This is a genomic window from Solidesulfovibrio fructosivorans JJ], from assembly GCF_000179555.1.
GTDB lineage: Bacteria > Desulfobacterota > Desulfovibrionia > Desulfovibrionales > Desulfovibrionaceae > Solidesulfovibrio > Solidesulfovibrio fructosivorans.
In genome coordinates this window covers 57153-113582 of the sequence record NZ_AECZ01000013.1, presented here as the reverse complement: position 1 = coordinate 113582, position 56430 = coordinate 57153, and the positions used below count along the sequence as shown (strand labels likewise).

Sequence of the window (56430 nt, the reverse complement as noted above, 5' to 3'; positions counted from 1 at the left end):
GCGTTCGTAGCATGCGACGGCCTTGGGATAATCCTCGGCCATCTGGGCCACGACGCCGAGCTGGTGGCTGGTGACGGCGATGCCGCCCTCGAGTTCTTCCTTCTCGCTGATGGCCAGGGATTTCTCCAGCCATTCCCGTGCCTTGGCCAGATCCCCTGTTTCCTGGCTGGTCAGCCCCAGATTATGCTGACTCATGGCCTGCCCAATGGCATCCTCGAGAGCGACAAAGGCTTCAAGGGCCGCGAGAAAACCTTCCCGAGCGGCATCGAACTCCTTGCGCTCCAGGGCTTCCAGGGCGGCCTGGTGGATGGCTTCGGCCTTGGCGATGGCCGTTTCGTCTTGTTCGGATGTGTGCACGTCTGTCCTCCCGCGCGCCGGCCGCTGCCGGCCGGTTACGATTGATGCTTGCGCCGCACGGCTGGGGTGACGGTCTTTTCCGGCGAGGTCAAGGCGTTTGGCCGGTTCCGCCGGCATTTTCGGCCTTTTTCGGAGGCCGCAGGCAGGCCAGCACCCGCTGCTCGGCGTCCTGGGCTTCTTCTGATGCCAGGGGGGAAATATCTTCCGGCGCGACGTAATGGATGGCCCCGCAGGGGCACATCTGGACGCAGGCCGGCTCCTGGCCGATCTGCCGGCGGGCGGCGCACAGGTCGCATTTGACCACCATGACGCCCTTGTCCGTTTCGAAAACGGCCATGTAGGGGCAGGCCAGCATGCACTGGCGCGACTCACAGCCCCGGCAGAGCATGGGCTGAAGCACCATGGCCCCGTCCATGTCGCGGCGGATGGCCCCGCGCTTGCAAACCTTGGCGCAATTGGGCTCGGCGCAGTGGCGGCAGTACAGGGGGGCCATAAGGCCCGAAACGGCCCGGATCATGTGGATGCGCGGCACGTCGTGGACGAACCGGCAGACGTATTCGCAGGTCTCGCAGCCGATGCATTTGGAATAGTCGATGTAAAGCGTTTTGCGCGCGGTCATGGTCACGTCCGTCCGTTACAACCCGCGCACCCGGGGCGCGTCCCGAAAGCCGCCGCCCGGGAAGCGGTCGGCCTCGCGGCTGATAAGTTCGTCGGCGGCGAATTCCGTCTGCCGGTTCTGGGCCTTGAGTTCCAGCCAGTTGCCGAGCGACCGGGCCGCCCGCAGCCCGGAATAGACGGCTTTGCCGATCTTGCTCGGGCCGGTTAAGGCGTCGCCGGCCACGAATACGTTTTCGATGGCCGTCATGTTGAGCCAGCGCACCTCGCCCTTACGCACGGACTCGAGGCCGAGCTCCTTGGCGAACGGCGGCGTCGCCACCTCGCCGATGGCCGCGACCACCAGGTCGGCAGGCAGGCTTTCGACCACCCCGCCACGCGTGAATTCGATGCCGGCGACCGCCTCCTCGCCCGACACGCGCACCGGCACGCAACGTTCGTTCCAGGTGACGCCCGCGCGCTCCAGGCGTTCGATTTCGAGGCTGCCGCAGGGGGCGTCGGCGCGGCCGCGCCGGTAGAGCACGTCGACGGACGCCGCGCCCAGGGCCGCGGCCCCATGGGCCACGTCCACGGCCGAATGCCCGGCCCCGATGACCACCACCCGCCGTCCGGCCACGTCCGGGGCCTTGACGTTCGGGGCGCAGTAGTGGGCGGCCCGGATGGGGAAGAGAAATTCCAGCCCGGACAGCACGCCGGGCAATTCCTCGCCCGGAATCTCCAGCCGGCGCGATTTCCACGAGCCGGTGGCGATCATGATGGCGTCGTGCTTTTTGACCATGTCGCCAAGGCCCTTGACCTCGGTGGCGAAATGGTCGCCTTCTTCCTCAAAAAGCGGCGCGCTGCAACAGATTTTCGTGTGGGTGTGAAAGACCACGCCGTAGCGCCGGGCCATGCGCAGGGTGCCGGCCTCGATGCGTTCGCGCGGAATGCGGTAGCCGGGGATACCGAAGAGCATCAGCCCGCCGGGCTTGGGCATCTTGTCGTAGACCTCGACCGCATGGCCCAGGCACGAGAGGTAGCCGGCCGCCGCCAGCCCCGACGGGCCTGCTCCGATGATGCCGACCGACGCGCCGCTCGGCGGGGGCGGCTCGTCGCACAGAAAATTGAAATTCATGGCGTCCATGAAAGCCTCCGAGTCCGGTCCCAGGATACGCGAAAGGCCGGGGCATCACAACGCCCGGATGACTTTCCCCCGACTTTGTGCCACGACCTGCCCCGCGCCAAAGCCCCGAAGCCACCGGAGGAGAGAAAAAATGACCGCCATCTACTGCAAGCTGATCGGCTCGGCCGTGCTGTGGGGCGGCACGTGGGTGGCCGGACGGGTCCTCGGGCGATACCTGGAGCCTTTTTCCGCCGCGTTCATGCGGTTTCTGATCGCCTCCATCTTTCTTTTTTTTCTCACGGCGCGCCTGGAGGGCCGGGTGCCGAAGCTCACCCGGCAGACCCTGCCCTGGCTGCTGCTCCTGGCCGCGACCGGCATCTTCGCCTACAACGCGCTTTTTTTCGCCGGGCTGCGCACGGTGCCGGCCGGGCGGGCGGCCATGATCGTGGCCTCGATTCCGGCCGTGGTGGCGCTTTTTTCCGCCCTGCTCTTCAAGGAACGCTTCACCGTGCTCAAGGCCTGCGGCATCGCCGTCTCCTTTGCCGGGGTGGGGCTCATCGTCTCCGGCGGCGATCCGGGAGCGCTTTTGCGCCAGGGGCTTTCCTTCGGCGACGTGTGCATTTTCGGCTGCGTGCTGACCTGGGCCGCGTATACGCTGGCCGGGAAAAAGGCCATGGAGCGTGTGGCCCCGTACGGCGCGGTCACTTGGTCGTGCATCCTCGGCGCGGCCATGCTCCTGCCCCCGGCTCTGGCCACGGGGCTTGTTCGGGATGTGGCCGCGGCCGGCCCGGTCGCCTGGGGCTGCCTGCTCTTTTTCGGCGTCCTGGCCACCGGCTTCGGTTTTTCCTGGTACTACGAGGGGGTGCGCGCCATCGGCCCGACCAAGGCCGGAGTGTTCATCAACCTGGTGCCGGTGACGGCGGTTTTTCTCGGCTGGTTGCTGCTCGGGGAACCGCTCTCCTCTTCCCTGGCCCTTGGCGGCACGCTGGTGCTGGCCGGGGTTTGGCTGACCAACAGGCGGCCGCTTCAAACGAAAAACCGATAACGGTCTTGCGCTCAGGCCGACTTACGGATACAGCATAGCCACTTTTCCCCTCCCGGAGACCTTTCCTATGGATACGCCCGTCCCCCCGGCCACGGTTCTGGTCGTCGACGACGCGCCGTCGAACTTGGCCATTTTGACCGAAACGCTGCGCAGCGAATTCGACGTCCGCATCGCCACAAGCGGATTCGAAGCGTTGCACCTTGTCTGCGACGCCCCCCCGGACCTCATCCTGCTCGACATCCTCATGCCGGAGATGGACGGCTATGAGGTCTGCCGCCGCCTCAAGGCCGATTTTTCCACCCGCAATATCCCGGTCATCTTCCTCACCGCCAAAAACGAGGTTTCCGACGAGACGACGGGGCTGGCCCTCGGGGCGGTGGACTACATCACCAAGCCCATCACCGTGCCCATCGTGCAGGCCCGGGTGCGCGCCCACGTGGAGCTCAAGCGCCGGGGCGACCTGCTCGAAACGCTGTCCATGCGCGACGGGCTGACCGGCATTCCCAACCGGCGGCGCTTCGACGAATATCTGAACCGGGCCTGGCGTCACGCCCTGCGCTGCAACACGCCGCTTTCGATGATCATGGCCGACATCGACGACTTCAAGGCCTACAACGACGCCTATGGCCACATGGCCGGCGACGAATGCCTGCGGGCCGTGGCGGGAGCGCTTTCCGGCGCCCTGCGCCGCCCCGGCGATCTGGTGGCGCGGTTCGGCGGCGAGGAATTCGCCGTGGTGCTCGAGCACACCGAACTTCCCGGGGCGCTGCATCTGGCCGAGGCCATGCGCGCCGCCGTCATCGACCTCGACCTCGGCCACGAGGATTCGCGCGCCGCCCAGGTGGTCACCGTAAGCCTCGGCGCGGCGACGCTCACGCCCAAGGCCGGCATGACGCCCGAAACGCTCATCGGCGCCGCCGACCGCATGCTCTATGCGGCCAAGCAGGCCGGTCGCAACCGAGTCCTTGGCGACACGACGGTCTAGACCGCTTCCGCGCCCGCTCTCCGCCGCCGCGCCCTTGCCCGCAGGCGGCTTCTCTGCTATCCGGTTACGGTTTCGTCGCGCCGCATTGTCAGTACACGCCGGAAGTTCCGGCATGTCGGTTTCGGCCCTGGTCCCCACCTGCCACCTCAACCCGGGAGCGTACCATGCGCAAGCGTCTTGGCCTTCTTCTGGCCGCCCTGGCCGTCTTCGTCCTGTGCTTCGGCGGTCTGGCCGCGGCGGAGGAGAAAGTCTACATCAACGGCATCGATTTCGGCTTTCCCCCGTTCGGCTACGTGGACAAGGACGGCAAGCCCACCGGCTTCGACGTCGAGTCGCTCAACTGGATCGCCAAGAAAATGGGCTTCAAGGTCAAACACCAGCCCATGGATTGGGACGGCATCATCCCGGCGCTTCTGGCCAAAAAAATCGACATCGTCGCCTCGGGCATGAGCGCCACGGCCGAGCGCGCCAAGAAAGTCGACTTCTCCATCCCCTACTACGAGGTCACCCAGGTCCTGCTGGTCCCGGAAAAGGACAAGACCACCCTGGCCGAGATGCTCAAGTCCGGCAAGAAGATCGGCGTGCAGCGCGGCACGGTCACGGCCAAGCTGCTTGAAGAGCTGGTCACCAAGCCCGGCTACAAGTTCGAGGTCGTGCCCTACGACTCCACGGACCTGTCCATCGAGGACGTGAAGATCGGCCGCATCGCCGGCTCCGGCATGGACAGCACCATCGCCAAGGAAGTCATGAAGAACCCCGGCTTCAAGATCGCCGGCACCTTCGACGCCAAGCCGGAAAAGTACGGCTACGCCATGCGCAAGGAAGACAAGGAATTCCAGAAGAAGATCAATGACGGGCTCAAGCTCCTCATGGCCGATCCCTACTGGAAGGAACTCAAGGCCAAGTACGGCCTGTAATCCGTTTGCGCCGCCCGCGTCCGGACGCCCTTTGGGGCCGCTTCGGGCGCGGGCGCGCCTTTCCCGGACAAAATACACATGGACGGTTACGTCAAGGCGGGGCTCGCCATCTGGGAAGCCCTCCCCTATATCCTGGGCGGCATCTGGTGGACGGCTGGGCTTATCATCGGCGCCATGGCGCTGGGCCTTCTCCTCGGCATTCCCCTGGCCGTGGCCCACGTCTACGGCGGCAAGCCCATGCGCCGTTTCGTTTCGGCCTACATCTGGCTTTTTCGCGGCATCCCCATCCTGGTGCAGCTCTACCTTTTTTACTTCGGCATCATGGCCTATCTGAGCCAGCTTCCGGCCCTATCCTTTCTCCCCCTTTCCTCGGGGTTTCTGTCCGCCGTGCTGGTTTTGGGCCTGACCAGCGCCGCCTACCAGTCCCAGATTTTCCGGGGCGCGATTCAAAGCCTGCCGCCGGGACAGCTCAAGGCCGCCCGGGCGCTCGGCATGAGCGACGCCGTCGCCATCCGCGCCATCATCCTGCCCCAGGCGCTGCGCCTGGCCATTCCGGCCTGGTCCAACGAGTATTCCATCCTGCTTAAAGACTCGGCCCTGGCCTTTACCATAGGCGTGCTCGAAGTCATGTCCCGCACACGGTCGGTGGCGGCCCTCACCCACCAGCCGCTGCCCCTTTCCCTTTTGGCCGGGGCGCTCTTTTTCTTTCTCACCTGGGCCGGCATCAAGGCCCTCAAACGCCTCGAGGCCAAGGTGCGCATCCCCGGATACGCGCACCAGGGATCATTGTAGCATGGTTGACCAGCCCATTTTGCGCGTCGAAAACATCGTCAAGACCATCGGCGGGAACCGCATCCTCGACGACGTGTCCCTTACCGTCAAAAGGGGCGGACTCAAGGTGCTCATCGGCCCCTCGGGCGCGGGCAAATCCACGCTGCTTGCCTGCATCAACTTCCTCTCCCCGCCCGACTCCGGCGCCATTACCCTCGAAGGCAAGACCATCGACGGCAAAAGCAAGCGCGAACTGCTCGCCCTGCGCCAGCAGGTCGGCATGATCTTTCAGGATTTCAACCTGTTCGACCACCTCTCCGCCATGGAGAACGTGCGCGTGGCCTTGATCAAGGTCAAGGGCATGGACAAGCGCGCCGCCACCGCGCGGGCCATGGAGGAACTGGCCCGGGTGGGCCTTGCCGACAAACCCTCGCTCTACCCGGCCCAGCTTTCCGGCGGCCAGAAGCAGCGGGTGTCCGTGGCCCGGGCGCTCGCCCTCGACCCCAAGGTGCTGCTTCTCGACGAGCCCACGTCGGCCCTCGATCCGGAGCTTATCGGCGAGGTGCTCACGGTCATCCGGGACCTGGCCGACGAGGGCATGACCATGATCATGGCCACGCACCAGATCAGTTTTTCGGCCGCCCTGGCCGACGAGTTCCTCTTCATGGAACAGGGGCGCATCGTGGAGCGCGGCGCGCCTTCGGTGCTGCTCGCCCATGGCTCGGGCAGCCGCACCCAGTCGTTTTGCGCCAAGCTCAGCGAACTTGCCGGCGAAGCCACCTGCGAACTCGCCTCCCCGGCCGTCTGACGCCATGGACAGCTTTTATCATTTCGCGGTCAGCCGCATCATCCCGGCGCTCAATGCGGGCCTGTGGACGAGCATCCTCCTCATCATCCCCTCGTCGCTTTTAGGCGTGGCCATCGGCGTGTCCGTGGGCACGGCCCGGGTCTACGGCCCCCGGCCGCTGGTGCGGGTCCTCGAGTGGTACGTGTCCCTTTTTCGCGGCACGCCGCTGGTGGTGCAGCTCTATTTCTGGTACTTCGCCCTGCCCTACGTCTCCATTGGCGGCTGGCGCTGCATCCTGTCGCCCATGTGGGCCTCGATCATCGGATTCGCGCTTTGCAGCGGGGCCTACCAGTCCGAATACATCCGGGGCGGGCTGCTCTCCATCAAGCGGGGCCAGCTGCGCGCCGCCCAGGCCCTCGGCATGACGCCGTTTACCACCATCACCTCCGTCGTCCTGCCCCAGGCCTTCCGCCGGGCCCTGCCCGGCTGCGGCAACGAGATCATCTACCTCATCAAGTATTCCTCGCTCGCCTCCATCATCACGGTCAGCGACCTGACCGGCATGGGCAGAAGCCTGGCCAAGGCCACCTTTCGCAACACCGAGGTTTTCGTGGTGGTCGGCGTCTATTATCTGGCGCTGGTGACCGTGGCCACGCTGGTGCTGCGCTCGGTGGAAAAGCGCCTGGAACTGCCGGGATTCGAAGCCAAAAAGGATTAACCGTGGACGTTGCGCTGCTTGACGCCCTGGCCCGCGAGCTGGGGCCGGGCTTTCGCACGGACCCCGAAGCGCTGGGTGGGGCCGCGACCGATGACTCGGGCATTGCCGCCGCGCCCGAAGCCGTTTTTTTCCCGCGAAACGCCGACGAGATCAGCCGCCTGCTGCAGCTGGCCGATCGCCACGGCTTTGCCGTGACCCCGCGCGGGGCCGGCACCGGGCTTTGCGCCGGCAGCGTGGCCACAGCCGGCGGCGTGGTGGTGGCGACCACGGCCATGGACCGGATCCTCGCCATCGATACGGCCAACCTTATCGCCGTGGTCGAGCCGGGAGTGATCACCAAGACACTTCGCGACGCCGCTGCCGAAACCGGCCTTTTCTATCCCCCCGACCCGGCGAGCCTGGCCACCTCCACCATGGGCGGCAACGCCGCCACCAATGCCGGCGGTCCGGCCTGCGTCAAATACGGCGTCACCCGGGACTATGTGCTCGGCGCGACCTGCGTGCTGCCGGACGGGGAAATCCTCGAGACGGGCGTGGCCACGCGCAAAGGGGTGGTGGGCTACGACCTGAGCGGGCTGCTCATCGGTTCGGAAGGCACCCTTGGCGTCATCACCGAGCTTACCGTCAAGCTCATTCCCCATCCGCGCGAGGTGCGGGCGGTCGCCGCGCTTTTCGCCGACGCCCGCGCCGCCGTGACCACCGTGTCCGCCATCATGACCAGCGGCATCACGCCCTCGGCCGTGGAGTTCATGGACCGGGCCTGCCTGGGGCTCGTGGAGGAACTGTTGCCCTTGGCGCTTCCGGACGGCGAACCGACACTGCTGTTGCTCGAAGCCGACGGCGACCCGGACGAGGCGGCCAGGGACATCGCCCGCATCGCCGCCATCTGCCGCGACGCCGGAGCCCTGGCCCTCATGCCGGCCGACGACGCCGCTAGGCGCGAAAAGCTCTGGGACATCCGCCGCCAGACCTCCACGCGCATCCACGAAAGCGCGCCGGTGTACCTTTCCGACGACACGGTGGTGCCGATCGCCCGCATCCCGGAGCTGGTGGCCCGCCTGCCCGGGCTCGGGCAGCGCTTCGGCATGACGGTGTACGCCTTCGGCCATGCCGGCGACGGCAACATCCACGTCAACGTCACCGGCGAGGACGGCAGCCGCGAGCGCGGCCTGACGCTTTTGCGCGAACTTGTGGCCATCGTCCTCGAACTCGGCGGCACCATGTCCGGCGAGCACGGCATCGGCCTGGCCAAAAAGCCCTTTCTCGACATGGAGCTTTCCCCCCGCTCCATCGCCCTGCAAAAAAGCATAAAACGCCTGTTCGACCCCCGGGGCGTCATGAACCCGGGCAAGATCTTCCCCTAATCCCTTTCCATTTGCTCCTTAAGCCAGGCCACGGCCGTGCGCTGCGCGGCCGCGGCCTCGTCGGCCAGCCAGAAGGCCAGGTGCGACCCGGACCTGATCCACTCCAGGCGCGCGCCGGGAATGGCCCCGGCCGCATAGACGGCGTCGCCGGGGTCCACGTCGTTGTCCACGTCGCCGTGCATGACGAGCGTCGGACAGGATATCCCGGCCAAGGGCAGCTCTCCGATGGCGGCATACTGGGCCAGATCGTTTCGCACGCCCTCCTCGCGTTCGGGAAAACGGTCGGCAAAGGTGTGGACCATGCGGACGAACAGCTCCCGCTTGAGCGGGTCGGCCAGCACATGGCGCACGCGCTCCTTGAGCGTCGCGGCGTCCAGGGTGCTTTCCTCGCCGAGCAGCCCCTCCAGGGCGGATTTGGGGAAATGGTCGGTAAAAAAGGCCGTCAGCCGCAGCCCCATGTCAGTGACGAAAATCTTCCGGGCCAGGGGCGAAGCCTTTATGGCATAGGTCCGGCTGACCGAATCGACCTGGATGAGCGCCGCCACCCGGTCGGGATGGCGCGCGGCCAGCATGTAGGCCGGCGGTCCGCCGGCCGAAGCGCCAAGCACGGCAACCCGGTCTAAACCGAGGACGTCGAGCAGCGCGGCCAACGCGTCGGCCTGCGCCTCGGGCGTCGCGCCGGTTGCCAGGGGCGTGCCCAGGTACCCGGGCCGCGATACGCCGATGACGCGAAATCCGTTGACGCGAAAAAGCTCGCCAAGCAGCATTCCCTGGTCATAGCCGCCCGGGCCGCCGTGGACGCACAAAAGCGGCGCGCCCCGGCCGCGCTCGGCATATTCCACCGCCCCCTTCGCCGTCCGGGCGATATGCGGGGGCGTTTGCAGACAGGCGTCGAGGTCTTCGAGGCCTGGAACAACGAACTCCGGCATGGGCTCTCTCCTGTGTTGCCGCGCTTGCCCGCGCGGGTGCTCCGCCGTCAGAAACGCATAAAAAAAGCGCCCGCGGCCGCAGCCACGAGCGCCATAACGTCGCAGTCAATCCGAAACGCGCTCCCGCGTCGGCATTACGCCGCCGGGGTATCGGCCGTTTCGGCGTCCTTTACCGCGCTGCCCGGAGCAGCATCCGCCGCCTGCTCGCGCAGCCGGGAAACCAACTCAAACTCGAACGCCTTGCGGTCAAAGGCCACCATGTAGGCGTCGTGGCAAAAGCGCAGCGAATCCACCGGGCAGGCCCGGGCACATTGGCCGCACAGGCTGCAAAGCGAGAAATCGACGATGAACTTGGCCGGCGTCTTGCTGCCCTTTTGGGGCGCGGGCCCCAGCTTACCCGTGTCCGCCTCGCCTTCCTTGACCGGCACAGGGCACAGCACCGAGATGCAGTTCGACGGGCAGGCCTTGACGCAGGCCCCGCAAGCCACGCAACGCGCCACGGCCGGGTCCTCGTCCTTGCCGATCAGCTCCACATGGCCGCGAAAGGTGGCCAGGTTGTCCACTTCCTCTTTGGGATAGATCACGGTCACGCCGGGCTCGCACAGCGCCTTGCCCGTCACGCCAAGCCCGATGACCAGGCTTTTAAGCCCCGTGTAGGCTTCCCCGATAAGTTGCGAAAGTTGCGACATGTCAGCCTCCAAATCCCGTCACGACGACCACGGTCAGGGCAAGGTCGATCAGCGCCAGGGGCGTGAGCCACTTCCAGCTGAGGTTAAGAAGCTGGTCGAAGCGCACGCGCGGATACGTCCAACGCAGCCAGATGATGAAGAAGAGCACGCAGTAGATCTTGACCAGAAACCACCACACGCCGGGCAGAAACGGTCCTTGCCAGCCGCCCAGGAACAGCGCGGCGGCAACGCCCGCGACCACGATCATGTTGGCGTATTCGGCCAGGAAGAAAAGGCCGAAGCCCATGCCAGAATATTCCGTGTGGAAGCCGGCCGTGAGTTCCGATTCGGCTTCCGGCAGGTCGAAGGGGGCGCGGTTGGTCTCGGCCACGGCGCAGATCAGGAAGATGAAAAAGGCCAGGGGGTTTTTGACGCCGTACCACTGCCAGGGCCAGCCGCCCTGCTGGGCCGAGATGGTGTAGAGGTCGAGCGACCCGGCGGTCAGGGCCACGGCCATGACCGACAGGAGCAGCGGCACCTCGTAGGCCACGGACTGGGCCACGGAACGGGCCGCGCCGAGCAGGCCGAACTTGTTGTTGGAGCCCCAGCCGGCCAGAATCAACGACAGCACGCCAAGCCCGGAAAAGGCCAGGATGAGCACCAGCCCGAGGTTGAGCGGAATGGTCGTCAGGTTGGGGCCATAGGGCAGCGGCAGCAGGCAGATGGTCACCGGGGCGAAGGCCAGAAGCGGCGCGGTCCAGAAAAGGACCTTGTCGCAGCGGGCCGGGGACACGAGCTGCTTGCCCATGAGCTTGAGCGCGTCGACCAGCGGCTGGAGCAGGCCATGGGGACCGACGTGCAGGGGCCCAGGCCGGTATTGGCAATGGCCGGCCACCTTGCGCTCGACCCAGACCAGCACCAGGCCGTTTAAGCCGATGAAGGCAAAGAGGCACAGCAGGCCGATGACCAGCCGCGTCAGCGGATAATCGAGGCTTAAAAGCATGTCCATGTTCATCGGTCGATCTCCGGGATGACAAGGTCAAGGCTGCCCAGAATGGACACCGCGTCGGCCAGGAGCGTGCCCTCGGCCAGCTCGCTGAAGACGTTCAGATTGGTAAAGCCCGGGGCGCGCAGCTTCACCCGATAGGGCTTGGGGCCGCCGTCGGAGCGCACGTGGATGAGGATCTTGCCGCGCGCGCCTTCCACGGCGAAAGAGGCCTCGCCCTTGGGGGGCTTGAGGGTCTTGGCGACCTTGGTCTGGATCGGGCCCTCGGGCAGATCCTGGACGGCCTGGTCGATGATGTCGCAGCTCGTGACCAGCTCATCGAGACGCACCATGTAGCGGGCCATGGCGTCGCCCTCGGGGTAGTTCGGGATGCGGAAATCGAAACGGTTGTAGACGCCGTAGGGCTCGGCCCGGCGGGTGTCCACGGGCGCGCCCGAGCCGCGGATCACGGGGCCGGTGGCGCCGTAGCGGCGGGCCAGCTCCACGTCCATCACACCGATGCCTTCGCAACGCCCGCGCAGGATCACGTTGTCCGTGACCAGATCGCGGTACATGGGCAGCCGCGACCGCAGACGCCTGGTGAAGGCCAGGCAGCGCGAGGCGAAGTCGGCCGGAACGTCGCCGTACACCCCGCCGATTGTGAAGTAGGAATAGGTCAGGCGCGAACCCGTGACGTCCTGGAGGATGTCGAGGATCTGCTCGCGATCGTCGAAAGCGTACATGATGGGGGTAAACGCCCCGAGGTCGAGGAGATAGGCGCCCCACCAGAGCAGATGCGAGCTGATGCGGTTAAGCTCCGTCACGGCCACGCGGATGTATTCGGCGCGCTCCGGGACCTCAAGCCCCATCAGGCGCTCCACCGCGCCGGCCCAGGCCCAGTTCCAGGCCATGGGATGGAGATAGTCCACCCGGCCCATGTTGGGCATGAACTGCATGTAGGTCTTTTGTTCTGCCATCCACTCGTGCATGCGGTGGATGTAGCCGAGCACCGGTTCGGCGCGCACAATGTACTCGCCGTCGAGTTCGAGCATGATGCGCAACACGCCGTGCGTGGAGGGATGCTGCGGCCCCAGGCTCAAAACGAGCTTGTCCTCGGTCGGTCCGGGCTCGAACCGCGCGGAGACGAGATCGCCCCGCAAGGAATTCGGATCGAAGGCTTGCATGCGTCCTCCTAGCCCTGGGCGTCCTTGACGGCTTTGGGGGCCGCCGGCGCGGGTTTGGCCTTTTCCTTGGGCTCGGGCTCGGGCTCGGCCAGCCCGCAGTCGACGAGATAGGAAAGCGGCACGAGATCGGCCAGGGACTTGCGAGCCTTCTCCGTTTTGACCAGCGGCGCGATGTCGCTGTCCTCAGGGAGAAGCAGGTGGTGCAGGTTCGGATGGCCGGAAAAGATGATGCCGTAAAAATCGAAACATTCCCGCTCGTGCCAGTCGGCTCCGGTGAAGATGTCGGTCACCGTCGGCACCGTGGGGTTGTCGTGGGGCACGGTCAGGCGCAGCACGATGCGGTTGGCCCCGTCGAGAAGGCTCAGGTGGTAGGCCACCTCGAAGCCCTCTTCCAGGTCGGAGGCCATGACGTCCTCGAGCAGGTAGCCTTCGGCGAAGAGCACGGCCACGGCGTCGTGGACGGTTTCCGCCGTCAGGGTGACGGAGAACACGCAGCCCGTGGCGGCAAAATCCAGGGGCGCGGAGCAGGCCGGATGGAGTTTTTCGAGAAGGGCCTGGTTCATCGTTCGCCTCCAGCGGGGACCTGCCACCAGCGCCGGCCGGTCATCTTCTGCTGGATGGCGAACAGGCCTTCCAGCAATCCCTCGGGACGGGGCGGGCAGCCGGGCACGTAGACGTCGACCGGGATGAGGGTATCCACACCCTGGACCACGTTATACTGCCCCTCGATGTTGAAGGGGCCGCCCGAAATGGCGCAGTTGCCAAGGGCCATGACGAAACGCGGCGCGGGCATCTGTTCGAAGAGACGCACCACCAGCGGGGCGAGCTTCTTGTTGACCGTGCCGGCCACGATCATGAGGTCGGACTGGCGCGGCGAGGGCCGGAAGACCTCCGCGCCGAAGCGCGCGATGTCGAACCGGGCCATGCCCACGGCCATCATCTCGATGGCGCAACAGGCGATACCGAAGGTCATGGGCCAGATGGACATGGCCCGGCACACGTCCACGATCTTCTGGACCGCAGGCGTGGCGACGAGCGCCGGATCGACCGTATTTACGGCCGGGGCGCAACACGAACCTGGATTCTGCGGGGCCATGTGAACACTCCCTTACGCATGAAGTAGATGATGGCGGCGCCAAGCACCGCGATAAAAACCAGCAGCTTTATAGCCGCGACACCCCCCTGGGGCTTGGCGAAAAGGGCCGCGACCGGGAAGAGGTAGAGGATGTCCACCTCGAAGGCCAAGAAGATCAGGGCGTAGAAGTAGTAGTTGATGCCGAAGCGGACCCAGGAAGGGCCGTGCGTGGGCACGCCGCATTCGTAGGTCTCGGCCAGGGCGCCGCCGTGGGCCTTGGGGGCGATGAAAAGCTCGGCCAGAAGCGGGCCGGCGGCAAAAAGCACCCCGCCCAGGAAGAAGAGCAGTATCGCCGCTTGAAACCAGGTAAAGACCATGCGCCTTTCCCTCCTTTCGTTGACTGCCGCCGCACCTAGGGGTGCAGCTGGGTCCCGGCCATGGCCGCCAGGTCATACAGCGGCGCGGGGATGATGCCGGCCAGGAGCACCAGCGCCGCCAGCACGCCGCCAAAGACCAGCGTGCCCTTGGGGATGGCCAGGGCCGGAGCGTCGGATTCGCCGGTGTAGGCGTGGCGCACCAGACCCAGGTAGTAATAGATGGAGATGGCCGTATTGAGCACGGCCACGATCACCAGCCAGTAGAATCCCTGATCCCAGGCGGCCGAGAGCAGGAAGAGCTTGCCGGTAAAGCCGGCGGTGGGCGGCAGGCCGACCAGGGAGAAGGCGGCCACGGCCAGGATCATGGCCAGGGCCGGCGCGCGGTGGTACAGGCCGTTGAGGTCGTCCAGGCTCGGATTCTCGCCGTCCTTCGACATGGTGCACACGACGTAGAAGGCGGCCAGGTTCATCAGAATGTAGGCCAGGCTGTAAAAGGCCGAGGCGGCCAGCCCCGCCGCCGATCCGGCGGCAAGGCCCAGCATGACGTAGCCGGCGTGGGCCACGGACGAGTAGCCGAGCAGCCGCTTGACGTCGCGCTGGACCAGGGCGGCCAGGTTGCCGCCGGTCATGGAGATAGCGCCGAGCACGGCCAGGATGGTGGTCACTTCCATGTGCGGGGTGAGGATGGCGGCCAGACGCACCAGCACCACCACCGCGCCGAGCTTGGGAATGGTGGCCACGTAGGCGGCCGTCTCGTTCTTCGTTCCCTGGTAGACGTCAGGGCACCAGAAGTGGAACGGGAACAGCGCCAGCTTGTAGAAGAAGCCGGCCAGAAAAAGCGTCAGCCCGACCACGGCCAGGGGCGCGTCGGCAAAGCTCCAGGAGGAGGCGGCCAAGGCGGCGATGTAGGTCGTGTGCTTGGCGGCCATGATGTAGGACAGGCCGAACAGGGCGATGGCCGTCACCGCCGCGCCAAAAAGGATGTACTTGATGCCCGCCTCGGCCGCGCGCCGGTCATGGCCGCGCAGCGGAATCAGGGCGTAGAGGCTGTAGGAGGAAAGTTCCAAAGCCAGATACAGCGTGACCAGCTCCACGCACGAGGCCAGGAGCATGAGTCCCCAGGCCGAAAGCGCCAGCAGCATGAAGTAGTCCGGCGTCAGGTCCCGGCTGTCCTTTTTCCCGGCGGCGATGCCGGTCACGACCGCGAAGCCGAAGGCGATGGCGAGCTTGAAAAACTGCGACAGGGCGTCCAGCTTGTAGGTGGCGTAGAGCATCTCGTCGCGGGCCCCGAGTCCGGCCACGGCGACCAGCACGCCGATTCCGGCGGCCACGGGCAGCCAGGACATCACCCGGCGCGAGCCGCGCACACTGGCGACGAACAGGGCGCAGACAATGCCAAGCAGCCACAATTCCGGCAACAGTTTGAAGATGGTCATGGAAGCTCCTTGCGGACGGCGTCCGTGGCGGTGGCCACGGTCATGGACGCGGGAAGGCGCATGCGCTCGGCGAACTTCATGTCGCTGGTCAAGCCCATGGCCTGATTCTTTTCGCGCATGACGGAAAGCACGCGCTCGATGGAGGGCTCGATGGTCTTGATGGCCAACGACGGGGCCAGGCCGATGTAGAAGACGAGCAAGGCCAGCGGGATGAGCGTCACCCACTCCCGCGCGCCAAGGTCATGCCAGCTTTTCTTGAAGGCGCTCGGCTCGCCCCAGGTCACGCGCTGGAGCAGGCGCAGCATGTAGGCGGCGGCGAGCATGGCCCCGGGCACGGCGGCGAAGCCCACCCAGGGATTGTTGGAAAAGGCCCCGATCAGGACCAGAATCTCCCCCACGAAGCTGTTGGTGCCCGGAAAGGCCAGGGACGAGAAGGAGAAGACGCCGAAGAGAAACATGAAGGCCGGCATGAATTTGCCGAGCCCCTGGTTGTCGGCGATCTCGCGGCTGTGGCTGCGCTCGTAGATAAGCCCGACCATCATGAACAGGCCGCCTGTGGTGATGCCGTGGTTGAGCATCTGGAGGATGGCCCCGGAGACGCCTTTGACGCTGAAAAGGAAGATGCCGAGCGTCACGAAGCCCATATGGCCCACGGAGGAGTAGGCGATCAGCTTCTTGATGTCGGTCTGCCCGAGCGCGATGCAGCCGCCGTAGATGATGGAGGCGATGGAGATGGCGATCATGGCCGGCGCGGCCGTGACCGAGGCGGCCGGGGTCAGGGGCAGGCAGAAGCGCAGGAAGCCGTAGGTGCCCATTTTGAGCAGGATCGCGGCCAGGAGCACGCTGCCCGCGGCCGGGGCCTCGACGTGGGCGGCCGGCAGCCAGGTATGGAACGGGAACATGGGGACCTTGATGGCGAAGGCCAGGGCCATGGCCAGGAAAGCCCACATCTGGAAGCGGAAGGAGTAGCTCTTCTCCATCAACTCAGGAATGGAGAAGGTGCCGCCGACGTGGCGGAAGGCCACGATGGCCGCGAGCAAGAGCGTCGAGCCGGCCAGGGTGTAGAGGAAGAACTTGATGGAGGCGTAGCGCCGTCTCGGACCGCCCCAGACCGCGATGAGCAGGTACATGGGGACGAGCATGGCCTCCCAGAAGACGTAGAAGAGCACGAAGTCGAGCGCCGCGAACACGCCGATACAGGCCGAGGTCATCAGCAGCAGGCAGAAGTGGAACTCGGTGACCCGCTTGCTGATGTACGTCCAGGAACCGAGGACGCACAGGGGCAGCATCAAGGCGGTGAGAAGGATCATGTACAGGCTCAGGCCGTCCACGCCCATGTGGTAGGTCATGCCAAGGGCCGGCAGCCACGGCGCCTGCTCCACGAACTGAAAGGCCGGTCCGTTTGGCGCGTAGGACAGAAGCGGCAACGCGAGCAGGCATTCGAGGATGCCCGCGCCAAGCGTCACAAGCCGCACGGTACGCTCGTTTCGCCGCAGCACCAGCAAGGCCGCCGCGACTACCAAAGGCAGGACGATCAGCGTCGTCACCACCGGAAATCCGTTTTGCGTCGTCATGCAAAGCTCCCTTTGACCCTTGGCGGTCAGTCGACGAACCAGACGATGGCGAAGATGACAAGACCTATGGTCACGGCCGCGGCAAGGTAATCCTGCAACCGTCCGGTCTGGCCGCGCGCGACCGTCGCCCCGCCGACCTCACGCACGCTCCTGGCCGAGCCGTCGAGCACGCCGTCGATGACCTTTCCGTCAAAGACGCTCGTGCCGCGACCGGCATCGATCAGAGCCTTAAGCCCAATCTTTTCATAGACGTCGGTCCAGACGTTATCGATAGCCGCAGCCGGCACGGAGACGAGCTTCACAAAGCCCCGGCCAACGGCCCGGTACAGGAAGTCGAAGTCCAGGTTGCGACTGGGGTGCGGCGGAATGATCTTGCGCATGAGGTAGAACCCGAGCCCCGTGAAGCCGAGCAGGCAGCAGGCCTGCAGCACATGCCAGGGGGTGTAGGGCACGTAGTCCGTGGGGAACGGCAGCAGCGAATAGAGGGTGCCGGGGAACAGACCGATAAACAGGCACAGGAAAGAGGAGATGCCCATGCCGAGATACATGTTCCAGGGAATGGGCTTGAGCTCCATGGTGCTCTTCGGCTTGGCCCAGAAGGCGAAGTACGGCAGCTTGATGCCGACGGAAAGGAACGTGCCCACGGCGGCCAGCTCCATGCCGAGAGCGAGCCAGGTGTGATGGGACTCGGCCGCGGCGGCGATGGTCATGGTCTTGGTCACGAAGCCGTTGAAAAGCGGCATGCCGGAGATGGAGACCGCGCCGACCATGTAGCCGATCATGACCAGCGGCATCCGCGAGGCCAGACCGCCAAGCTCGGACAGCTTGGCCGTGCCGCAGGCGTACAGCAGGCAGCCCGTGCCCATGAACAGCAGGCCCTTATAAAGGATGTGGGCATAGGCGTGGGCGCAGGCCCCGTCCACGGCCATGGCCGTGCCGATGCCGATGCCGCACACCATGTACCCGACCTGGGAAACGATGTGGTAGGACAGGATGCGCCGGGCATTGTTCTCGATGGTCGCGTAAAAGACGCCGTAGAGCGCCATGATGCAGCCCCCGACGGCCAGAATCTCGAACCCGGCGAAGCCCCGGGCCAGCACGTAGACGGCGGTCTTGGTGGTAAAGGCGCTCATGAACACCGCGCCCGTGACCGTGGCTTCGGGATAGGCGTCGGGCAGCCAGGCGTGCAGCGGCACGAAGGCGGCGTTGACCAGGAAGCCGATCATGATGAGGTAGTCGTAGTAATGGGCCGTGGCCGGATCCACCGGGGTGAAGGCGAAGGTGCCGATGGCCCCGTAGCGAAGGAGCAAGCCGGCCAAAAGGAACAGCCCGCCGAAGGTGTGGAACAGGAAGTACCGGAAGCCGGCGGCCGTGGCCTGCTCGGTGTGGCGCAGCCAGATGAGGAACACCGAACCGACGCTCATCAGTTCCCAGAAGATGAAGAGCGTGACGTAATCGCCGGCGAACACGCAGCCGAATCCGCCCGCGACGTAGAGGCAGGCGGCCATGTGCTGGCCCCGATCCGGCACGTGCAGGGCGTAGATGAAGCCGATCAGCGCCTGGATGGCGAAGACGTCGGCGAAAATAAGCGCCAAGGCGTCCACCCGGCCAAGCTCGAGGGTCTGGCCGAGGTAGGGAATGGAGGCCAGATTGCGCACGCCGTCGGGACCGAGCGTCAGGGCGACGACCGAAGCGATGGCGACGATGGGCGGGGCCAGAAGCAGCCAGCGCCACGTCTTGTAGGTTTCATTGGACAGGAAGGCCATGACCAGGGCCAGGGCCAGAAAGCCGATGGCCGGATGCACGAAATGGATGCCCACGACGTTTTCAAGACCGGCCATTGTCATCCTCCGGGCGCGCCAGCATGGGATAAATCACTTTTTTGAGCACCACGACCATGACCACCGTGGCCACGAGGGCAAAGGCCTCCCAGAACCCGGGCACGCCTTCGCCGGAAAAATGGGGATGGTGCGGCGTGATGAAGAGGTTGAGCACCACGCATAGGCCCAGTACGGCATAGAGCGCTTTTTTCCATCCGTCGGCATTGGCCCTGGCCCGCTCCAGCCAGCTTCCAAGCGATTGCGGTTCCCGCATGGCGATCTCCCCTTCTCTAGTATCCACCCGGCCCGTCGGACCGCGCGGTTGCCATCATTTCCAAACGACCGGCTTTTCCTTGCGGTTGCCGGTTAGAATTTGCCGAAAGCGTTGATGAAGGACAGGAAAAACTGCGGATACAGGCCCAGCAGCACGGAGATGAGCGCCGTCAGACAAAGCGGCACGACCATGACCATGGGGGCTTCCCTGTATTGCGAGTGATCCATGCCCGCGACCGGAGGCCGGAAAAAGGCCCGGTAGACCACCGGCACAAAGTAACCGGCGTTTAAAAGCGTCGAAGCCAGAAGCGCAATCAGCAGGATGTATTGATGGATGCTGACCGCGCCGTTGACCAGATACCACTTGCTGACGAAGCCGCACACCGGCGGCACGCCGACCATGGACAACGCGGCCACGGCAAAGGCGCCGAAGGTGAAGGGCATCTTGCGGCCGAGGCCGTCCATGAGCGGAATCTCGCGCAGGTGGGTGGCCACGTAGATCGCGCCGGCGGCGAAGAAGAGCGTGATCTTGGCGAAGGCGTGGTGGGCGATGTGCAGCAAACCGCCCTTGATGGCCAGCGGCGAGAGCATGGCCACGCCTATTATGATGTAGGAGAGCTGGCTGACCGTGGAATAGGCCAGCCGCGCCTTGAGGTCGGTTTTGGTCAGGGCGATGATCGAGGCCACCACAATGGTAAAGGCGGCCAGATAGGCGGTGATGAGCCCGAGCCCCAAGTGGGAGAGCAGATCCACGCCGAAGCAGGACAGCATGATCCGCGAGACCGAGAACACGCCGGCCTTGACCACGGCCACCGCGTGCAGCAGGGCCGAGACGGGCGTCGGCGCGACCATGGCCGAAGGCAGCCAGTTGTGCAGCGGCATGATGGCGGCCTTGGCCAGACCGAAGATGAAAAGGAAGTAGGTGATGGTCACCAGGGTCGGGTCGGCCCCCGGCGGGAACATGCCCTGGCCGATGTTGGACAGATTGAAGTCGAGCGTGCCGCACTGGACATAGGTCAGGATCATGGCCGGCAGCAGGAAGAGCTTCGAGGTACCCATCAAGTACACGAGGTACTTGCGCGCGCCGTGGTAGCCCTCGGCGTCCTGGTGGTGGGCGACCAGGGGATACGTGAAGACGGTGATAACCTCATAGAAGAGGTACAGCGTCACGATGGTGCCGGAAAAGGCCACGCCGACGGCGCCGAAGATGGCCACGGCGAAGCAGAAGTAATACCGGGTCTGGGCGTGCTCCTTGAGGCTTCGCATGTAGCCGATGTTGTAGCTTGTGGCAAAAAACCACAAGAACGTGGCCACGATGGCGAAGATGCACGACAGCCCGTCCACGGCGAAGGTGATGGAGACGCCGGGGAAGAAGGTGACGACGTGGTAGGTCCAGACAACGCCATCAAGCACCCCGGGCACCATGGACACCACGGCGGCGAAGGCCATGGCCGCCGCGGCGAACGAAACGCCTTCGCGCAGGTCCTGGTTCTTGCGCAGGAGCCACACGGCGAACGGAGCCAGAAAGGTGATGATGATCGGGGCGAGGACCCGGGCGCTTTCGACGGTGTGAGCGGCAACGGCCATGAGCTACCCCTTCAGTTCGCTGGGGCCGTCCGCGGTGGCGTCCCCGAAACGTTTATTGACCACCAGGACAATGGCCAGGACCAGCGTGGCTTCGGCGGCGGCAAGCCCCATGACCAGCAGCGCGCCGAGCTGGCCGAGGACCGCGTCCATGGGCGTGAGCTGGGCGGCGGCCACGATGGAAAGCCCCGCGCCGTTTAACATCAGCTCCACGCCGATGAGCATGCCGATAAGGGTGCGCCGGGCCACCAGGGCATAAAGCCCCAGGCACAGCAGCAACACGGCCACGACCTGGTAAAGCACAAGCGGATTGTTCATCTGGGTTCTCGCTTTTCAAAGGCCAAGATGACAGCCCCGGCCATGGCCGCGAGCAGCACGACGGAGATGAGCTCGAAGGCCAGGGTGTAGGGACCGAGCAACCCGGCGCCGAGCTGGTCCGGGCTGACGTTTTTGGGCGTGGGGAATCCGACCGCGCCGTAGACGGCCAGAAGCGGCACCAGAATGCCCGCCGGGACGAGAAAGGCCGGGATGGCGCGCAGGATGCCGGCGGCCCCGGGCCCTTCCGCCTCGCCGCCGTCGGCGGCCGCGCGGGTGAGCATGATGGCGAAGAAGATCAGGACAGTGACCGCGCCGACATAGATGAGGATCTGCATCAGGGCCACGAAATCGGCCAGGAGCAGAAGATAGAGTCCGGCTACGCCAAAAAGGGCCACAACAAGGCCCAGCATGGCCCTGACGAGACTGGCGGCGGTAACGGCAAGGCCGCCGCCGGCCAGGACGATCAGGGTGTAAAAGGCGAAGGCGAACTGGCCAAGATACATTTCGTTCATAAGCGCCCCGCTGCTCTCATTTTGGAAATCGAACAAGCTGATTTCCAGCGGTCAAAGGCCTCATCCGTAAATAGAACCGGACACCAACACAACAAAACAGTCCATTTTACTGACAGATAAAATGATAAAAAAAATCAAACATGCCTTTTCACATCAGGCATTTTCAACTCAACACTTCTTTTCTTTATTTTCTCAAGATGCTTAACACCCGGCAGGATATTTTCTTTTCTTGACACCACTTTTACTTCTGCATTTTTCTATTCAAACACGTGCCGGCAGCAAGTGCCACTATGTTTTATTTCCATTTTGCAGTCAGCGACACTTAGAACAACACCAGCTTCTATCCAGCCAGCATCATTTTATGATATTTTTTTCACATTTTGTTTCCGGAAGAAACGCGACACCACCGCGCACCTTGTATCATACTGGAATTTTCAAACAACAACCGCGTCAGCCGTGCCATGATTTTTACCATCAGTGTTACGACTGCCGGAAGCTTATAAACCCCTTTTCCCACGGCAGTCAAGGATGAAAAAGTTACCTTAATGTAGCAGATCGCCCCTCCCGCCGCCAGAGCATCATTTCTATAAATACGACTCCATGATGCCGCCCCACAAACGCCTTCCAAGATAAATATTTTAAATAATTAAATTAATACAAACAAAATCAATCCCTGAAAAATTTTCTCCCCGCCCATGACTCGTAAAACCTCACCTCCCCGATGCATAATGCAACCGGCAAAACAGCGGCAGCTTGTGCCGCGCAGCACGAATGACGCACTAGCCGCGCAATGAACGGCATGGAAATTGTGAAAAAAGTGAAGATCACACGCCTTGATCAGGGCGGGAGGCGAAGGTTATCCGGCAGGGGCTGGGGCAGAGCCCCAGTCCCGCTCCTACCGCTCGTGCGAGCGCGCTTGGCCCAGATAACAGAAATAGTCCCAGCCCCCGCCGTAAGCGGCCCTTGTATCCCTGCGCAGCACGGCAAAACGGCTGCCCAGGGCGGGGAGCAGATGGTCGTCCATGCGCACGTGGTTGACGCCCATCCAGCGCTCGAACCAGGGGAAGCGGGTGCGGCGGAAGTCGGCCACGGCCAGGATACCGTTTGGGGCGAGATGGTTGCGCGCCGCGTCCAGAGCGGCGTCGAAGCCGGGGTTGAACATGGTCAGGCTGTAGGAAAAGAGGATGAGGTCGGCGCTGGCGGGATCGAAGCTTTCGGGGGCATAGGGCGCGCAGAGAAGCCGCACGCGCGCGGCATGACCGGCCGTGGCGCGCCTCGCCCGGTCGAGCATGGAGGGGCACAGGTCGATGCCGGTGACCCGGGCGGCGGGAAAGGCCGTCAGCAGACGGGAAAGGTTGCGACCGGTGCCGCAGCCGACCTCCAGAATGCGCAACGGTGCCGCGCGGCGGGGGCCGAGAGCGGCGGCGGCCAGGCGCACGATGCGATCGCGGCCGAAGAGAAAGCACCAACGCGTGGCGTCGTAGATGCGGGCGTGCCACTTGTAGTAGCCGAGAAGCGCCTCGTTGGCGCAGCTGTCGCCGTTCATGCCACCACCGCCAGATGCTGGCTGCCGTAGGTGCCGACGCGGTCGGCGGCATGGAGCGGCTCGGTCAGCTCCGGGAAAAAGCGCAGCCGCCGGCGGGCCTCGCGGGGCAGAAAGTCCACGGTCAGCCCGGCCGAGCGCATGAGGATGCGCGCCCCGGGAGCGGCATTGGCGAAAATGAGCTCCCATTCCTCGGCCAAGGCGGCCGGCGCGTGGCTGGCCAGCCAGTCCTGGTGGTCGAGAAGAATGAAATGGGTGTAGCCGGGGCCGTCATGGCGGCGCAGAAAACCGCTTAGGGTGTCGGTATGGGCGGCCAGGCGCGGCAGGCGGTCGCGGATGGCCGCGAAATTGTCGGCTTTGAGGTACTCGGGGCAACAGCGCCGGGTGTAGCGGCCGGTCAGGTAGACGCGCCAAAAGTAGTTCTCGGCCATGGGCGGCCCGGTGAAAACCTGCTTGATCTTGTCGCGGACAAAACCTTCCAGGCCGCCGGGATGGGAGGCGCGGATGAGTTCGATTTGCGGACGCGGCACGCCGAGCATGGCCATGGTTTCGGGCCGGCCGACCAGCCAGCGGCTCAGGCGATCCCAGAATATGGGTTCGACTTCGTCGAAAACGCGGCGCTGTTCCTCGGGACTTTCCGCGCGAAGCAGCAGGGGGATATTGCGCCGCAGGCCGGGCTTGAGCGCGCTGAGCATTTTCGAGAAGGCAAAGGCCACCACGCCGGACGCGCCGTGGTAATAAAAGGACCGCGACAGGCGGCCGGCCTTGAAATAGGCGATGTTGCGATCCCAGAAATCAGCGGCGTAAGCCGGCAACGCCTCCCGGATACGATGGTAGATGCCGGCGCAGGCCACCCCGCCGCCGTCGCCGAAAAAGGCGTAGAGCTCCTCGAAGGAGGCCTGGGTGAAAAGCGCCCTCTTGAGCTCGAGCAGGGCGTTCTGGCGGAAATTGACGTCCACGCAATCGATTCGGGCCGGGTCGTCGAGGAGGTAATCCAGGGCGTTGTCCCCGGCCGAGGTGATGACCGCCACGCGCGAATCCGGGGCCAGTTCCAGCAGTTGCCGGTCCAGGCGCGGGTCTTCCCAGCAGGTGTTGTAGACGAGGCGGTTGCCGTGAACGAGGCGGAAAAAGGCGTCCTGGACGCGGGTGGGGAGTTTTTTTGCCATGGGTGTGGGCGGAGTCCGGTTGGCCGACAGGTTGGCCGGTTGGTTGGGAAATGAGCTGTCGACCGCCGCTTATACGCAACGCCCCGGCCCGGCAGGCGACGGGACAGTGACGGGCGTGAGACAATCCTGCCGCCCGGAGGGCATTGCCCCGGCCGGCCCGGTTTGCTAGAGCCGGCTTGCCAAGGGAGCACCCATGCCTGATTTTCTCTCCGGTTTTTCCTTTTCCCCCGATTTCCTGCTGCAACTTTTAAGCATCGTGGCCATCGACGTGGTGCTGGCCGGCGACAACGCCGTGGTCATCGCCCTGGCCGTGCGCAACCTGCCGCCCCGGTCCCGCACGAAGGGCATCGCCGTGGGAGCCGGTGCGGCGGTGGTGTTGCGCGTGGCCCTCACCTTCGTCGCGTCGCAACTCCTCGACCTGCCCTTTTTGAAGCTTGCCGGAGGCCTGCTCGTGGCCGTGATCGCGGTCAAGCTCTTCGCCGAGGGCGATGCGGCGGACAAGGAAAAGTCCTGCACGACCTTTTGGCAGGCCATAACCACCATTGTCGCCGCCGACCTGGTCATGTCCACGGACAACATCCTGGCCGTGGCCGGCGCGTCCCGGGGCAACCTGGCCTTGCTCATCTTCGGCCTGGGGCTGTCCATCCCCTTTGTCGTCTTCGCGGCGAACGCCCTGTCGCGCCTTATGGACCGGTTCCCGATCATCATCGCGCTCGGCGCGGCCGTGCTCGGCAAGGTGGCGGCGGAGATGATCCTGACCGACGCCTGGGTCGCCTCGCTGGCCCGGCCCGGCCAAACGGCGGTCTATGCCGGCGAAATCGTCGGGGCCGTGGGCGTGGTGGCCGCCGGCCGCTTCTGGGCCCGCCGGGCGGCCAGGACCTGACATTGCGGAGAACCGCGCGCCCTTTCCAGCCACGCTTTTGTACGTGAGCGTGCCTGCCTCTACATTTCTGTCGGTGCCCCGCGTACAATTTTGTAACATTCTCCGTGCGCCCGGCAAAAAATCCTGCTAAATCAATAAGAATCCCCCTGGCATGATCCTTGTAGAGTCTCGCTGACCCCGACATATGGTGACCGGGGAAAGGAGCCTTCATGGAACAGGCCATTTTCGAAGAACGGCGCGATCAGATCCACCGCAAGGGTGAAGGGCCTTTTGAACTGGCCTGCAACCGCGACAGCCTGGCCGGGGCGGTGTCCCAGCGGGCCTGCGTCTTTTGCGGTTCGCGCGTGGTGCTCTACCCCATCGCCGACGCCCTGCATCTGGTCCATGGCCCCATCGGCTGCGCCGTCTATACATGGGATATCCGGGGCGCGCTTTCCTCCGGCCCCGAGCTGCATCGCTTAAGCTTCTCCACCGACCTCCAGGAACGCGACGTCATCTTCGGCGGCGAGAAAAAGCTCAAGACCGCCCTGCTCGAACTCATCACACGCCACAAGCCCAACGCCGCCTTCGTCTACGCCACCTGCATCGTGGGCATCATCGGCGACGATGTGAACGCGGTGTGCCGCGACGTGGCCGCGACGACCGGCATCCCGGTCATCCCGGTCCAGTCCGAGGGGTTCAAGGGCAACAAGCGCGAAGGCTACGCCGCCGCCTGCAAGGCCCTTTTCACCCTGGCCGGCACCGGCGACACCTCGGACATCAGCCCCATGTCGGTCAACATCCTGGGCGATTTCAACCTGGCCGGCGAAATCTGGATCATCCGGGAATACTTCGAAAAGATGGGCGTCCAGGTGGTGGCCAACATCACCGGCGACGGCCGGGTGGCCGACGTCCGCCGCTGCCACGGCGCCGGGCTCAACATCGTGCAGTGCTCCGGCTCCACCATGGAGCTGGCCAAGATGATGGAAGAGAAGTTCGGCACGCCGTTTCTGCGCGTCTCCTACCTCGGCATCGAGGACATGGCCGACTCGCTCTACGCCGTGGCCGACCACTTCAAACACCTCGATCCGGGCATCGTCGAGCGCACCCAGAAGCTCGTGCGCGAGGAACTGGGCGTGCTTTTGCCCAAGCTCAAGGAGTACCGCAAGGACCTCGAGGGCAAGAAGGCGGCCGTCTACGTCGGCGGCGCGTTCAAGGCCTTCTCGCTGATCAAGGCCTTCCGCCACCTCGGCATGAAGGTGGTCCTGGTCGGCTCCCAGACCGGCACCAAGGAAGACTACGAGGAGCTGGCCTCCATCTGCGACCCGGGCACGGTCATCGTCGACGACTCCAATCCGCTGGAACTCTCGAAATTCGTCAAGGAACTCGACGTGGACCTCTTTGTCGGCGGGGTCAAGGAACGGCCCATCGCCCACAAGCTCGGGGTCGGCTTTTGTGACCACAACCACGAGCGCAAGGAAGCCCTGGAAGGCTTCGTCGGCATGCTCAATTTCGCCAAGGAAGTGCACGCCTCGGCCACCAGCCCCATCTGGCGCTTCGTGCCCAGGCGCGAGGCCATGGCCAAGGCCATAAAGGAACAGGAGACCGCCAAGCGCGCGGCCGGGGGAGAAGGCATATGAGCGATTCGCCGTACGTTTCCACCACCAACGCCTGCAAACTGTGCACGCCGCTCGGCGCGGCCCTGGCCTTTCGGGGCGTCGAAGGGGCCATCCCCTTCCTGCACGGCTCGCAGGGTTGCGCCACCTACATGCGCCGCTACATCATCAGCCATTTCCGCGAACCCATGGACATCGCCTCCTCGGCCCTTGGCGAAAAGCAGGCGGTCTTCGGCGGCGGCCCCAACCTCAAGAAGGGCATCCTCAACGTCATGTCCAAGTATGGGGCCACGGTGGTCGGCGTGGCCACCACCTGCCTGACCGAAACCATCGGCGACGACGTGCCCGGGCTTCTTGCCGAATTTCGCAAGGAGTTCGCCGACCTGCCCCTGCCCGAGATCGTGAACGTCTCTACCCCGAGCTACTCCGGCACCCATATGGAGGGGTGGCACGCGGCCACGGCCGCGCTGGCCTCCCAGCTCGTGCGGGAAAAGGTCCCGGCCGAGCGCCGCGTCAACCTCATGCCCGGCTTCGTCTCCCCGGCCGACATCCGCTATTTCAAGGAAATCCTGGACGACTACGGCGTCGCCTATACGGTCCTGCCCGACATCTCCGAATCCATGGACCGGCCGGCCCTGCTCGACTACGAGAAGCTGCCCGCCGGCGGCACGCCCGTGGCCGCCATCCGGGCCATGTCCGGCGCGCTCGGGTCCATCGAATGCGGCCGGGCCGACCACATGGCCGAAAGCGCCGCCACCAACCTCGAGCGCCGCTTCGGGGTGCGCAACATCCGCGTCGGCATTCCCATCGGCGTGCGCGAGTCCGACGACTTCTTCGCCGCCCTGGAAGAACTCACCGGAACGCCCCTGCCGGAAAAGTACGCCGCCGAGCGCGGCCGGCTCATCGACGCCTACGTCGACGGCCACAAGTACGTGTCCGGCAAAAGGGCCATCGTCTACGGCGAGGAAGACCACGTCATCGCCATGGTGGCCTTTCTGGCCGAAATCGGCGTCAAGCCCATCCTGGCCGCGACCGGCGCCACCTGCCGCAACTTCAAGCAGGCCCTGGCCGACGTGACCGAGGGCATCCTGCCCGAACCGCCCGAGGCCAGGGAAGGCGTGGACTTCCACGACATCGCCGAACAGGCCGCCGACCTTGCCCCGGACCTTCTCGTCGGGCACAGCAAGGGGTATCGCTACGCCAAGGACATGGGCGTGCCGCTCCTGCGCGTCGGCTTCCCCATCCACGACCGCTTCGGCGGCCAGCGCTTGCTCCATGTGGGCTATCGCGGCACCCAGGCCCTTTTCGACCGCCTCGTCAACACCATTCTCGAGCGCAAGCAGGCCGGCAACGAGATCGGCTACGGCTATCTCTAAAAGGAGCGCGCAATGACCATCACCAAGGACCTTTCCAAGCACCCCTGCTTCAATCGCGAGTCCGCCGGCTCCTGCGGCCGCGTCCACCTGCCCGTCGCGCCCAAGTGCAACATCATGTGCAACTTCTGCAACCGCAAGTACGATTGCGTGAGCGAATCGCGCCCGGGCGTGACCAGCGCCGTGCTCTCCCCGGAGCAGGCCGTGGCCTACATGGAAAAGGTGCTGGAAAAAGAGCCCCGCATCACGGTGGCCGGCATCGCCGGCCCGGGCGATCCCATGGCCAACCCGGAAGCCATCGAGACCATCCGCCTGCTCAAGGAAAAATTTCCCCAGATGCTTTTCTGCCTGTCCACCAACGGCCTGGCCCTGCCGGCCCGGGCCGCGGAACTGGCCGAACTCGGCGTCTCCCACGTCACGGTCACGGTCAATGCCGTGGACCCCAAGATCGGCGCCAAGATTTATGCCTGGGCCCGGGACGGCAAGGTCATCCACCGGGGCGAGGACGCGGCCAGGCTGCTGCTCGAGCGTCAGCTGGAAGGGATCAAGATCCTTAAGGAAAAAGGCATCATCGTCAAATCGAACACCATCGTCATCCCCGGCGTCAACGACCAGCACGTGCTGGAAGTGTCCCGGAAGCTCTCCGAACTCGGGGTGGACATCCAAAACATCATGCCGCTTTTCCCGGTGGCCGAAACGCCCTTCGCCGAGGTGCCCGCGCCCACGGCCGAGATGATCAAGGACCTGCGGGCCAAGGCCGGCGAGAACCTTCCCCAGATGAGCCATTGCAAGCGCTGCCGGGCCGACGCCGTGGGCCTTTTGTGCAACGACCGCTCGGGCGAGCTGGCGCCGCTGCTGCACGAATGCTCCCACACCGTGCCCGGAACCGACCTGTCCAAGCGCCCCTATGTGGCCGTGGCCACCCGCGAGGGCATGCTCGTCAACATGCACCTGGGCGAAGCCCACAAGTTCCAGATCTGGAAGCAGGAAGACATCGGCTTTTCCTACGTCGAGGAGCGCTACGCCCCGGACCCGGGCGCCGGGCCCAAGCGTTGGGAGGAACTGGCCAAGGTGCTCTCCGACTGTCGGGCCGTGCTGGTGGCGGCTTACGGCGAAACGCCGCGCAAGGTGCTGACCGCGGCCGGCGTGCTGCCCTACGAATGCTCGGGCTTTGTGGAAGCGGCCCTGACCGAGGTGTACGGGGCGGGGGACCTCTCCCTGCTCAAAAGCCGGCGCAAGGGCCTGGGCAAGGCCTGCGGCTGTAGCGGCGGCAGCGGCGAAGGCTGCGGCTGAGGCCCCGATACGCGGCAACACGCCGGGGAACGGCAATAGCGTATCCCGGCGTCAATCTTTATGAAAGCGGCGATCCACCGGCAATCAGAGGTGGGTCGCCGCTTCCTTTCTTTTGACAACCACATAATGCCGTTATACGTTTCATCTATTATTCCGCGACATATGACCATCATCCAAACGTCGTCTTGAAGGGGCCGGACACTACCTGAGAAAACAACAAAAAGGCACTCGATCCACACTTGCCTCCGTCGATCGACACTGTAACAGGATATGCGGCACACTGAGCATCTCGATAGAGCAGACGAAATCGAACCGTCCTCAGACACCCTTGGGCATGCCCTTGACGAAAGTCACGTCCTAGGCGTCTACGCTCGCAGCCAAGACGCCAGGACAGGGATTGGCGGAACGGCCAAAAGCTATACCCAGGAAACGCTTTGGTTCGTGCGTCGCATCAACGATGAGGATTATTGCGTCCAGCCTTTAAACGCCAATTCCATTCCATCCGGGCCTGTTACGACCCTCTCCAAAGGCGAATTCCTTCGCAGCTATCAACCGCGTCCCGGCTATTACGAAAAACGCTGCCTGCCCTTTCTCGAGTCCCTCAAGAAGAAAATCGCCACGGCCGACAAATATCTCGACGCGGGCAATCTCGACGCCGCCGAAAAGGAATTCATCAAGGCCCTGCTTCTGGACGAGAAAAACCCCAAGGCCAACATCGAACTGGGCAAAATCTCGCTGCAAAAAGGCGACGGGAAAAAGCTGGCCTCGGCCATGCGGCGCATCCTCGGCATCGACGCCCTGTTCCAGGAGCAGGAGCGCCATCTCTTCAACACTTTCGCCATTTCCCTGCGCAAGGAAAAACGCTTCGCCGAAGCGCTGGCCCTGTATGAGCAGGCCCTTTCGCGCAACACCGCCGACGAGAACCTCCATTTCAACATGGCCCGGGCCCTGGCCGAAGGCGGCGACATCCCCGCCGCCCGCGACCATCTGCGCCAGGCCCTGGCCCTGCGTGACGATTTCGCCGAGGCCGAGCGCTACCTCGCCCATCTCGACGCACTGGCCGATGCCGGCAACGACGACGGGCTGGGGAGCATGGGAGCGGCATGAGGTTTCGCGGCGACTTCTCCCTGCACTGCCCGCCCGGCACCAGGGTGCTGCTCGAACTTGCGGGCCTGGAGGAAAAACTGGCCACGGCCTGCGTGGGGCATCAGCGCGGCCGGTTCGTGGTCGTGCAGATGCCGTCGACCACGGAAACCGCCCGCGACGCCCTGTACCAGCTGCTTTATCCCGACAACACGGTGATCGCCCGCTACCTGCACGAAGGCTCCGTGGTGGGATTTTCCGCGCGGCTCATCAGGTGCATCCAGATTCCCTTCCCCCTCATCTTTCTCACCTACCCGGCCCATCTCGAATCCCACGACCTGCGCAAGCACAAACGCATCACGTGTTGCCTGCCCGGGCGCATCCGCCTGGGCGACGGCTATGTCGAGGGATTGCTCATGGACGTCAGTATTTCCGGCTGCCAGTTTTCCATTCCGCGCAAGGCGTCCGCGCCGGAGCCGGCCATCGACGCGGTGGTGGAACTGTCCTGCGAACTGATCGGTTCCGCCGCTCAGACGACATTCACCTGCGCGGTCAAACGCGTTCTCACCTCGGCCCGCCGGGTGGACCTCGGGCTCAAATTCAAGGAGATGCCCCAGGCCATCCGGGAAAGCCTGGTCGACTACCTCAATACCGCCAGGCACGTCCTGGGTTGATCCCCCGGCCGCCGAACTCCGCTTGCGACGAAATCGTCGCAAATTCTCCTCCTTTTTTGTTCGTTTGAAGCCGAAAGGGACAATAGCCCTCGCGCCCTTTCCCAATCTGCGCTCCTTTGCGAAAGGCACCGTTCTTGCTTGTCGTTTCTTGCAAACAAGGAGACGCCATGCTTGTATATCTGCTGTTCCAGCTTATTTTCCCCACCGCCCCCCTTCTTCCGGCTCCCTGCACCGTTCGCGAATGTTGCGACCGGCCCGGGACAAGGAAGTCCTCTGCGTCGTGATTTGGACAAAATGACCCTGACTGAGGCGCCGTAGAGACGAAAAATTCCTGCAACGCCTCGGTCCATCCCGGCACAAGCCACATCTGGAACACGTTACAGGGAAGCAACTGGCACCTGTTAGACAAAATTCGTGTGACTCTATACAGAAGGCCGTCCTTTCCCTATCGTCTCCGCACTATGGATCATGGCGCCCGGCATGTGCGGCGCGCCGCAGCCTGTCGCGCCCACGCGCCGAGGAAGACGTCTTCGTATGTTTGACGCCAGCGTTCTTTCGCCTTTGCTTTTGACCCTCAAGATTTCCGTATTGGCCACGGCTTCGGCCTGTATTCCGGCCATCGCCCTGGCCCGTGTGGCCACGGTGCGCAATTTTCCCGGACGGGACCTCGCCGACGCCGTCCTGACCCTGCCCATGGTGCTGCCCCCGACCGTTCTTGGCTACTACATCATCGTGGTCCTCGGCCGCCGGGGCGTCGTCGGGCAGTATCTGTGGGAGCATTTCGGCTTCAACATCATGTTTACCTGGGAAGGCGCGGTCATCGCCGCGGCGGTGGTGGCCTTTCCCCTGGTCTACCGATCGGCCAGGGCCGCTTTCGAGGGCGTGGACGAAAATCTGGAAAACGCGGCCCGAACGCTCGGGTCCACGGAAACGGCCATTTTTTTCCGGGTGTCCCTGCCGCTGGCCCTGCGCGGTCTTTTGGCCGGCATCATGCTGGCCCAGGCCAGGGCCATGGGCGAATTCGGCGCCACGCTCATGGTCGCCGGCAACCTGCCCGGCAAGACCCAGACCATGTCGCTGGCCGTCTACAGCGCCATGGCCGCCAACAACGAAACCCTGGCCAACACGCTGGTGCTCATCATCTCCGTGGTGTGCGTCAGCCTGCTCGTCGTCGTGGCGAAAGTCATCAAACCCAAAACATGAGTAAGGAGTAGCGCGATGTTGAAAAAAAGCCTGCTGACCCTGACGCTGGTTCTGGCCCTGGCCCTGCCGGCCGCGGCCGCCCAGTTGACCGTGTCCGCCGCGGCCAGCCTCACCGACGCCTTCAATGCGGTGAAAACGGCCTACCAGAAGGAGCATCCCGGGGTCACCCTCAACATGAACTTCGCCGCTTCCGGAGCGCTGCTCTCCCAGATGGAACAGGGCGCGCCCGTCGACGTCTTCGCCTCGGCCAACCAGAAGACCATGGACAAGGCCGTGGGCAAAAAGCTCATCGACACCGCCACCCGCGTCAACTTCGCCCAGAACTCCCTGGTCCTGGCCGTGCCCGCCGCCAATCCGGCCAAGGTGAAAGACCTCGCCTCCCTCAAGGGCGCCGGCGTCAAGACCATCGCCATCGGCAACCCCGAAACCGTGCCCGCCGGCGCCTACACCAAGACGGCGCTGACCAAGGCCGGCGTGTGGGATACGCTCAAGGCCAAGTTCATCATGGCCGAGTCCGTGCGCCAGGTGCTCAATTACCTCACCCGGGGCGAGGTCGACTGCGGCTTCGTTTACGGCACCGACGCCACGCAGGGCGGCGACAAGGTGGCGGTCATGGCCGAAATTCCCCTGGAAAAGCCGGTGAGCTACCCCATCGCCGTGCTCTCGAACGCCGCCAACAAGAAGGACGCCGCTTCCTTCATCGCCTTCGTCACCAGCCCCAAGGGTCAGGAAATCCTGGCGAAGTTCGGCTTCAAGAAACCGTAACGCAAGGTTGGTCCATGCGCATCACCATCAACATCGCCAAGTCCTACAAGTCGGACACGCGGGATTTCCACCTGCACTCCGAATTCGCCACCTCGGGCAACCGGGTGGTGCTGTTTGGCCCCTCCGGTTCGGGGAAAACGCTGACGCTTCGCGCCATCGCCGGGCTCATGCGGCCCGACACGGGCAGCATCACCGTGGACGGCCGTATCCTCGTCGACACGGCCGACCGCGTGTTCGTGCCCCCGCGCTCGCGGAACATCGGCTATCTCTTCCAGGACTATGCCCTGTTTCCCCACCTCACCGTGCGCCAAAACGTGGGCTTCGGCCTCAAACGGCTTTTCGGGCGCATCAGCCCTGAAAACGCCGAACGCGTGACGCGGATCATGGACCTTTTCGGCATCACCCCCCTGGCCGAGGTCAGGCCGTCCCGCATCTCCGGCGGGCAGCGGCAACGCGTGGCCTTGGCCAGGGCCCTTGTCGGCGATCCCAAGGCGCTGCTCCTCGACGAACCCTTTTCCGCCCTGGACGTGCCCCTGCGCCAGAGGCTGCGGGTGGAACTGGCCAGCATTTTAAACCGGCTGGACATCCCGCTGGTCATGGTCACCCACGACCCGGCCGATGTGGCCTTTTTCGGCGGCGACGTGGTCCATTACGCCGAGGGCAAGGTCAAGGAAATCCTCTCGGCCGAGGCCATGCGCCGGTCCTTGGTGCGCGTGGCGTAAACGTCATTTGACGCGCTGCCCCCGCCCGGGTACGGGGGAGACAATAAAGCCTCGTTGCGATAGGGATCGACCATGAACAGCCTGACCGACGCCGCCGTTGCGACCACGCCCATCACCGCCGCCAACCTGGAAACCGTGATGGCCGTGGTGTCCGACGCCGCCTACCGCGACGACGCAAGCCTCGTCGCGGCGCTTACGACCGACGGGCTGACCCAGCTCGACCTGACCGGGAACGGCACGGGAACCTATATCGCCGGCAATGCCGCCTTCGACGCCTGGACCACGGTCATAAACGACGAACCGGCGGCGACCATCGCCTTTCGCGGCACCGACGACATCAACTATTCCCTCGACGGCCTAAGCGCCTACCTCGGCAGCACCGACGCCACGTATTGGCTCGATACCGAGGGCTACTACCACCTGCTCGACCAAGGGATCGACGCCTTCGACGCCGCGGTTTCGGCCCTGGGCATAAGCCAGGTCTACGTCACCGGACACAGCCTCGGCGGCGCGGCCGCCCAGGCCTACATGGCCGAGCATCCCGACACCGCCGCGACCGACTACACGGCCGTGGTTTTCGGTTCCCTGGGCCTTTCCGGCGGCGATGGGGGCTGGGGCACGGACGCCCGAATAACGGCCTTTGCCGACGCCTCGGATTTCACCAATTCCATCGGCACCCAGACGGCGGGGCTCACCATCACCGTGGAGACGGGCACGACCAGCGTTTCCTCGGGCCTCGACCTGGCGACGCTGCTAACCGATCCGGCCTCTTTTCTCACCACGCACTCCATCGCGCTTTTCGCCGACGACGCCGACCGCTACGACGCGGCCAAGGCCGGCATCCCATCCACCGACGTGACCACGTTCATCACGGCCAAGGCCGACCTCAACGGCCTGACGCTGACCGTATCCCCCTTGGCCTGAGCGGGCCCAGACACAAAAAAAGGCCCGGGGAAACCCAGCCTTTCGACCACGTCCCCCCAGGCTCTCTTCTCAGCATTTCACATTACAACGTATTTCCGCACGATCCCTTTATAAGGAAGTTTAGGAAGGGGAGAGCGCGAGAGGGGAGAACCCTTTTTAAAGGGTTTCCCCTCTCGCATCCTCCTCTTCTCAAAAACTAGCCATTCCTCCCCTCCACCTCCATCGGCTTGCGGCCGAAGCCGATGGCGTCGACGGGGCACACGCCCAGGCAGTCGCCGCAGTTGGTGCAGTTGGCTTCCTCGGGACGCGTGGCCAGTTCGCATATCCGGTCGCACTTGCCGCAGCCGGTGCAGGCGCTCGTCTTGAAGACCTTCCAAACCGCCACGCCCTTGGTCGCTTCCAGCGCGCCGCCCATCGGACAGGCGAACCGGCACCAGGCCCCGGCCAGGACAAATCCCAAGGCCAGAATGCCCAGGACGACGAAGAAACGCACCAGCCACAGCAGGCCGGCATGGTCGAAGGTCAGGATCGCGGATTCGAAAAAGGCCCCCACCCGGATCGGCACGTCGGCCCGGGGCTGACCCATTATATAATAGATGTAAAGACAGGCGGCGAGGGCCAGATATTTGCCGTAGCCAGCCAGACGCAGGGCCTTGCTTCCGTATCTGCGGCCAAAGGGGGCGAACTTGCCGAAAAGCTGCACGGCCAGCCCGCCCGGGCAGAGCCAGCCGCAAAAAGCCCGGCCGACAGCCAGGACCGAGAGCGGCAAAAGCAGCCAAAACCCCCAGTAGGTGGAGAAGACCCGGCCCGGACAGGTAATGACCGGACAGTTCTGGCAACTGACAAACGGCACCACGAAGGGACAACGCAGCAGGCCATAAAGAGACCATTCGCCAAGCACCGCCAGACCGGCGATCTGCACGATCCGACGCCACAGGCGCACCCGCGCCGAAGAAGCCTTGCCGGCAACCGCAAGCTCAGACATCGCGCACCCCGTATTTTTCCACCAGTCGCCGGCCCTTGTCCGAGATGGCCGGGATGAACCCCTGGCGCTCGAAATGGGCCTGCCCTTCGGGCGAGACCAGAAAGTTGGCATAGCGCTCGGCCAGGTCCTTGTTGGTCGCGCTCTCCATGACGCCGACGGTGAAGGTCATGGGCGGCGGCGGGAAAAAACCTTCGTCGATGGGCACGACGTCCATGCGGCCGGCAAACTGGGGCAGCCGCGTCACCCGCAGTTCGACCACGGACACGTCGCCGCGTCCGGAGAGGATGTCGTCCATGACGCGCTGGACGCAAGTGCCCTCGGTCACGGCGTTTTTCCGGGCCGCTTCCAAGACCCCGGCTTTTTTGAGCAGGGCAAGAGACGCCGCGCCCCCGGGCGGGGAAGCCTCCGGGGCCAACACCACCTTGACTCCGGGCCGGGCCAGGTCCTCGACGCTTTTGATGCCGGCCGGATTGCCCGGCGGCGTGACCAGCACGTATTGCGTGAAGCAAAGCGGCTTGAACCAGGCCATCTTGCCGGTGGCGCGCAGTTTTTGGGCCAGGGCCAGCACCCGGGCGGCGAACACGTCAGTGGTGGCCGAGCCGAGCAGGGATTTGCCGAGCGCCGCGGCAAAGGCCCCGGTATAGGCCACCTTGGCGCCCGCTTTGGCCTCGAACTCCAGGTTGGCCGGCATCATGGCCTCGGCCAGCCCGCCGCACGACCAGACCCGCAGCACCTCGCCCGACTGTACCGCCTGGGCCGCCCGCGCCGGCGCGACGCCGCAAAGCGCCCCGCAGGCGGAAACCGCGGCTGTCTTGAGAAAAAGACGCCGTCCCGGACAATCCGTTTTCTCCCGCATCGCCCCTCCTTTGGTCCCTCTCCGGACCGGATGTCGTGAAGCGGCCAGCCTACGGCATCGACACGGCACAATCCAATACCCTGTTTCTATCCGAGGACGCTTGAGGTATCGAGCACAGCGATGCTGCCCCGGATTCTCCGGCCTCTGACGTACCGGGCTCACGGCTGATGCCCCGTTGACAAAAGTCACGAAAATTCTGTACCGAGACCAAGGAGATCATCAGACGATGCCGACCCGCCTTACCCCCGTGCGCAGCCGCAAACTCGGCGATCTCGTCATCCAGCAGATCCAGGAAAAGATTTCCCTGGGCGTGTTTGCGCCGGGGTCCAAAATCCCCACCGAACCCACGCTCATGGCCCAGCTTGGCGTGGGCCGCTCCACCGTGCGCGAGGCCGTACGCGTGCTGGTCAGCGCCGGGCTTTTGGAAGTGCGCCAGGGCGACGGCACCTACGTGCTGGAGCGCCCTTCGGGCCACGAACCACTGGAATACCGCCTGCGCCGGGCCAAGGCCGAGGAGATACGCGAGGTGCGGCGCATCCTCGAGGTGGAGACGGTCCGGCTGGCCGCCGCCAACCGCAGCGCCGCCGATATCGAGACCATGCGCGAGTGTCTGGAGAAAAAGCAGGCCGCACATGCCGCCGGCGACGCCCACGGTTACGTGACCGCCGACATCGCCTTCCACACCGCCGTGGCCACGGCCAGCGGCAATGGACTTTTGGCCGACCTCTACCGCAGCTTCTGCATGGTCTTTCAGGACTTTCTCGACACCCTTATCGCCGACCGGGGCGTCAACCAGTACCAACACCGCATCCACACGGGCCTTTTGACCGCCATCGTCGACAAGGACCCCGAAGCGGCCGTGCGCTTCGCCCTCGAGGCCATGGACCGCACCACAAACGACGCCCAGGCCCTCGCCGCCCGGTAGCCGTCGCGCATGTCCCGGGGCCGGCTCCGTCGCTTTGCCCGGAGCCTTGGAGGCAGTCGGAAGCCTCGCGGCGATTCGTTTTGAAAACCCCTGTTATTTTGAGAAGATATACCTTCATTTACGCCTCTTCCCTTGACACGCCGTGATCGGATTGTTACTCGTTTGGCACTCTGTTGATTCGAGTGCCAAACTGGGGATGCACCATCATGACGCTTCAGGATCGCGAACGGGACGTGCTGACCACCATCATCGAGGTCTATATCGCCACGGCTTCGCCGGTCGGGTCCCGGGCCGTTTCCAAAATCAGCACCCTGGGCCTGTCCCCGGCCTCCATCCGCAACATCATGGCCGACCTGACCGAGGCCGGCTACCTGGACCAGCCCCACACCTCGGCCGGCCGGGTGCCCACGCCCAAGGCCTTCCGCTTCTACCTCGACACGGTCATGCGTCCCTCGCCCCTGGCCGCCAGGCAGCGCCGCCGCATCGCCGGCGACCTGGCCACGGCCGGGCTCGAGGTGGGCGACCTGTTGCGCCGGGCCTCGCGCGTTTTGGCCGGGTTGTCGCTCCAGGTGGCCATGGTCATCGCGCCCAAGCAGGCCGACGCGCGGTTCAAGCGCATCGACTTTTCCCTGCTGAACCCCGGGCTGATCATGGTCCTGCTGGTGCTCCAGGGCGGCCTCGTGCGCACCCGGGTCATCGAGACCGCCCCCGAGGTCACGGCCGACAACCTCGTCAGCTACGCCAATTATTTGAATGACCTGTTCGGGGACATGACCGTAAGCGAGGTCCGGGCCAGACTCGTGCGCGAACTCGAGGAAGCCAAGCGGACCGTCAACGCCCTGTGCCGGCAGGCCCTGACCCTGGCCAGCTCCGCCCTCGACGGGGAGCGCGAGGCGGCAAGCGAAGTCATCGTCGACGGCACGTCCAACATTCTCGGCCAGCCGGGATTCACCGACGCCGAACACCTGCGCGAGCTTATGCGCGTACTTGAAGAGCGCACGATCCTGCTCGAACTACTGGACAAAACCGCAAACGAGCTTAAAACGGTAATAACCATCGGCGGCGAACTTGACCGCGCCGCCCTGGCCGACGTCGGCGTCATCACCGCGCCCTACGGAGCGGGCTCCCATCCGCTGGGGGCCATCGGCCTCATCGGCCCGTTGCGCATGGATTACGCCAAGCTGGTGCCTGTGGTGAATTTTACCGCCGACACCTTGAGCCGGCTGCTTGACCGGCGTTTTTAACCGAAAAAGCCTCCGCTTGTGTCGCGACCGGTTATTGCCGGCCTTTTTTCGCGTCCAAGCGGGTACGTCCTGGAGGAAGCATGTCACCTGAGCCGAAAAATCCCGAAGACGCCGCCACCCCCGAGGAAACCGGCGCGACCGACCTCTCCCCCGAGGCGGAAATCGAGCAGCTTCGCGCCGAGCTGGCCGCCGAAGCCGACCGCCGCCTGCGCACCCTGGCCGAAACCGAAAATCTCAAAAAACGCCTTCTGAAGGAAAAGGAAGAGTTCCAGAAGTACGCCACCGAATCCCTGGTGTCGGAACTTCTGCCCGTCCTCGACCACCTCGACCTGGCCCTGGCCCATGGCCGGGGCAACGAAGCCTGCAAGGACTTCGTGGTCGGCGTGGACATGACCAGAAAGGCCTTCGTGGACATCCTGGCCCGCCACGGCGTGGCCGAATTCGGCGCCGAAGGCGAGGCGTTCAATCCCGAAACCCACGAGGCGCTGGGCATGGCCGCGCGCCCCGACCTGCCCGACGACGCCGTGGCCCAGGTGGTCCAAAAGGGCTACAGCCTGCGCGGCCGTCTGCTGCGGCCGGCCAAAGTCATGGTCAACAAGGCCCAAAACGCCGGTTAGGACCCCTTTTTTTTCGCCAAAGCCCCTTTACTCGCATGAATCGGGCCTTATATAGCTGCCTGTCACCAGGAAATTATCCGTCCGCAGGACGAGAGACCATACCGGAACCACCAAGGAGGAAAGGCTATCATGGGTAAGATAATCGGGATCGACCTCGGGACCACCAACTCCTGCGTTTACGTCATGGAGGGCAAGGACCCGAAGTGCGTCACCAACCCCGAGGGCGGCCGCACCACCCCGTCCATCGTGGCCTTTACCAAGGAACGGCTCGTGGGCGAAATCGCCAAGCGCCAGGCCGTCACCAACCCCGAGCGCACCATTTTCGCCATCAAGCGCCTGATGGGCCGCAAGTTCGACGGCCCCGAGGTCACGCGCTGGCTCGAGCACTGTCCTTATAAGATCGTCGAAGGCACCGGCGGCGACGCCTACGTCGAGGTCGAGGGCAAGAAGTACAGCCCGGCCGAGATCTCGGCCATCATTCTCGGCAAGCTCAAAAAGGACGCCGAAGCGTACCTGGGCGAGCCCGTGACCGAAGCCGTCATCACCGTGCCGGCCTACTTCAACGACGCCCAGCGGCAGGCCACCAAGGACGCCGGCCGTATCGCCGGCCTCGAGGTCAAGCGCATCATCAACGAGCCCACGGCCGCTTCACTCGCCTACGGCTTCGACAAGAAGTCCAACGAGAAGATCGCCGTGTTCGACCTCGGCGGCGGCACCTTCGATATCTCCATCCTGGAAGTCGGCGACAACGTCGTTGAAGTGCGCGCCACCAACGGCGACACCTTCCTCGGCGGCGAGGACTTCGACCAGCGCGTCATCAACTACCTGGTCGAGGAGTTCAAGAAGGAAAGCGGCATCGACCTGGCCCAGGACCGCATGGCCCTGCAGCGCCTCAAGGAAGCCGGCGAAAAGGCCAAGAAAGAACTTTCCACGGCCATGGAGACCGAGGTCAACCTGCCCTTCATAACGGCCGACGCCTCCGGTCCCAAGCACATGATGGTCAAGCTCACCCGCGGCAAGCTGGAATCCCTGGTCCACGACCTGGTCCAGCGCACCGTGGAGCCCTGCCGCAAGGCCCTGGCCGACGCCGGGCTCAAGGCCGCCGACATCGACGAGGTCGTGCTCGTCGGCGGCATGACCCGTATGCCGCTGGTCCAGAAGACCGTGCAGGAATTCTTCGGCAAGGAGCCCAACCGCTCGGTGAACCCGGACGAGGTCGTGGCCATGGGCGCGGCCATCCAGGGCGGCATCCTGGCCGGCGACGTCAAGGACGTGCTGCTGCTCGACGTGACCCCGCTGTCGCTTGGCATCGAGACCCTCGGCGGCGTGTTCACCAAGCTGATCGACCGCAACACCACCATCCCGACCCGCAAGAGCCAGGTGTTCACCACGGCCGCCGACAACCAGCCGTCCGTGTCCATCCACGTGCTCCAGGGCGAGCGGCCCATGGCGAACGACAACATGACGCTCGGACGTTTCGAGCTGACCGGCCTGCCGCCGGCGGCCCGCGGCATCCCGCAGATCGAGGTCACCTTCGACATCGACGCCAACGGCATCGTCAACGTCTCGGCCAAGGACACCGGCACCGGCAAGGAGCAATCCATCCGCATCACCGCCTCCTCGGGCCTGTCCGAATCCGACATCCAGAATCTCATCAAGGATGCCGAGTCCCACGCCGAGGACGACAAGAAGAAGCAGGAAATCATCGAGGTGCGCAACCAGGCCGACACCCTGGTCTACACCACCGAGAAGTCCCTGGCCGAGCTCGGCGAGAAGGTCGACGCCGCCACCCGCGGCGAAATCGAAGCCAAGCTCAACCACGTCAAGGAGACCTTGAAGGGCGAGGACGGCGACGCCATCAAGCGCGCCACCGAAGACCTGTCCCAGGCCTCGCACAAGCTGGCCGAGACCCTCTACCAGCAGAAGGCCCAGGCCGGCGGCGCCCAGCCCGGCGGCCCGGAGGCCGGTCCCGCCGGCGGAGCCCAGGCCGGCAAGGCCGGTTCCGACGAGGACGTGGTCGACGCCGATTACACCGAAGTGAAGTAGCCGCGCCGGGCGCGCACTTGCTTTCGCGTCCGATCACGCGTAGTTGAAAGCCTGATCCGTCCCCTAGACGGGTCAGGCTTTTTTCATGCTAGGCCACGGCGGCACGGCCGCCAAACCCCCGGTTCGCCCATGCACGCCAAGACTCCATTTATACGCATTCCCCCCCGCCTTGCCGCGAGGTTGCTGTTGTGTCTCGTCCTGTCCGTCGCCCTCTCGGGGTGCGGCGGCTTTTTCGGCGGTTCCCAAACGCCGCCGCCTCCGCCGACGCCGCATGCGCCGCCCCCAGCGGTCGTGACGCCCGCTCCGCCGCCAAAGCCCGTGGCCCAGAACACCGTGGCCGTGCTGCTGCCCCTGGGCGGTCCGTTCCGCGAACTCGGCGGCAAGGTGCAAAAGGGCATCAAGGCGGCCCAGGACGAACTGGCCGCGGCCGGCACGCCCCTGGACGTCATCGTCATCGACGCGACCCAGCCCGATTGGGTCAACACCCTGCGCAACCTGCCGCCGGAAGTCGGCGTGGTGGGCGGGCCGATGCACCCCTTGACGCTCAAGGAGCTGCAATCGACCGGGATGTTGCAATCCCGGGTCTTTCTGGCCTTTTTGTCCAACCTCGGCGAGGCCCGTGAGGGCATCGACGCCTGGCGGTTTTTCCCCAGCGCGGCCGATGAGATCGACGCGCTTTTGCGCCTGTCGCTGAGCAATTACGGCATCACCCAGTTCGGCATCCTGCGCCCCGGCGACCGCTACGGGCAGTCCATGAGCGAGGCCTTTGCCCTGGCCGCGGCCCAGCTCGGCGGGCAGATCACGGCCACGGGCGTGTATTCGCCCCAGGACGCCACGGGCTGGGACGCCACCGTGTTGGAGATGCTCAAGACCGGCGGCGGCCGCCCCGGCTTCGGCGCCGTGTTCATCCCGGACGACTGGTCCCGGGCGGACAAGGTGCTGGCCAACTTCTTCCGCAACAAGGTCGACGATCTGCTCATCCTCGGCCCGCAGCTGTGGACCGAGGCCCTCTACCGCGCGGCCGCCAACAAGACGCCGATCAACATCAACAACTACCGTCTGGCCGTGTGCCCCGGAGCCTGGTGGCCCGAAAGCCAGGGCAAGGCCACCCAGAACCTCATCGCGGCCATGCGCGCCGCCGGCGACGAGCACCCCGACATGTGGGAGGCGCTCGGCTACGACTTCGCCCGCTTCGCCGCCCGCCTGGGCCGGCTGCCCCAGGGCACGCCGCCACAGGAAGTCAGCGCCCGCCTCGCCCAGGCCGCCACAGGCATGGAGTTCAGCATGGCCCCCCTGTCCTACGGACCGGATGGCCGGGCCCATGTGGCCATGTACCTGTTTCGGCCGTCCGTGGCCGGGCCGGTGCTGCTCGATCCCGAGGGATTCCGCCAGCGCCTGAACGCCATCCGGCAAAAGGCCCTGGAAAATCCGGCCCCGGAAACCGAGCAGTCCTATTCGCCCAATCCCGCGCCGGCCGCCCAGCCGGAAACGCAGCCATACGCGCCGGCCCCGGCCCAGCCGCAACCGGCCGCGCCGACCACGCCCCAGCCGGGGCAGCAGCAACAACCCGCCCCGTTGGTGCCGGTTCCGGCCCACCAGCAGGTCATGTCGGTCTCCTGATGACCCAAGGAAGTTTGTTTTTATGAAGATCAGCCCGGAAGAAGCGGCCAAGGTGGCCAAACTGGCGCGGCTTCGTTTCGACGAGGAGGCCCTGGCCGGATTCGCTGGCCAGATGGAAGACATCCTGGCCTATATGGACACGCTCGGCGCGGTGGATACCCAAGGCGTGGAGCCGCTTTACAGCCCGGTGCTCCACGACACGCCGCTACGTGAGGACAAGGCGCAAAAGACCTGCCCCCGCGACAAGGTGCTGGCCAACGCGCCGGCCACCGACGGCCAGTTCTTCGTCGTGCCGAAGATCGTTTAAGAAAAGAGAAGCCGCGCGGGACGCCGCCCCGCACCCCGCCGGGGACAAGCATCCCCCGGCCCCCCGAATCAGGGGAAAGGGGGCATGTGCATAAAGGATTTGTCATGTCCGAGATTTGTCGTCTGTCCCTGACCGAAGTCCGCGACAAACTGGCCGCCGGAGAAATCAAGGCCGAGGAGGCCGTCGCCGCCTGCCTGAGCCGCATCGAGGCCACCGAGCCCAGGATCAAGGCCATCCTCACCCTCACCGCCGAGACCGCCCTGGAGCGAGCCAAGGCCATGGACGCCGCCGGTCCGGACGCCGGCAAACGCCTGTGGGGCGTGCCGGTGCTCATCAAGGACGCCATCTGCGTGGCCGACGCCCCCACCACCTGCGCCTCCAAGATCCTGGAAAATTTCGTCCCCTTCTACGACGCCGCCTGCATCGCCAAGCTGCGGGACGCCGGCGCGATCATCCTCGGCAAGGCCAACATGGACGAGTTCGCCATGGGCTCTTCCACGGAAAATTCCGCTTTCAAGGTCACGGCCAACCCCTGGGACACCTCCCGCGTTCCCGGCGGATCGAGCGGCGGATCGGCCGCGGCCGTGGCTTCCGGCCAATGCTTCGCCGCGCTCGGCACCGACACCGGCGGCTCCATCCGCCAGCCCGCCGCCTTTTGCGGGACGCTCGGCATAAAGCCCACCTACGGCCGCGTGTCGCGCTACGGGCTGGTCGCCTACGGCTCGAGCCTCGACCAGATCGGGCCGCTTACCCGCAATGCCGCCGACGCCGCCGCAATGCTCACCGTCATTTCCGGCCACGATCCCCGGGATTCCACCTCCGCCCCGCGCGAAGTCCCGGATTTCGAGGCCGCCATCGCGGAGGCCAAGGACCTTACGGGCCTCACCATCGGCCTGCCCGACGAATACTGGGGCGAGGGCGTGGACGAGGAAGTGCGCGCCGCCTGCCGGTCGGCCGTGGATACGGCCCAAAAACTCGGCGCCAACGTCGTGCCCGTCTCCCTGCCCCACACCCCCTACGCCGTGGCCACCTACTACATCGTGGCCATGGCCGAAGCCTCCTCCAACCTGGCCCGGTTCGACGGCGTTCGCTATGGCTACCGCGCCCCGGACGCCAACTCCCTGGAGGAGCTCTACGAACTGTCGCGCTCCCGGGGCTTCGGCCACGAGGTCAAACGCCGCATCGTCATCGGCACCTACGTGCTCTCGGCCGGCTACTACGACGCCTACTACCGCAAGGCGGCCCAGGTCCGACGCCTCATCCGCCAGGATTTCCTCGACGCCTTCACCAAGTGCGACGTCATCTGCGGCCCGACCTCGCCCTTCGCCGCCTTTCCCATCGGCCAGATGTCCGGCGATCCACTCAAGATGTACTTGAGCGACATCTTTACGATTTCCCTGAACCTCGCCGGCCTGCCCGGACTCTCCATGCCCGTGGGCCTGGGCAAGGATTCGCACATGCCCATCGGCATGCAGCTCTTCGGCCCGGCTTTCGACGAAACAACCATCCTGCGCACGGCCAAGGTCCTCGGCGACGCTTTGCCGGCGTTGCCTTATCCTGTAGGCTTATAACTATCAAGCATAGCTATAACTATTTACTGTTGACATTTACTAATGAAACTGGTCAAGATTTTTAGAAAGTGAGGTTAACAATGCCAGACAGTTTTAAAGAGATAGCTCTTAAGTCCCTAAAAACCAAGACGTTACAAGAATACTCTTCTGACAACTCCTTGGATACATTAATTATTAAAGAAACTAGCAAGACAGAACTCGAAAAACACACTCAAGAGCTCAGGGACTCTCTGAGCAAAGTAGCCACAGAAACACTTAACAAAATACTAATCCCCCACTATGAGTTCACCAATCTAAGAGAGCAGGGTGTTAGAATCTGGGGAAAAAAAGACAATGTTGTTCTTGCAAAAAACACAGTTATTGAGCTTCTCAATGGCATTAGAAACTTATGTCCTAAAGTTGATTTTGACAAAGCACTCTTTTTAGCAGGGAAAAAATCTGGTTATGCTTTTTTCGATGATTTCAAGAGAATACTATATATAAATAATAATTTTTTTATCCCGCAAGATATCAACGATTTTTTAAAAATTTTGTTTAAATTTGACTCTAGGAGTGGATGGTGGGAAGAATCTGTAGAAATTACTGATGGTAAAAATTCTCAAGGCGATGGAGAAGGCACTTATAAAGTTATTCGTCTATCAAAATCATTCTTAAAATTCCCATGGATTGACCCAGACTTTGGGTATTTTAATACTTTTTTCGCTGGATATTTTTTCTCTCTTTACAACTGTTGTTCCGACTTTTTACGAATTATCAGTGAATCAAAGTTTTTTAAATACAAAATGTCTTTTTGTTACGATGCATTCCCTCAAGACGAACCACATAATGGATTCACATTCATCCAACTCTACGAAACAGATAAATATTTCGAGTCTGACTTTCAAGAAATAGACTATGGTTTCTTTGTACTTTCTGAACTCTTTTCTTCTGGAGACCCTCAAATCACAAGTGAAATATTACTCAGAAGCACAGAGAAACTTATAAACATCTTAAATTCGTTACACCTCACTACAAAAAAAGAACAGGATAATTTAAAGTATATTTTCACACATAACGGTCTTTGGCGAGACTACGTCAAACGTCATAAAATGTTACAGATTTTTTACGATCTCAAAAATACATACGACAATTTTAGAGTCGAAAAGGTAAAAGACCTCATCAAATAAGATGATGGAAACAAATTTTTTATTGCAAGAAAAAAAAAGATGTGAATACATCTTGCGTTTACTATCCAATAAAGTCAGTTTTGCCTTAAATGAAATCGAAGAGTACAACGCTATAAAATCTTCCATCAAGTCAAGACTCGATGAGATAGACGCGGAATTAATTCGAAAAAGAAAGATAGGCTTTCGTTACAAAATATTTATTCTTATTTTTTTCTCAACTGCGACCTTAGTCACATTTATATATAGTAGCACAATATATCTTCCACTTTGCTTTCTTTTCTTTCTGCTTATTTTTTTATTGAGATTTAAAAAAATAGATATTTTTTTGCGATACGTTTATATTATACTTCTTTTACTTTTAACCACAACAATCACTCTTTCGATATTCCTCTTCCCCTCATTTAAAGAATTTTTAAACACTAACAACAGCTATATAACCATTGCATCCTCATTATTATCGATAATTATTCTTTTAATACCTTCTCCGAATAATCGCGAAAGCTAATGAGATTTCTAGCCGTGGCCGCTTCCGGGGGTGCGGACAGCCTGCTGGCCCTGGGCCTGCTGCAAAAGGAAGGGCATGGGGTCTTCGCGATCCACGCCCATTTTCTACCCCCGGACGATAAGCAACAGCAATTAGCGGATGCCATTGCCGCCCAGTGCGAGGCCATTGGCGTGCCCTTCCAGGCCATCGACCTTTCGGACGCCTTCCGCGCCCGCGTCATCGCGCCCTTCATCGCCGCCTATGTCGCCGGCGAGACCCCCAATCCCTGCGCCGCCTGCAACCGCGACCTGAAATTCGGCCTGCTGGCCGAGGCTGCAATCTCCCTTGGCGCGGACAAAATCGCCACCGGCCACTATGCCGGTCTTGCGGACACGCCGGAAGGCGCGGCCCTTTTTCGCGGCGCGGACGCCACGCGCGACCAGAGCTATTTCCTGTCCCTGGTGCCGCAAAGCGCCCTGGCCCGGGCCCTCTTTCCCCTGGCCCGGCGCAAAAAAGCCGACAATCCCGAGGCCCTGGCCGCCCTCGACCTGGCCCCGCCCCTGCCCCGGGAATCCCGCGAGGTCTGCTTCGTGCCCGGCGACGACTACCGCGCCTTTCTGGAGGCAAGCGGCGTTCCCCTCTCCGGCCCCGGACCCATCGCGCTCCCGGACGGCACGATCCTCGGCGCGCACCAGGGCCTGTGGCGCCACACCATCGGCCAACGCAAGGGACTTGGCGTGGGCTGGCGCGAGCCGCTCTACGTCCTGGCCAAGGACGCCGCCGCCAACACCCTGCGCGTCGGTCCGAAACAGGACCTCCTGGCCGCGTCCTGCCGCGCCCGGGAGGTTAATGTGCTCGTCCCGCCGCGCGACTGGCCGGAAACGGTCCTGGGCCAGACCTGCTACCGCATGGCCCCGCGCCCGGCCCGGGCCGCGATCGCGGCGGACGGCAGCCTGGACATCGTGTTCGAAGCGCCGCTCCCCCGCCCCACCCCGGGACAGGTAGCCACCCTTTATGACGCGGCGGGCCGCGTGCTCGCTGGCGGCGTCATCGTGGCGTAGGCAGAGGAAGAGGGGTGCCTCCGGCGGCCCGGGGGAAACTTCTTGAAAAAAGTTTCCCCCCTGATGCCCCTTTCAAAAACTTCTCATAGGGCATTGGAGGGCGGCACCGGATACGGGACAAAAACGGATCAAGGGTATGGCTCTGCCGCTCCCGGCCTTGTCTTCCCCGGAAAGCTTGGCTAAATGGCGTTGGTCCCGGCGTTTCGGGACCAGGAACCTTCCTTATGCCAACCACCGTCCGTCGTCTGTATCCCCTGCTGCTCGTCCTGCTGCTCCTGGCCGGGGCTATCTTGCGCCTGGCCTATCTCGGCGAACCCTCGCTGTGGTGGGACGAATTCATAACGCTTGGCATCTCCCAGCTTTCCGTCGGCCGCATGCTCCACATCCTGACCGTGGTCGGCCCGTCGGACATCGGCGGCGAATTTTTCCCGCCGCTCTATCATCTGATTACCCACTTCGTGCTCTCCGTCAGCCACGACGACGCCGTGCTGCGGCTTTTGAGCGTCGCCTGCGGCACGGCCTCCATCGCCGTGCTCTACGGGCTGGTCAGTGAGATACTGTCGCGCCGGGCCGGGCTTTTCGCCGCCGGGCTCACCACTTTTTCCGTCTACCAGCTCCATTATTCCCGGGAGCTGCGGCCCTACAGCCTCTTCATGCTGCTGGCCCTGCTGTCGCTTTGGGCGCTCTACCGGGCGCTTTCGCGCGGCGGCCCGCTCCGCTACGTCGCCTACGCCCTGGTCACCATGGCCATGTGCTACACGTCGTACATGGCCAGCTCCAACATCGCGGCCGAGGGCGTGTTCACGGTATGGTTCCTGGGCAGCCGGCTGGCGAAAAAGGAATTGCCGCTGCGGGTCGCGGTCAAAAAAGGACTGGCCCTGCTTGCCGCCGTGGCTGTGGTCGGGCTGTGCTACCTGCCGTGGTTGCCGGCTTATCGCAACATCTTCACCTTGCTGCGGTCCAAAGGCGTTTCCCCCGGTATCCCGGCCGATTTTCCGCTCACCGTGCTGACGGAATTCGGGGCCTACGCCGCCGAGCGCCATGGCCTGCCCTGGCTGCCCCTGGCGCTTTTGGGACTGGCCGGCTGCGCCGTCGCCGCCAGACGCCGCTACCGCGACGGGCTGGTGCTGCTCGCGGCCTTCGCCTTCATGCCGGTGGTGGCCTTTCTCGTCGCCGGCACCCAGCTCGAAATCAGCTCCCGCTACGTCTTCAACGCCTATTACCTGCTCATGGCCATGGCCGGGCTGACTATGGCCGTGCTCCTCGAGCGCATCGCCGCCCATCTGGACCTGTCCGAAAAAAGCGCCGCCTGGGCCGTACCCCTGGTCGGCATCGGCCTGTGCCTTGTCGTCAGCATCCCCAACCTGCGTTCGCTCGGGACCTATTATCGCCGCGAAACGTCCTATTCCAAGGAGCTGGCCGACTATCTCGCCTGGAACAAAAACGACGTGCGCTATCTCTTCTACCAGAGCAACCGCAACCCCAAGCTCATTGCCGACTGGTACCTGCCCCACGTTTTCGAAAACCTTTCCCATTACATGCCACGGGGCTACAAGCGCACGTTCCACCTGATCCAAAGCGACCTGACGCCGCCCAGGACGCCCTTTTTCCCGCACAAGGTGATCACCATCCAGGACACCACGGTCTCGGCCATCGGCCTTGTCAGCACGGCCCCGGTCGTGCTCTACCCGGACGCGAAAGGCGCGGCGCGCTTCGTCGAGGACTTCACCACCTACGACTTCTACGCCGACTGCGACGAAGCGGTGAACCTCGGCCCCGAAAGCCGCTACCACACCCTGTCCCACTATGATTACGAAAAGCCCGGCCATGCGACCTATACCTTCCAGGCCGCCGCCGGGACGCGTATCACCGCCGCAAAGCTGTCGCTGATGTTCTCGGCCACGTTCCTGGAAGGCGTGCCGTCGGATTCGCGCATCGGCGTCTCCGTGGCCGCCGGCGATGCGCCCTTTACGGAAATCGGCACGGTGACCGGCAAGGACTATCTCGGCCCGGACGGCAAGCTGATCGCCCCCAATCATGAAAAGCGCCGTTTCGTCACCAAAAACTACGACGTGCCGGGCATCGGATCGGACACCGGAAAAGTCCGCCTGCGCCTGGATTACGGCCCGGTGGCCAACCCCGGCATCATCGAAGCCTTCCGCATCGAGGCAAGCGCCACCCTGGCCGGCCGGCCGACCGGCCCCGGCCCGGCCCTGGACGCCCTTGTTCGCGCCGCCGGGCACAACGCCCTGGCCACGTGGCATCCCGGGGAACCACTGGTCGACGCCGATGCGCTCTACGTTTTCCCGGCCGGTCCGGACATTCCCCAGGGCCCGGCCAATCCCGCCAGCGCCCTGGCCCCGTTTCTGGCCGCCCATCCCGGCATCGAGCCCGTGTTTGCCATCCCTGGCGAAAACGGCCGGCCGGCCTACCTCTTTTACGATCCGGCCCTGACCGATCCCTTCGTCGACCTGGCGCAAAACGTCCCGGTCACGGCCCGCCTGGGCGAAAAGCCGCCCCGACGCTTTCCGGCCATCAAACTCTCCGGGATCCTAAACCGCCCCAGGCTGCGCATCGGCGACACGACGCTCACCGTGCCGGTGCTCTCCCCGCCGCCGACAACCCTGCTCCTCGGCAAGGACGGCGTCGGCGTGCTGCGCTTCGAACCGAGCTTCGCCCGGGAGAAGGACGCCCTGGCCGCCTTTCCGCTGGCCTGGAACATTCGCAAGAACGACGGCGAGGACTGCCTGTCCTGCAAAGCCCCGGGCCCCTGCTCGGTCACCGTGCCCATCAGTTCCGCCTATCCGATAAAGACCCTGCGCATCCTGTCCTATCCCCGCGTGTTCGCGGACAAGGCCGGCAAGAACACGGTCACCGTGTCCTTCTCCCCGGACGGAACCCATTTCAGGCCCCTGGACACCCTGCGCAGCGACCGTTCCGGGCTGTGGCAGGGACTCATGGTGCGGCGCGTGTCGGTCATGCGCTTTCGCCGCCCCATCAACAACGGCTTCGTGCGCTTCGACCTCTCCAGCCAGGGCGCGCAACTCTGGTCCCGCGACGCGACACGCATGCGCATCGAGGCCGTGCTCGACGCGTCCAAGTTCCCCGGCCTGACCGAAAGCGCCCTGACCTTCCCGCTCAAGCTCGAAGACAACGCCGGCGCGCCCCTGTCTCTTTTCCTCTCGCCCCGGCCCCAGCCGTATCTGCCGGGCCTGCAGGACGATTTCTGATGGCGCCGCCCACCATCCGCGACGTGCTCCTCGATCGGGACGGCACCATCATCGAGGAGCGCCACTATCTCCGCGATCCGGACGGCGTGGCGCTCGTCCCCGGCGGCGGCGAAGCCCTGGGACGGCTCTCCCGCGCCGGAAAGCGGCTTTTTTGCGTCACCAACCAGTCCGGCATCGGCCGGGGGTATTATACCCAAACGCATTTCCAGGCAGTCCAAAAGCGCCTGGTGGACCTCCTTGTCCCCTTTGGCGCGAAAATTACCGAAACGGCCTTCTGCCCCCATGCGCCGACCGACAATTGCGCCTGCCGCAAGCCGGCCACGGGCCTGTTCGAGGCCCTCTCCGCCCGCCACGGCCTTGACCCGGCCGCCACGGCCATGATCGGCGACGCCGCCTCGGACATCGCCTTCGGACTGGCCTTCGGCGCGGCCGTCACCATCCTCGTCATGACCGGCCATGGCAGGCGGGATGCCGCAAAACTCGAGCTGCCGCACCTTTCCGGCGACATTTGGGTCCTGGCCGAGCGTCAACCCGGCTGGCCCCATGTCCTGGCCCGCGACCTGCCCGCCGCCGTGGCCTTTCTTCTCGAGGCGGAAACGGCCGGGACGCCCCGCCCATGAGCCGCGCCCTGGCCAAAGCCCTGTCCAGCCAGTGGGCGGCCACGCTCTACGCCGCCGCCGTCTCCGTGGGCCTGACCTTTCTGCTCGGCCGCGTCCTGGGGCCGGCAGGCTTCGGCCAATACACCTACATCCTCACCCTGGCCTCGCTGTTCGCCATCCTTCAGGACGGCGGCTTCACCACGCTCATCTTTCGCGAAACCGCCAAGGCCGGACTCGTGACGTCCACCGGTCGGCCGCCGCTCATGTCCCTGGCCATAGGGCATCTGGCCGCCACCACCCTTTTCGGCCTGTGCCTGCTGCCCCTTTTTTCCCGGGGCGAACGCCTGTCCCTGGGCGCGGCCGTGCTCTACTACGCCCTTTTCACCGCCGCCGCCCTGGTCTCCGCCCACCTCAAGGGCCATAACAATTTCGCCGCCGAGGCCGTCTGGCGCGCCGTCACCCGCACCGCCACCGCCGTCTGCGCCGGCCTCGCCCTGCTGGTGCCGTCCCCCGGCCCCACCGCCATCTTCCTCGGCCTGCTCATCGGCCAGGCCGTCGCCCTGGCCGCGCCCTTCGCCAAGCCGCTGGCCGTACGGCCGCGTCTGACCGTCAGCCGCGACATCTACGCCCCCTGCTTGGCCTTTCTGTGCATCTCCGCCGCCACGGCCATCTATTTTCGCTGCGATATCGTGCTGCTGCGCCTGCTCACCCCGGACCCGGCCGAAGTCGGCAACTACGCCGCCGCCTACCGCCTCATCGAAGGCGTCATCATGCTGGCCACGCCGCTGGCCCACATCTTTTTCCGCAAGCTGCGCGTCTCCCTGGACAACGCCCAGGCCTTCAAGCGCTCCTTTACCCTCATGCTCGCCGTCATGATCGGCCTGTCGGCGGCCGCCACCATCGGCGGGCTTCTCCTTGGCCCCTTCATCCTCACCCTGGCCTTCGGCCACAAATACGCCGAAGCCATTCCGCTGCTCGCCTGGCTGCTCGCCTCCCTGCCCTTCATCCTCCCCAATTACGTCCTCACCCAGGCCCTCGTCGCCCTCGGCCGCGAACGCTACTACGCCGGCGTCACCATCATCGCCGCCGTCCTCAACATCGGCCTCAACCTGCTGCTCATTCCGCTGCTCGCCGCCAAAGGCGCGGCCCTGGCCACCATCGCCACCGAAGCCGCTCTCTGCGCCGGCCTCGCCCTGTCCTTCGTTAGGAAGGGCTTTGCGGCGAAGGCCGGCGAGTAGCGGTTAGGCTGGGCGAAGGGAAAGGCAAAGGCAAAGGCAAAGGCGGCTGGGGCTCTGCCCCAGACCCCGCCGGGAGGCCACGGGCCCCCCGGTCCCCCCTTCTCGGCTCTGGTCGGGTTAAGGCCTGGCTGGCTGACGCCCAGGCGGATGGAACAAGATGGCGGCGCAATTTGCCGGGACGCTGCATGTCGCTTCGCGACAAGCTCGTCCCGGCCAAATTCCGCCGCCACCACGCCGTCGCCCCTGCGGGGCGAAAATGAAAAGCCCCTTTATCCACCCCCATTGAAAATTTTTTGAGGAGGGAGGGGGTTCGGGGGAGGGGACCCCTTTTTTCAAAAAGGGGTCCCCTCCCCCGACGCCTTGCAAAACCCACTTCCCAAACTTTGTGTCCTTCCGTTGGCCAGGTCGAGGGACATCTTGTGCATGGGCGTAGTGCCGGCCGGGCAGGATTTGAGCGCCTTGAATTTTTCCGTGTAGTGGAGAGTTCCCTTGCTCACTGCCGCGCCGGGCAGGACGGTGGCGTCGAGGGTTTGTTTTTGCCGGGCCAGGTTGACGGCCATGAGCCCGTGCAGGGCGCTGGGCTTGCCGTTTTCCACGAAGAGCGTGTCGCCCGACAGGCCGGCGAAAGTAAACTCCCCGCCGTTCGGGATCTCGAAAAGCGGCGTGCCTTGCAGGTTTTCGCACACGGCCGAGGGATTGTCGGCGGCCGTGCGCGTCACCACCCGCAACGTATGGCCGTTGGAATAATCCGCCAGGGTCTCGAGCACCGCATAGCGGTCGTACACGTAGCAGGTCCTGTTTTGATAGGCGTGCACGTCGGCCGTCTCGGTGCCGGGCAGGCCGAAGTGTCGTCCGGACTGTGTTGTCGTCGATCCGTACTCCGCCGTCATGGGATGGATGTCGCTGACGGTCAGCATACGATACGTCTTGCCGTTGCGGTTGAAGGCATCGCGTATCTCGCCTTTGACCTGCACCTGTATATCCAGATAGCCGCTCATGATGGACGACGCGTCGAAGGGCAGGTAGACCACGCCCGTCTCTTGCGGATCGAGGAAAACGATGCCGCCTTCCGGGGTCTGCTTGAACATTCCATATAGTGTTTTCTTTCCGGTTTCCTGGGCGGTGACGGCCAGGGCCGGAGCGCAGCAGAGGCCGCTGACGAAAAGGCTGAGGGTCAAAAGGGTGCAATGCAATCGACGCATGGGACCTCCTTGGCGGGCATGGCTTTCGGTAACAGACAGGATTTATTTTGCAACCGAATAAGTTCCCCGGCATATGGTTGAAAAAAAACGACGCATGGGTATGAGTGGATAGACGGGAGGACGGCATGAACGAAAAGACCCCCGGCGACCACCGCGCCAACGTGAAAAACATCATCATCGTGGTGCTCCTGTGCATCGCCTTGGGGGAATTTTTCCTCCTGATGCGCGGTCCGGCCAGAGGCCCGCAGCCGGGGCAGGTCGCGCAGTCACCCGCATCCGGGGCCCCGGCCGCGAGCGACGCCGTCCGTGTGGCCGGTCTCGGCATGGACCCGGAACGCGGTCGTTACGTGCTGGTGGCTTTCGACCGTCCCGTGGCCGGAGCCAAGGAAGGAACCGTCCTGTCGACCGCCCCGGCAACCGTCGAGCCCCCCCTGTCCGGCACCTGGACCTGGGTTTCCCCGTACATGCTGCGTTTCGCGCCCACAGACGGCTTCGCCCAGGCCCGGACCTACACCTTCACCCTTTCCGGCAAGAATTTTCTGGCCGCGCCCCAGGAGCTTGCCGGCCAGGACGTCTGGAAGGCGTCCTACGGCTCCTTCGAGGTGGCGCGCCTGACGGGCCATCTGGAACCCGCGCCCGAGGGCGGGGCCATGGTCGTGGTCCGGGGAGAGGCGGCCTTCAACCGCGCCGTCGATCCCAAGGCCCTGGCCGACCACATTTCCCTGATCGATCCCCGCGATCCGAAAAAGCCCGTGTCCGTTGCCCTGACCACCACGTACACCAGCAAGAAAATCGGTTTCGTGTCCGAACCCATCGTCAAAACGGCCGAGCAGCGCGACGTCAAGATTGTCGTGACGCCGGGCCTGCGTCCCCAAAAGGGCGACATCGAGCTTGCCACCGAAGCCGTGGCCGTCATCCCGGTGACCCTGGACCCGCATCTGCGCCTGCGGCGGATCAAGGCCGACGCCGAGGAAGGCGCGGCCACCCTGCGGCTGATCCTGTCCACGCCCATCGAGGCCAACGACCTGACCGCCGGGCACATCCGGATCGAGCCGTCGCTGGAAACGAACCTGAGCGCCGACGGCGCGGATCTGGTCATAAGTGGCGCCTTCGAGCCGGGACGCGAGTACGTCGTGACCGTGGACAAGGGACTTGTCGCGGCCGATGGCGCGGTGCTTGAGGCGAAGTTTTCCCGCACGGTGCGCATCCCCGACCTGGAACCGTCCGTGGATTTCCGGGACCAGGGTATTTTCCTGTCCAAAAACGGCTACAAGAATCTGGCCATCAAGAGCATCAACACCAACGCGGCCGAGCTTTCCGTGGACCGCGTCTATTACAACAACCTGTTTCCGCTTTTTTCCATGGACTACTCCGTCTTCGACGACGAGTCCGGCGGCGGCGCGGTCAACGGCAGCCTGGGCGACCGCATCTACAGCGGCCGTGTTCCCCTGCGCTATAAAAGCAATGCCGCTGTGCTCACGCCGGTCAACCTGGAGAAATACATCCAGGGGCATGAGCCGGGGCTGTACCGCGTGGCCGTGAACGTGCCCGGCAAGTTCCAGGGCTTCCAGCGCTACGTGCTCATCACCGATATCGGCATCGTGGCCAAGCAGGGGCTTGGCGACCTGCTCGTCTGGACGTCGTCCTATTCCACACTGGCTCCCATGGCCGAAGCCAACGTGCGCGTGCTGTCCTACCAGAACCAGGAACTGGCCGTGGGCACAACCGACGCCAAGGGACTTTTCCGGGCCAAAATCAGCCCCAAAACGCTTCGCGACAAGCGGCCCTACCTCATCATGGTGCAAAAGGGCGCGGACAGAAGCTACCTGCTCTACGACCGCTTCCAGGTGGACACCACCGGCCTCGACGTCTCCGGCAAGGTCATGCCCGAGGCCGGCTACACCGCCTTCGTGTACGGCGAGCGCGACATCTACCGCCCGGGCGAGACGCTTGAGGGACTGGCCGTGGTGCGCGACACGCGGCTCGGCCTGCCGCCGTCCATGCCCGTGACCCTGCGCTTAAACGACCCGCAGGGCCGCAAGCTTGGCGAAAAGACCGTGGTGACCGGGGCCGAGGGGGCCATCACCCTGCGCCAGCCCCTGCCCGTCCAGACGCTCACCGGGGCCTACACCATCGACCTCGTGGTCGCGGACACGGTCATCGGCCAGTACCGCTTCCAGGTGGAGGATTTCGTTCCCGACCGCATCAGCGTTTCCGTGACGCCCGACGAACAGGCGGGCCAGGCCGGCAAGCCGCTTACCTTCACGGTGGTCGGACGCTATCTTTTCGGCGCGCCGGGTTCCGACCTGCCGGTCGAGACCCGAGTGCGGCTGATCAAGGCGGCCTTTGCCCCCAAGGGCTTTGGCGATTACGTGTTCGGCGACCCGCAACGCAGCTTCGAGGATACGGAAATCCTGGAGGAAACGGGCAACCTGGATGCCGGCGGCAAGGCTTCCTATACGGCTGAACTGCCGGGCGACCTGAATCCTCCGGCGGCGCTGACGGCCATCGTCACGGCCCGGGTACGCGAGGGCGGCGGTCGGGGGGTGACGGGCATGGCCAAGTTGCCGGTCCATGTCTATGCCGCCTTTCCGGGCTTAAAGCGCCTCAAAAGCGACGCCACCGTCCCGGGCAAGCCCGTGCGTTTCGAGTATGTGGT

General features: G+C 64.1%; 52 protein-coding genes (2 of these 52 running past the window's edge). 30 read left to right on the top strand and 22 right to left on the bottom strand.

Annotated features, from left to right (window positions below):
- From DESFRDRAFT_RS11080 to DESFRDRAFT_RS11070, 3 genes are all read right to left on the bottom strand, one after another.
- A protein-coding gene (locus DESFRDRAFT_RS11080; protein WP_005993905.1) for a tetratricopeptide repeat protein crosses the window boundary here: on the bottom strand, positions 1 to 357 show its 5' portion. The gene continues 252 nt to the left of window position 1, outside the view; 357 of the gene's 609 nt are visible here — the first part of the coding sequence; it begins with the start codon at positions 355 to 357; its stop codon lies beyond the left edge, outside the window.
- Positions 358 to 445: 88 nt separating this feature from the next.
- Entirely contained in the window at positions 446 to 976 is a 531-nt protein-coding gene (locus tag DESFRDRAFT_RS11075) for a 4Fe-4S dicluster domain-containing protein (protein ID WP_005993903.1), read from the bottom strand.
- Between the two features lie 15 nt (positions 977 to 991).
- Positions 992 to 2095 (bottom strand): FAD-dependent oxidoreductase, encoded by a 1104-nt coding sequence (locus DESFRDRAFT_RS11070; RefSeq protein WP_005993902.1) that lies wholly within the window; start codon positions 2093 to 2095, stop codon positions 992 to 994.
- A gap of 130 nt (positions 2096 to 2225) precedes the next feature.
- On the opposite strand from DESFRDRAFT_RS11070, the gene DESFRDRAFT_RS11065 reads away from it, so the two are divergent.
- The 7 genes from DESFRDRAFT_RS11065 (at position 2226) to DESFRDRAFT_RS11035 (ending at position 8661) form a co-directional block, all read left to right on the top strand.
- Entirely contained in the window at positions 2226 to 3119 is an 894-nt protein-coding gene (locus DESFRDRAFT_RS11065; protein ID WP_005993901.1) for a DMT family transporter, read from the top strand.
- Positions 3120 to 3186: 67 nt separating this feature from the next.
- Positions 3187 to 4104, top strand: a complete 918-nt coding sequence (locus tag DESFRDRAFT_RS11060; protein WP_005993900.1) for a diguanylate cyclase domain-containing protein — start codon at positions 3187 to 3189, stop codon at positions 4102 to 4104.
- Between the two features lie 164 nt (positions 4105 to 4268).
- The gene (locus tag DESFRDRAFT_RS11055) at positions 4269 to 5021 is read left to right on the top strand and encodes an ABC transporter substrate-binding protein (RefSeq protein ID WP_005993899.1); all 753 of its coding nucleotides are present in this window, start codon (positions 4269 to 4271) and stop codon (positions 5019 to 5021) included.
- A gap of 78 nt (positions 5022 to 5099) precedes the next feature.
- On the top strand, positions 5100 to 5813 hold the full coding sequence (locus DESFRDRAFT_RS11050; RefSeq protein WP_005993898.1) for an amino acid ABC transporter permease: 714 nt from the start codon (positions 5100 to 5102) through the stop codon (positions 5811 to 5813).
- Between the two features lies 1 nt (position 5814).
- A complete protein-coding gene (locus DESFRDRAFT_RS11045; RefSeq protein ID WP_005993897.1) occupies positions 5815 to 6600 on the top strand; it encodes an amino acid ABC transporter ATP-binding protein in 786 nt (261 codons plus the stop codon).
- 4 nt (positions 6601 to 6604) lie between these two features.
- Positions 6605 to 7297: an amino acid ABC transporter permease gene (locus DESFRDRAFT_RS11040; RefSeq protein WP_005993896.1), complete on the top strand. Its 693-nt coding sequence runs from the start codon at positions 6605 to 6607 to the stop codon at positions 7295 to 7297.
- Positions 7298 to 7299: 2 nt separating this feature from the next.
- Positions 7300 to 8661, top strand: a complete 1362-nt coding sequence (locus DESFRDRAFT_RS11035) for an FAD-binding oxidoreductase (protein WP_005993894.1) — start codon at positions 7300 to 7302, stop codon at positions 8659 to 8661.
- Here DESFRDRAFT_RS11035 and DESFRDRAFT_RS11030 read toward each other — a convergent pair.
- The 16 genes from DESFRDRAFT_RS11030 to DESFRDRAFT_RS10955 all read right to left on the bottom strand — a co-directional run bounded on the left by DESFRDRAFT_RS11030 (position 8658) and on the right by DESFRDRAFT_RS10955 (position 24105).
- A complete protein-coding gene (locus tag DESFRDRAFT_RS11030; protein ID WP_005993892.1) occupies positions 8658 to 9590 on the bottom strand; it encodes an alpha/beta fold hydrolase in 933 nt (310 codons plus the stop codon). The genes DESFRDRAFT_RS11035 and DESFRDRAFT_RS11030 overlap by 4 nt on opposite strands.
- A 134-nt stretch (positions 9591 to 9724) precedes the next feature.
- Entirely contained in the window at positions 9725 to 10279 is a 555-nt protein-coding gene (locus DESFRDRAFT_RS11025; RefSeq protein WP_005993890.1) for a 4Fe-4S binding protein, read from the bottom strand.
- A gap of 1 nt (position 10280) precedes the next feature.
- A complete protein-coding gene (gene nuoH / locus DESFRDRAFT_RS11020) occupies positions 10281 to 11273 on the bottom strand; it encodes an NADH-quinone oxidoreductase subunit NuoH (RefSeq protein WP_005993888.1) in 993 nt (330 codons plus the stop codon).
- Complete coding sequence (locus DESFRDRAFT_RS11015; RefSeq protein WP_005993887.1) at positions 11270 to 12427, bottom strand: NADH-quinone oxidoreductase subunit D; 1158 nt, start codon at positions 12425 to 12427, stop codon at positions 11270 to 11272. The genes nuoH and DESFRDRAFT_RS11015 overlap by 4 nt, the downstream gene beginning before the upstream one ends.
- Positions 12428 to 12435: 8 nt before the next feature.
- Positions 12436 to 12990, bottom strand: coding sequence for an NADH-quinone oxidoreductase subunit C (locus DESFRDRAFT_RS11010; RefSeq protein WP_005993886.1), 555 nt, complete (start codon positions 12988 to 12990; stop codon positions 12436 to 12438).
- Positions 12987 to 13523 (bottom strand): NADH-quinone oxidoreductase subunit B, encoded by a 537-nt coding sequence (locus DESFRDRAFT_RS11005; protein ID WP_005993885.1) that lies wholly within the window; start codon positions 13521 to 13523, stop codon positions 12987 to 12989. Before DESFRDRAFT_RS11005 ends, DESFRDRAFT_RS11010 begins: the two co-directional genes overlap by 4 nt.
- On the bottom strand, positions 13481 to 13879 hold the full coding sequence (locus DESFRDRAFT_RS11000) for an NADH-quinone oxidoreductase subunit A (RefSeq protein WP_005993884.1): 399 nt from the start codon (positions 13877 to 13879) through the stop codon (positions 13481 to 13483). Before DESFRDRAFT_RS11000 ends, DESFRDRAFT_RS11005 begins: the two co-directional genes overlap by 43 nt.
- Positions 13880 to 13914: 35 nt before the next feature.
- Entirely contained in the window at positions 13915 to 15315 is a 1401-nt protein-coding gene (locus DESFRDRAFT_RS10995) for an NADH-quinone oxidoreductase subunit N (RefSeq protein WP_005993883.1), read from the bottom strand.
- Positions 15312 to 16889, bottom strand: a complete 1578-nt coding sequence (locus DESFRDRAFT_RS10990) for a complex I subunit 4 family protein (protein ID WP_005993882.1) — start codon at positions 16887 to 16889, stop codon at positions 15312 to 15314. The genes DESFRDRAFT_RS10995 and DESFRDRAFT_RS10990 overlap by 4 nt, the downstream gene beginning before the upstream one ends.
- A 26-nt stretch (positions 16890 to 16915) precedes the next feature.
- Positions 16916 to 18730 (bottom strand): Na(+)/H(+) antiporter subunit D, encoded by a 1815-nt coding sequence (locus DESFRDRAFT_RS10985; RefSeq protein WP_005993881.1) that lies wholly within the window; start codon positions 18728 to 18730, stop codon positions 16916 to 16918.
- Complete coding sequence (locus DESFRDRAFT_RS10980) at positions 18717 to 18983, bottom strand: hypothetical protein (protein WP_005993880.1); 267 nt, start codon at positions 18981 to 18983, stop codon at positions 18717 to 18719. The genes DESFRDRAFT_RS10985 and DESFRDRAFT_RS10980 overlap by 14 nt, the downstream gene beginning before the upstream one ends.
- Positions 18984 to 19075: 92 nt before the next feature.
- Positions 19076 to 20569, bottom strand: a complete 1494-nt coding sequence (locus tag DESFRDRAFT_RS10975) for a monovalent cation/H+ antiporter subunit D family protein (protein ID WP_005993879.1) — start codon at positions 20567 to 20569, stop codon at positions 19076 to 19078.
- Between the two features lie 3 nt (positions 20570 to 20572).
- A complete protein-coding gene (nuoK, locus tag DESFRDRAFT_RS10970) occupies positions 20573 to 20884 on the bottom strand; it encodes an NADH-quinone oxidoreductase subunit NuoK (protein WP_005993878.1) in 312 nt (103 codons plus the stop codon).
- On the bottom strand, positions 20881 to 21396 hold the full coding sequence (locus DESFRDRAFT_RS10965) for an NADH-quinone oxidoreductase subunit J family protein (RefSeq protein WP_005993876.1): 516 nt from the start codon (positions 21394 to 21396) through the stop codon (positions 20881 to 20883). The genes nuoK and DESFRDRAFT_RS10965 overlap by 4 nt, the downstream gene beginning before the upstream one ends.
- An 895-nt stretch (positions 21397 to 22291) precedes the next feature.
- Positions 22292 to 22942, bottom strand: coding sequence for a class I SAM-dependent methyltransferase (locus DESFRDRAFT_RS10960; protein ID WP_005993874.1), 651 nt, complete (start codon positions 22940 to 22942; stop codon positions 22292 to 22294).
- Complete coding sequence (locus DESFRDRAFT_RS10955) at positions 22939 to 24105, bottom strand: DUF3419 family protein (RefSeq protein ID WP_005993872.1); 1167 nt, start codon at positions 24103 to 24105, stop codon at positions 22939 to 22941. Before DESFRDRAFT_RS10955 ends, DESFRDRAFT_RS10960 begins: the two co-directional genes overlap by 4 nt.
- Before the next feature lie 193 nt (positions 24106 to 24298).
- Between DESFRDRAFT_RS10955 and DESFRDRAFT_RS10950 the strand changes: the two genes are divergently transcribed.
- From DESFRDRAFT_RS10950 to DESFRDRAFT_RS10905, 10 genes are all read left to right on the top strand, one after another.
- Positions 24299 to 24988 carry a TerC family protein gene (locus DESFRDRAFT_RS10950; RefSeq protein ID WP_005993870.1) on the top strand — a complete coding sequence of 230 codons (690 nt, stop codon included), beginning with the start codon at positions 24299 to 24301 and terminating at the stop codon, positions 24986 to 24988.
- 209 nt (positions 24989 to 25197) lie between these two features.
- Positions 25198 to 26607, top strand: a complete 1410-nt coding sequence (gene nifE / locus DESFRDRAFT_RS10945) for a nitrogenase iron-molybdenum cofactor biosynthesis protein NifE (RefSeq protein ID WP_005993868.1) — start codon at positions 25198 to 25200, stop codon at positions 26605 to 26607.
- Positions 26604 to 27959, top strand: a complete 1356-nt coding sequence (locus tag DESFRDRAFT_RS10940) for a nitrogenase component 1 (RefSeq protein WP_005993866.1) — start codon at positions 26604 to 26606, stop codon at positions 27957 to 27959. Before nifE ends, DESFRDRAFT_RS10940 begins: the two co-directional genes overlap by 4 nt.
- A 12-nt stretch (positions 27960 to 27971) precedes the next feature.
- A complete protein-coding gene (locus DESFRDRAFT_RS10935) occupies positions 27972 to 29249 on the top strand; it encodes a radical SAM protein (RefSeq protein WP_005993865.1) in 1278 nt (425 codons plus the stop codon).
- A gap of 441 nt (positions 29250 to 29690) precedes the next feature.
- Positions 29691 to 30356: a tetratricopeptide repeat protein gene (locus DESFRDRAFT_RS10930; protein WP_233489601.1), complete on the top strand. Its 666-nt coding sequence runs from the start codon at positions 29691 to 29693 to the stop codon at positions 30354 to 30356.
- Positions 30353 to 31006, top strand: a complete 654-nt coding sequence (locus tag DESFRDRAFT_RS10925) for a flagellar brake protein (RefSeq protein ID WP_005993861.1) — start codon at positions 30353 to 30355, stop codon at positions 31004 to 31006. The genes DESFRDRAFT_RS10930 and DESFRDRAFT_RS10925 overlap by 4 nt, the downstream gene beginning before the upstream one ends.
- Before the next feature lie 534 nt (positions 31007 to 31540).
- Complete coding sequence (modB, locus tag DESFRDRAFT_RS10920; protein ID WP_005993859.1) at positions 31541 to 32209, top strand: molybdate ABC transporter permease subunit; 669 nt, start codon at positions 31541 to 31543, stop codon at positions 32207 to 32209.
- Between the two features lie 15 nt (positions 32210 to 32224).
- The gene (gene modA / locus DESFRDRAFT_RS10915; protein WP_005993858.1) at positions 32225 to 32974 is read left to right on the top strand and encodes a molybdate ABC transporter substrate-binding protein; all 750 of its coding nucleotides are present in this window, start codon (positions 32225 to 32227) and stop codon (positions 32972 to 32974) included.
- A gap of 14 nt (positions 32975 to 32988) precedes the next feature.
- A complete protein-coding gene (locus DESFRDRAFT_RS10910; protein ID WP_005993856.1) occupies positions 32989 to 33696 on the top strand; it encodes an ABC transporter ATP-binding protein in 708 nt (235 codons plus the stop codon).
- 72 nt (positions 33697 to 33768) lie between these two features.
- Positions 33769 to 34620, top strand: a complete 852-nt coding sequence (locus tag DESFRDRAFT_RS10905; RefSeq protein WP_005993854.1) for an alpha/beta hydrolase family protein — start codon at positions 33769 to 33771, stop codon at positions 34618 to 34620.
- A gap of 196 nt (positions 34621 to 34816) precedes the next feature.
- Here DESFRDRAFT_RS10905 and DESFRDRAFT_RS10900 read toward each other — a convergent pair whose 3' ends face one another.
- Both DESFRDRAFT_RS10900 and DESFRDRAFT_RS10895 read right to left on the bottom strand, forming a co-directional pair.
- A complete protein-coding gene (locus DESFRDRAFT_RS10900; RefSeq protein ID WP_005993852.1) occupies positions 34817 to 35605 on the bottom strand; it encodes a 4Fe-4S binding protein in 789 nt (262 codons plus the stop codon).
- A complete protein-coding gene (locus DESFRDRAFT_RS10895; protein WP_005993850.1) occupies positions 35598 to 36461 on the bottom strand; it encodes a substrate-binding domain-containing protein in 864 nt (287 codons plus the stop codon). Before DESFRDRAFT_RS10895 ends, DESFRDRAFT_RS10900 begins: the two co-directional genes overlap by 8 nt.
- A gap of 226 nt (positions 36462 to 36687) precedes the next feature.
- On the opposite strand from DESFRDRAFT_RS10895, the gene DESFRDRAFT_RS10890 reads away from it, so the two are divergent.
- From DESFRDRAFT_RS10890 to DESFRDRAFT_RS10840, 12 genes are all read left to right on the top strand, one after another.
- Entirely contained in the window at positions 36688 to 37386 is a 699-nt protein-coding gene (locus DESFRDRAFT_RS10890) for a FadR/GntR family transcriptional regulator (protein ID WP_005993848.1), read from the top strand.
- Positions 37387 to 37592: 206 nt separating this feature from the next.
- On the top strand, positions 37593 to 38630 hold the full coding sequence (gene hrcA / locus DESFRDRAFT_RS10885; RefSeq protein WP_005993847.1) for a heat-inducible transcriptional repressor HrcA: 1038 nt from the start codon (positions 37593 to 37595) through the stop codon (positions 38628 to 38630).
- A gap of 80 nt (positions 38631 to 38710) precedes the next feature.
- Positions 38711 to 39247: a nucleotide exchange factor GrpE gene (locus tag DESFRDRAFT_RS10880; protein ID WP_005993845.1), complete on the top strand. Its 537-nt coding sequence runs from the start codon at positions 38711 to 38713 to the stop codon at positions 39245 to 39247.
- Between the two features lie 129 nt (positions 39248 to 39376).
- Entirely contained in the window at positions 39377 to 41293 is a 1917-nt protein-coding gene (dnaK, locus tag DESFRDRAFT_RS10875) for a molecular chaperone DnaK (RefSeq protein ID WP_005993843.1), read from the top strand.
- Between the two features lie 291 nt (positions 41294 to 41584).
- Entirely contained in the window at positions 41585 to 42913 is a 1329-nt protein-coding gene (locus DESFRDRAFT_RS10870) for an ABC transporter substrate-binding protein (RefSeq protein ID WP_233489600.1), read from the top strand.
- A 22-nt stretch (positions 42914 to 42935) separates the two neighbouring features.
- A complete protein-coding gene (gene gatC / locus DESFRDRAFT_RS10865) occupies positions 42936 to 43220 on the top strand; it encodes an Asp-tRNA(Asn)/Glu-tRNA(Gln) amidotransferase subunit GatC (protein ID WP_005993839.1) in 285 nt (94 codons plus the stop codon).
- A gap of 104 nt (positions 43221 to 43324) precedes the next feature.
- Positions 43325 to 44791, top strand: coding sequence for an Asp-tRNA(Asn)/Glu-tRNA(Gln) amidotransferase subunit GatA (gene gatA / locus DESFRDRAFT_RS10860; RefSeq protein ID WP_005993838.1), 1467 nt, complete (start codon positions 43325 to 43327; stop codon positions 44789 to 44791).
- A gap of 80 nt (positions 44792 to 44871) precedes the next feature.
- On the top strand, positions 44872 to 45957 hold the full coding sequence (locus DESFRDRAFT_RS22175; protein WP_005993836.1) for a hypothetical protein: 1086 nt from the start codon (positions 44872 to 44874) through the stop codon (positions 45955 to 45957).
- 504 nt (positions 45958 to 46461) lie between these two features.
- Positions 46462 to 47502 (top strand): tRNA-specific 2-thiouridylase, encoded by a 1041-nt coding sequence (locus DESFRDRAFT_RS10855; protein WP_005993834.1) that lies wholly within the window; start codon positions 46462 to 46464, stop codon positions 47500 to 47502.
- Between the two features lie 224 nt (positions 47503 to 47726).
- Complete coding sequence (locus DESFRDRAFT_RS10850) at positions 47727 to 50732, top strand: glycosyltransferase family 39 protein (protein WP_005993832.1); 3006 nt, start codon at positions 47727 to 47729, stop codon at positions 50730 to 50732.
- Positions 50732 to 51352 (top strand): D-glycero-alpha-D-manno-heptose-1,7-bisphosphate 7-phosphatase, encoded by a 621-nt coding sequence (locus tag DESFRDRAFT_RS10845; RefSeq protein ID WP_005993830.1) that lies wholly within the window; start codon positions 50732 to 50734, stop codon positions 51350 to 51352. Before DESFRDRAFT_RS10850 ends, DESFRDRAFT_RS10845 begins: the two co-directional genes overlap by 1 nt.
- On the top strand, positions 51349 to 52569 hold the full coding sequence (locus DESFRDRAFT_RS10840) for an oligosaccharide flippase family protein (RefSeq protein WP_005993828.1): 1221 nt from the start codon (positions 51349 to 51351) through the stop codon (positions 52567 to 52569). The genes DESFRDRAFT_RS10845 and DESFRDRAFT_RS10840 overlap by 4 nt, the downstream gene beginning before the upstream one ends.
- Before the next feature lie 332 nt (positions 52570 to 52901).
- On the opposite strand, the gene DESFRDRAFT_RS10835 is transcribed toward DESFRDRAFT_RS10840, so the two are convergent.
- Positions 52902 to 53771: a hypothetical protein gene (locus DESFRDRAFT_RS10835; protein WP_005993826.1), complete on the bottom strand. Its 870-nt coding sequence runs from the start codon at positions 53769 to 53771 to the stop codon at positions 52902 to 52904.
- 125 nt (positions 53772 to 53896) lie between these two features.
- Between DESFRDRAFT_RS10835 and DESFRDRAFT_RS10830 the strand changes: the two genes are divergently transcribed.
- Positions 53897 to 56430, top strand: the beginning of a protein-coding gene (locus tag DESFRDRAFT_RS10830; protein WP_005993824.1) for an alpha-2-macroglobulin family protein. 2935 nt of this gene lie beyond the right edge of the window; 2534 of the gene's 5469 nt are visible here — the first part of the coding sequence; it begins with the start codon at positions 53897 to 53899; its stop codon lies off the right edge, out of view.

Bases quoted from the DNA above. Each gene is read 5' to 3' on its own strand.
- DESFRDRAFT_RS11075 (WP_005993903.1), bottom strand. From the start codon at position 976: ATGACCGCGCGCAAAACGCTTTACATCGACTATTCCAAATGCATCGGC.
- DESFRDRAFT_RS11070 (WP_005993902.1), bottom strand. From the start codon at position 2,095: ATGGACGCCATGAATTTCAATTTTCTGTGCGACGAGCCGCCCCCGCCG.
- DESFRDRAFT_RS11065 (WP_005993901.1), top strand. From the start codon at position 2,226: ATGACCGCCATCTACTGCAAGCTGATCGGCTCGGCCGTGCTGTGGGGC.
- DESFRDRAFT_RS11060 (WP_005993900.1), top strand. From the start codon at position 3,187: ATGGATACGCCCGTCCCCCCGGCCACGGTTCTGGTCGTCGACGACGCG.
- DESFRDRAFT_RS11055 (WP_005993899.1), top strand. From the start codon at position 4,269: ATGCGCAAGCGTCTTGGCCTTCTTCTGGCCGCCCTGGCCGTCTTCGTC.
- DESFRDRAFT_RS11050 (WP_005993898.1), top strand. From the start codon at position 5,100: ATGGACGGTTACGTCAAGGCGGGGCTCGCCATCTGGGAAGCCCTCCCC.
- DESFRDRAFT_RS11045 (WP_005993897.1), top strand. From the start codon at position 5,815: ATGGTTGACCAGCCCATTTTGCGCGTCGAAAACATCGTCAAGACCATC.
- DESFRDRAFT_RS11040 (WP_005993896.1), top strand. From the start codon at position 6,605: ATGGACAGCTTTTATCATTTCGCGGTCAGCCGCATCATCCCGGCGCTC.
- DESFRDRAFT_RS11030 (WP_005993892.1), bottom strand. From the start codon at position 9,590: ATGCCGGAGTTCGTTGTTCCAGGCCTCGAAGACCTCGACGCCTGTCTG.
- DESFRDRAFT_RS11025 (WP_005993890.1), bottom strand. From the start codon at position 10,279: ATGTCGCAACTTTCGCAACTTATCGGGGAAGCCTACACGGGGCTTAAA.
- nuoH (WP_005993888.1), bottom strand. From the start codon at position 11,273: ATGAACATGGACATGCTTTTAAGCCTCGATTATCCGCTGACGCGGCTG.
- DESFRDRAFT_RS11015 (WP_005993887.1), bottom strand. From the start codon at position 12,427: ATGCAAGCCTTCGATCCGAATTCCTTGCGGGGCGATCTCGTCTCCGCG.
- DESFRDRAFT_RS11010 (WP_005993886.1), bottom strand. From the start codon at position 12,990: ATGAACCAGGCCCTTCTCGAAAAACTCCATCCGGCCTGCTCCGCGCCC.
- DESFRDRAFT_RS11005 (WP_005993885.1), bottom strand. From the start codon at position 13,523: ATGGCCCCGCAGAATCCAGGTTCGTGTTGCGCCCCGGCCGTAAATACG.
- DESFRDRAFT_RS11000 (WP_005993884.1), bottom strand. From the start codon at position 13,879: ATGGTCTTTACCTGGTTTCAAGCGGCGATACTGCTCTTCTTCCTGGGC.
- DESFRDRAFT_RS10995 (WP_005993883.1), bottom strand. From the start codon at position 15,315: ATGACCATCTTCAAACTGTTGCCGGAATTGTGGCTGCTTGGCATTGTC.
- DESFRDRAFT_RS10990 (WP_005993882.1), bottom strand. From the start codon at position 16,889: ATGACGACGCAAAACGGATTTCCGGTGGTGACGACGCTGATCGTCCTG.
- DESFRDRAFT_RS10985 (WP_005993881.1), bottom strand. From the start codon at position 18,730: ATGGCCGGTCTTGAAAACGTCGTGGGCATCCATTTCGTGCATCCGGCC.
- DESFRDRAFT_RS10980 (WP_005993880.1), bottom strand. From the start codon at position 18,983: ATGCGGGAACCGCAATCGCTTGGAAGCTGGCTGGAGCGGGCCAGGGCC.
- DESFRDRAFT_RS10975 (WP_005993879.1), bottom strand. From the start codon at position 20,569: ATGGCCGTTGCCGCTCACACCGTCGAAAGCGCCCGGGTCCTCGCCCCG.
- nuoK (WP_005993878.1), bottom strand. From the start codon at position 20,884: ATGAACAATCCGCTTGTGCTTTACCAGGTCGTGGCCGTGTTGCTGCTG.
- DESFRDRAFT_RS10965 (WP_005993876.1), bottom strand. From the start codon at position 21,396: ATGAACGAAATGTATCTTGGCCAGTTCGCCTTCGCCTTTTACACCCTG.
- DESFRDRAFT_RS10960 (WP_005993874.1), bottom strand. From the start codon at position 22,942: ATGAACGGCGACAGCTGCGCCAACGAGGCGCTTCTCGGCTACTACAAG.
- DESFRDRAFT_RS10955 (WP_005993872.1), bottom strand. From the start codon at position 24,105: ATGGCAAAAAAACTCCCCACCCGCGTCCAGGACGCCTTTTTCCGCCTC.
- DESFRDRAFT_RS10950 (WP_005993870.1), top strand. From the start codon at position 24,299: ATGCCTGATTTTCTCTCCGGTTTTTCCTTTTCCCCCGATTTCCTGCTG.
- nifE (WP_005993868.1), top strand. From the start codon at position 25,198: ATGGAACAGGCCATTTTCGAAGAACGGCGCGATCAGATCCACCGCAAG.
- DESFRDRAFT_RS10940 (WP_005993866.1), top strand. From the start codon at position 26,604: ATGAGCGATTCGCCGTACGTTTCCACCACCAACGCCTGCAAACTGTGC.
- DESFRDRAFT_RS10935 (WP_005993865.1), top strand. From the start codon at position 27,972: ATGACCATCACCAAGGACCTTTCCAAGCACCCCTGCTTCAATCGCGAG.
- DESFRDRAFT_RS10925 (WP_005993861.1), top strand. From the start codon at position 30,353: ATGAGGTTTCGCGGCGACTTCTCCCTGCACTGCCCGCCCGGCACCAGG.
- modB (WP_005993859.1), top strand. From the start codon at position 31,541: ATGTTTGACGCCAGCGTTCTTTCGCCTTTGCTTTTGACCCTCAAGATT.
- modA (WP_005993858.1), top strand. From the start codon at position 32,225: ATGTTGAAAAAAAGCCTGCTGACCCTGACGCTGGTTCTGGCCCTGGCC.
- DESFRDRAFT_RS10910 (WP_005993856.1), top strand. From the start codon at position 32,989: ATGCGCATCACCATCAACATCGCCAAGTCCTACAAGTCGGACACGCGG.
- DESFRDRAFT_RS10905 (WP_005993854.1), top strand. From the start codon at position 33,769: ATGAACAGCCTGACCGACGCCGCCGTTGCGACCACGCCCATCACCGCC.
- DESFRDRAFT_RS10900 (WP_005993852.1), bottom strand. From the start codon at position 35,605: ATGTCTGAGCTTGCGGTTGCCGGCAAGGCTTCTTCGGCGCGGGTGCGC.
- DESFRDRAFT_RS10895 (WP_005993850.1), bottom strand. From the start codon at position 36,461: ATGCGGGAGAAAACGGATTGTCCGGGACGGCGTCTTTTTCTCAAGACA.
- DESFRDRAFT_RS10890 (WP_005993848.1), top strand. From the start codon at position 36,688: ATGCCGACCCGCCTTACCCCCGTGCGCAGCCGCAAACTCGGCGATCTC.
- hrcA (WP_005993847.1), top strand. From the start codon at position 37,593: ATGACGCTTCAGGATCGCGAACGGGACGTGCTGACCACCATCATCGAG.
- DESFRDRAFT_RS10880 (WP_005993845.1), top strand. From the start codon at position 38,711: ATGTCACCTGAGCCGAAAAATCCCGAAGACGCCGCCACCCCCGAGGAA.
- dnaK (WP_005993843.1), top strand. From the start codon at position 39,377: ATGGGTAAGATAATCGGGATCGACCTCGGGACCACCAACTCCTGCGTT.
- gatC (WP_005993839.1), top strand. From the start codon at position 42,936: ATGAAGATCAGCCCGGAAGAAGCGGCCAAGGTGGCCAAACTGGCGCGG.
- gatA (WP_005993838.1), top strand. From the start codon at position 43,325: ATGTCCGAGATTTGTCGTCTGTCCCTGACCGAAGTCCGCGACAAACTG.
- DESFRDRAFT_RS22175 (WP_005993836.1), top strand. From the start codon at position 44,872: ATGCCAGACAGTTTTAAAGAGATAGCTCTTAAGTCCCTAAAAACCAAG.
- DESFRDRAFT_RS10855 (WP_005993834.1), top strand. From the start codon at position 46,462: ATGAGATTTCTAGCCGTGGCCGCTTCCGGGGGTGCGGACAGCCTGCTG.
- DESFRDRAFT_RS10850 (WP_005993832.1), top strand. From the start codon at position 47,727: ATGCCAACCACCGTCCGTCGTCTGTATCCCCTGCTGCTCGTCCTGCTG.
- DESFRDRAFT_RS10845 (WP_005993830.1), top strand. From the start codon at position 50,732: ATGGCGCCGCCCACCATCCGCGACGTGCTCCTCGATCGGGACGGCACC.
- DESFRDRAFT_RS10840 (WP_005993828.1), top strand. From the start codon at position 51,349: ATGAGCCGCGCCCTGGCCAAAGCCCTGTCCAGCCAGTGGGCGGCCACG.
- DESFRDRAFT_RS10835 (WP_005993826.1), bottom strand. From the start codon at position 53,771: ATGCGTCGATTGCATTGCACCCTTTTGACCCTCAGCCTTTTCGTCAGC.